Source organism: Marinomonas rhizomae (assembly GCF_024397855.1).
GTDB lineage: Bacteria > Pseudomonadota > Gammaproteobacteria > Pseudomonadales > Marinomonadaceae > Marinomonas > Marinomonas rhizomae_A.
This window is the reverse complement of record NZ_CP073343.1, coordinates 3,113,577-3,171,247: the sequence shown is the minus strand read 5'-3', so window position 1 is coordinate 3,171,247 and position 57,671 is coordinate 3,113,577. Positions and strand designations below refer to the sequence as shown.

Sequence of the window (57,671 nt, the reverse complement as noted above, 5' to 3'; positions counted from 1 at the left end):
ATTCTTGAATTGATCAAAGTCATTCAAGATCTATTGCCACCAGGCGTACTTAATATCGTTAATGGTTACGGTAAAGAAGCGGGCGAAGCATTAGCGACTAGCAAGCGTATTGCCAAAATTGCCTTTACCGGATCGACGCCAGTTGGCTCTCATATTCTGAAATGTGCGGCTGAAAATATCATTCCGTCTACGGTTGAGTTGGGCGGTAAATCGCCAAACATCTACTTTGCTGATGTTATGCAACACGAAGAGTCTTTTATTAGTAAATGTGTTGAAGGTTTGGTGTTGGCTTTCTTTAACCAAGGGGAAGTGTGTACTTGTCCTTCTCGAGCTCTGGTTCATGAATCGATTTATGACGAGTTTATGGCGTTAGTCATAGAACGTACCAAAACCATTAAACGTGGTAATCCATTGGATACCGATGTGCAAGTGGGCGCTCAGGCATCCAAACAGCAGTTTGATAAAATAATGAGCTATATCGACATTGGTAAAGCTGAAGGCGCGCAATTGCTGATTGGTGGTGGCATTGAAGCGGTAGATGGTTTAGATAAAGGCTTTTATGTACAGCCAACTTTATTCAAGGGCTCTAACGACATGCGTATCTTCCAAGAGGAGATTTTTGGGCCAGTGGTCAGTGTGACAACCTTTAAAGACGAAGCGGAAGCGCTTGCTATTGCCAACGACAGTGAGTTTGGTTTAGGTGCAGGGGTTTGGACAAGAGATACTAACCTTGCTTATCGTATGGGGCGTAACCTTGAAGCGGGTCGTGTTTGGATGAACTGTTATCACCAGTATCCGGCTCATTCCGCTTTTGGGGGGTATAAAAAATCGGGTGTTGGTCGTGAAACTCATAAGATTGCTTTAGAGCATTATCAACAAACGAAAAACATGTTGGTTAGCTATGATGTAAACCCATTAGGTTTCTTCTGATCAAGACCAACGATTAGATTGTGGGTTATGAATGTAACCCTTAGAAAAATGGAAGAGCCAAAAGACAGCAGTCTTTTGGCTCTTTTTTTACTTCTGAATTTTAGATTAAATTAATGTTTGTGCTTTTTGATTTCACCTGATTTAAGGCGAGACATATAAGAGTTTAGCTCTTTCTTAACAATTGGCATTAAGCAATATAAGCCAATGATATTGGCAACGGCCATGGCGAAAATTGCGGCATCAGAGAAGTCGATAACCGGTCCTAAACTTGCGGCAGCACCAATAATGACAAAGACACAGAAGATGATTTTAAATGTTAATTCGGCTTTTTTTCCTTCACCAAATAAATAGGTCCAAGCTTTTAGTCCGTAGTAAGACCAACTAATCATGGTTGAGAAAGCAAACAGAATCACCGCAATCGCCAGTATAGTAGGGAACCAACTAAAGGCAGAGCCAAAGGCCGCAGACGTTAACGCAACACCAGACGAGCCATCTGCCGTCATGATGGTTCCGCTTTCGTTCAGGATGTACATACCTGTATCAGGGTTAACCATTAACTGCCCAGTAATGATGATGACAAGCGCGGTCATTGTGCAAATCACAACGGTATCAATGAAAGGCTCTAATAAAGAAACAAAGCCTTCTGTGATTGGTTCATTAGTTTGTACTGCTGAGTGAGCAATAGCTGCAGAACCAACGCCCGCTTCATTCGAAAACGCGGCTCGTTTGAAGCCCTGAATCAAGGCACCGACCAAACCACCGGCGACGCCTAATCCGGTAAATGCGCCTTGGAAGATCTGCCCAAATGCCCAGCCAATTTTGTCTGCGTTGACGAGTAAGATCACAATCGCGGCACCAACGTATAAAATGCCCATGATAGGAACGATTTTATCCGTCACACGAGCGATCGATTTTATGCCACCAACAATAACCACAAAAACCAGTGCAGCAAAAATGATACCGGTAATCCAACCAGGGTAGTCACCAACTACTTGAGTCAACTGGGCATGGGCTTGGTTCGCTTGGAACATATTACCGCCGCCTAAAGAGCCCAAAATACAGAAAATAGCAAAAATTGCCGCAAGCAGTTTGCCACCGGGAATGTTGCGTTCTTTGAAGCCTTTGGATATGTAATACATCGGGCCGCCAGACACGCTTCCATCTTTGTATTCGTTACGGTATTTTACCCCCAAGGTACATTCTGTGAACTTTGACGCCATACCCATAAGGCCTGCGACAATCATCCAGAATGTTGCACCGGGTCCACCAATAGAGACAGCCACTGCAACCCCAGCAATATTACCAAGTCCAACAGTGCCGGAAAGGGCGGTTGCCAATGCTTGGAAATGGCTGACTTCACCCGCGTCGTTTGGATCGGAATAATCGCCTTTTACCAAAGCGATAGAGTGACCAATACTGCGGAACTGAACAAAACCAAAGTACAGAGTGAAAATAGTTGCCCCTGTTACTAGCCAGAGAACTATCCAAGGAAAGCTGGTACCTGGAAGTGGTGCAAAAATCAAATTTACAAACCAACCTGTAGCGTTACCAAACGCTTCATTAACAACAGCGTCAATGCTTTCTGCTGCCTTTAATGAAGAGCTTAACCCGAATAGAATCAGGGTATTTAACACACTAAATAAATAGGTAAATTGTTTCATAGTATACTTTCCCTTAGCTGACGACGGTGACTGGGACATTCGCACTCATAACCAAGTTGGCCGTTACACTGCCGAATACTCTTGCGCTTAAGCCTTGTTCTGTAGATCTGGCTACCACAATTTGTTCAGCATTATTTTCGACTGCGATGTTGTTGAGTATGGTGGCGGCTTTGCCAAATTTGACTGCACCAGAGGCTTTGATACCAGCTTCTTTTAAGGCATTGATAGCTGGATCTATTACACGTTCTTGGGCGTTTTGGGTTTCAATTTGCTTTTGTTTTTTACGAAGGGAGTTTTCTTCTGGGGTTTGGAAAGTGTACGGAGACCATTCAACGACACATATTAGTTGTAGTTCGCATTCACTCCCTATAAGTGTCGCAAGCCGCTTTGCGTAGGATAAGGCTCGATTACCGGCTTCACTTCCATCAACACCGACAATGATTGTTGCTGACATAGACAAGTCCTCTTTTGGGTTGGTTAGTCTTTAATGGTAGGCGGTTTTCAGGGTTAAGCAATTTTTATACAGCTCGACTTTGTCAGCTTAGGCCTTGAAAGCAGAGTGTTGATTTGACCATCTAGGTTTGACTGATTTGTCTTGAAGCGCCAAAAAATTGCCTTTTTCCTGATGTCTGCTTTATCCAGTAAAAAAACGTCTGTTTCCAATTGGAAACTTTGTCTTATAAGTGATAATTTCGCTCATTGATAACTTCGTGTTTGGTATTTTTTTATTGTCGTGTAGAAAGCGCTTCACGGCAGAGGGTAAAGGCTATGGCAATCAGTTTATTTGACCTTTTTAAAGTGGGGATTGGTCCTTCAAGTTCTCATACAGTTGGTCCTATGGTGGCGGCAAATCAATTCGCTCACCAGTTACAAGATCGAGAGCTACTATCAAAAGTCGGTCGTTTAAAAATTGATTTGTATGGTTCGCTTGGTGCCACCGGAAAAGGTCATGGAACGGGTACGGCTGTTCTAATGGGGCTTGAGGGGGAATTGCCGGATGTTATTGATCCTAGTCGTGTTAATGAACGGGTTGATCAAATAACGTCTTCCTCGTTGCTGAATTTATTGTCAAAACAGGCTATTACTATCGACGTTGCAACAGACCTGATTTATCACCGTGTCGATCGTTTAGACTTTCATGCTAATGGCATGACACTGGTTGCTTTTGGCGCTGATGGTGATGTGATTCATCAATCGACCTTTTATTCCGTTGGTGGTGGCTTTATTGTTCAGGAAGATGAGCACGGCAATGTGGCATTGGTTGAAGATGCGACTGAACTTCCACATGTTTTCCATAGTGCAGAAGATTTGATTCGACTTTGCCAAGAGCAAGACAAAAGTATTGCCCAGATTATGATGGAAAATGAGACTCATTGGCGAACTGAAGAAGAAGTTAGGCAAGGAATTTTGTCTATTTGGTCTGTCATGAGAAACTGCGTTCAGCAAGGTATTCGGAACGAAGGTATTTTACCCGGTGGCTTAAAAGTTAAACGAAGAGCCGCTAGTTTACACAGAGACCTAACCAGTAAAACGCGCATGGACATGATCACGCCGTCTCTTGGTGCTATGGACTGGGTCAATCTATATGCTTTAGCGGTCAATGAAGAAAATGCGGGAGGAGGGCGTGTTGTGACAGCGCCAACCAATGGAGCCGCTGGCATCATCCCTGCAGTATTACATTATTACTGGGAGTTTTGCCCTCGTTCCAGTGAAGAAGGGATAATTACCTTTTTCCTAACGGCGGCCGCTATTGGATTCTTGTTTAAAGAGAATGCGTCTATTTCTGGTGCAGAAGTGGGTTGCCAAGGTGAAGTTGGCTCGGCATGTGCTATGGCCGCAGCAGGATTGGCCGCAGCAACAGGTGGCACACCAGAGCAAATAGAAAATGCTGCCGAAATCGGTATGGAGCATAATTTGGGTCTTACTTGTGACCCGATTGGTGGTTTAGTGCAGGTACCTTGTATTGAGCGAAATGCTATGGCATCCATGAAAGCCATTAACTCTGCGAGTATGGCGCTTCGAGGCGATGGAACACATTATGTGTCTCTTGATAAAGTGATTCGTACTATGCGAGACACAGGCAGAGATATGAATGATAAATACAAAGAAACCTCGCGAGGTGGTTTAGCGGTCAATGTGATTGAGTGTTAGATATGTCGCTATATTACACCTGTAATAAAATGGTCATATTTCTGTAGTATATTTATCATTAAGTGCCTTAGCGGGCACTTTTTTTTGTCCTTTTTCGAGTCGTGATGATCAATAGACTTAGGGGTTTTTATCTAAAGACTCCCAGTGTAGAATTACGCCGAATTTACATTTTACAGAAATGTGACGGGATGAATTGAGAGCCAAATTTATTTTGGATGCTAGGATAAGCATGTCGTTGATGGTTGCAGTTTAGTCTGAACGGTCAACGGTTTGGCATAGATTAATTATAGAAAGAAGAGCCCGTATGGATCTTACAAATAACCCGAAAGAAGAATCCACTTTACTGAGTGGTCATGAATTTGTTCGTGTATTGATTGCCTTAGCCTTTGTTTTGGCATCTGGTTTTTATGCTTCATCTAATGGCGTTGGGGTTTCTAATTTATCTATTTTAGCCATCGCTGCTGCAATTGGTGCCTACATGGCTGTCAATATTGGTGCTAACGATGTAGCTAATAACGTTGGGCCTGCTGTTGGCTCAAAAGCCTTGTCGATGACAGGGGCGATTTTGATAGCGGCGATTTTTGAAGCTGCAGGTGCTTTGATTGCTGGTGGTAACGTTGTTGGTACGATCAAGAATGGCATCATCAATCCTAACTCAATTGGCGACGCAGAGACCTTTATTTGGGTTATGATGGCGGCCTTATTGGCGGGCGCAATATGGCTAAACTTAGCGACTTACCTTGGTGCTCCTGTATCGACGACGCACTCCATTGTTGGTGGTGTACTGGGCGCAGGTATTGCTGCTGGCGGTTGGGATATCGCAAATTGGGATAAATTAATTGCGATTGTTGCTAGCTGGGTAATATCCCCTGTAATGGGCGGCGTGATTGCGGCGTTATTCTTAATGTACATTAAGCGTGCCATTACTTATAAAAGCGACATGATTGACTCCGCGAAGAAGGTTGTGCCTTTATTGGTTGGATTGATGGTTTGGGCGTTTTCTACTTACCTTATTCTAAAGGGGCTTAAGCACCTTTGGAAACTAGACTTTATTACGGCTGCGCTGATTGCTTTTGCCATTGCGCTAACTGTTTATTTCCTTGTTCGCCCTATGGTTGACAAAGCTGCATCCGCATTGAAGAACGACAAAGATGCAGTTAATAGCTTATTTACGCTGCCTCTTATAGTGTCTGCGGCATTGCTAAGTTTTGCTCATGGTGCAAACGATGTTGCCAATGCGATTGGGCCTCTTGCTGCAATTAATGATGCACTAATGACGGGTGCTGTTTCTAGTAAAGCATCTATTCCTATTTGGATCATGATGGTAGGCGGGATTGGTATTGCTGTTGGTCTTGCTCTATTTGGTCCAAAGCTGATCAAAACAGTGGGCTCAGAGATAACAGAGCTTGATAAAATTCGTGCTTTTTGCGTGGCTATGGCAGCTGCGATTACTGTGATTGTCGCTTCTCAACTTGGCTTACCAGTTAGTTCTACTCACATTGCGGTTGGTGGTATCTTTGGTGTTGGCTTCTTACGTGAGTATTTGAAACAATCTTATGAGAAAAAGCTGGCTTCTATTATTTCTCATTCTGAATCTGCTGGTCATGACGGTGAGCAAACACAAGAGTTTGTGAAACGTTTCAAGCTGGCTGATGTGGAAGAAAAGCGTGCGATATTGAAAGAATTGAAGGCGGCTCAGGCTTCATCTCCTATCTCATCTGCAGAGCGTAAAAGCTTGAAAAAAGCAACCAAGAAAGAGTTAGTGAAACGCTCTGCGCTATTGCGTATTGCTGCTGCATGGGTCATTACAGTACCAGCATCAGCTTTGCTTTCAGCGATGATTTTTTACATGCTCCTTGGTTTTTCTGTCTCTCGATAAAAAATTTAAAGATAAAACAAAAAAGATCAGGTTTGCTGGTCTTTTTTTGTTTTCAACGTATGTTCTGTGTTATATAGAAGTAAGTTGCTTGTTTAGCTTTTAAATTAAAGTCACTGTTTAGCTAGCAAAGTTTTATTGCAGAGTGTTTGTTATTACTCTGTTTACAAGAGCGAGTACTAGTATAGAGTTTTTCTTAAAATAGACTGATTTAGTCGGAATGTTAACAGAGTTAAAATTAGAGGGCGGATTTAAGTTAAAGATAGAGTGTGCAACCAAGGACGACTAGTTTAAATTCAACCTACAATTCAATTTATGCTCAGAGAGATAGGGGATATCAGCAAAAGTGATGGAGTGAGCCGTTAAGAATATACTTAATTTAATAGCTACATCTTGGTGTGGCAAACTATTCAGGGCTTAGATAACGATCATAAAAACAGAACGCTAGAAAGAATATCGTATAGTGTTATTTATTATTGAAAAAGATGGTTCTGTTAGTAGCTCGAAAGAGAGATGGTACGTCTACAAAATATGATACAGGAAGTTGAAAGCGATTTATTTTCAAAGGACAGTAAACCAGAACCCACAGTGAGGTGGTAAGTTGCTTTGTGTTAAATCTTTTGAAAGTCGCTAGGCGTTTTTGTTTATAAATATTACTAAGGTAGACTACGTATCATATGACAGCTGTTACCATCACTGTGCTTTTGCTCGTTATCGGTGGATTTATTGCTTTCGCAATCTTTCTACAGCTAAAAGAGCAGGCTCGATTGGAGAAATTGCGAAAGGTGGCAAACCTTAACAATCAATTGCGCCAAGTACGTCGATACCTTGATGAAATGCCTTCGCAATATCAACCTAAAGATATGAGACTTTGGCTTTTCTCTCGTATGATTGCTATATATGATCAACTTATTTTATTACAACCAGATCCGACATTAACCCGCCGTCGTGGGCATCTTGCCGAGGAAATGGCTGAGTTCCAAACAAATAAGCAAAAAAGACGCGCTAAACCGATGAACGACGAGATACTTATAATCGAAGTGAAGCGCCTGTTTGAATCCTTTAAGTCATTTTTGATTGTTTCTCAGAAAGAAAAATCTATCGACCCTGATGTTGTTCACCGATACAGTAAACTGTTGAATTTCTATCATTACAAAATTAATTCAGACTATCATGCTTACCTTGCTCGCAAAGCATTTTTGAGTGGCCAGATGGATACGGCAGTAGAGATGTATAAAGAGGCTCTGGGACAGTTAACGCCCATTAAAGATTCTGTTGAAGCTCAGCCAACAATTCTCAAACTAAAAGACTTGATACAGGAAATTGAAGAAGATCTTGCTTTACAAAAAGCGGAAGAAGAAATAACCCAAAATATGTCTAATGGTGATGAAGAAGAAATGGATGATGAATGGAATAAATTTATCGAAGACTCTTCATTTAAAGAAAAAAAGCGTTTTTAATCCGCGCAATACCAGCATTCCTTTATCAAGCGAATTTTTCTACGATATGTATAGTTAAATGCTTGCTACTTATCTTTACTCATGAGAATTTTGTTTCTTAAGTCTCAGCTATTTTAGATAAGGATCTTTTGTGAATTTAGCACTGCTTTCTGCATTTATACCGACCTTCTTTTTTGTGTCTGTTACACCTGGCATGTGTATGACACTGGCTATGACATTGGGCATGACGATTGGTGTTAAACGCGCTCTATGGATGATGCTAGGCGAGCTAGTTGGTGTTGCCATGGTGGCTATTTTATCGGCTATTGGCGTCGCTGCCTTGTTGCTGAATTACCCTAGTGTATTTGTCGTATTAAAATATCTTGGTGGTGCTTATCTTGCTTATGTTGGCCTGCAAATGTGGCTGTCTAAAGGCAAAATGGCGATTAAAGCGGATTCGACAGACAGTAAACCAGCATCTCGGTTTGATTTGATTTCCCAAGGTTTTGTAACTGCTATTGCTAACCCGAAAGGTTGGGCTTTTTTTGTCGCCTTATTGCCGCCATTTTTGGATGCGAGCCATTCTTTAGCAAGCCAGCTGGTCGTACTGATTGCAATCATCCTGACTTTAGAATTTACGTGCTTGCTGATTTATGCAACAGGTGGAAGAACATTGAAGTCTCTCCTTATGCAAAGTGGAAATGTACGTATCATGAACCGCATTGCTGGCACATTGATGATTGGTGTTGGTGTGTGGCTTGCTATTGGTTGATTGGTAAGCGAGTTTAAAACCTATTGATTATATTAAGAAGACGCTTTTGAGCGTCTTTTTATTTTTGTGCTGCTCGTTTTTGCTCCTGTTGTTTTTCTTGTTCCCGATGCTCTTTTACTTGCTGTGCTTTTGCGTTTAGCAAAAGGGTTTTTAGTTGGTGGAGGCAAGTTTTGCAAGGCGGACGTTGGCATGTCACGTGAAGCGCTAAGCAACTGGTTTAAGTTGCCTTCTAAGTTTGTCATGAACTCTTGATAACTCGCTTCCCCAAGACTGATGCTGTTAAGAGCAGACTCCCATTTCGCCGTCATATCAGGGGTGACCAATTGTGTTGGTAAACAATCAATAAAGGCGCGGCCTGTTTGGCTGGCGTGAATTTGTTTACCTTGTCGCATCAAAAATCCGCGTTTGAAAAGTAACTCTATGATACTGGCGCGAGTGGCTTCGGTGCCAAGCCCATCGGTTTCTTTTAGGATGGCTCTAATGTCTTTGTCTGTGACAAACCGGCTGATGCCTGTCATAGCGGCAAGTAAGGTTGCATCCGTGAAAGCAGCTGGCGGCGTAGTGACCTTTTCTTGAACTTGGCCTTGTGTACACCATAGCTCTTCGTTTTTATTTACTTTTGGGAGCTCATTTTGGCTTTCATCATCTGGATCTTTTGCTTTGCTCTTATTCGGTAAAAGACTTTTCCAACCTAGAGAAATAGGTGTGTTGCCTTTTGCCTCAAATAGCCCACCTTCAATTTCCAGTTTAATATAAGACGCTAGATAGTCGTACTCAGGATAAAACTGCATGAGATATTGTCGAGCAATTAAGTTAAAAACCAGAGCTTCTGTTTTAGAAAGAGATGCGGCTTTGTGAGCTTGAGCCGTTGGAATAATGGCATGGTGAGCAGTGACTTGTTTATCGTTCCAAGCTTTACTTTTTCGTGATGTGTCAGCGTTCTGAGCACCTTGCTGAGCTTCCCCACCTGATCGTGCGAGAGCCGCTATAATAGCAGGCGCATCTTTATGTTGTTGAGTCGGCAAATAACGGCAATCGGATCTTGGGTAGGTGATCATTTGATGGCGTTCATAAAGCGTTTGGCAAGTATCTAATACTTGTTGCGCCGACAGAGAGAAAGCTTTTGCTGCATCGATTTGTAAGGCTGACAAGCTATAGGGCAGAGGTGGCGTTTGCTTTTTTTGTTTGTAGTTTGCCTCAATGACAATCGCCGGTTTATTGCTAATACGGTTGGCAACGTTTTGTGCCAGAGGTAAGCTGAGCACACGATTTTCGTCATCCATGTAGGGTTGGCAAGCTTCGCTGGGTAACCACTTGGCTTGAAATACAGCGCCTTGTGGTGTCTGAATACTTGCCCAAACTTGATAAAAATCTTTGGGAACAAAGGCTTCTCTCTCTTTATCCCTCGCTGCGACTAACCCCAATACTGGGGTTTGTACTCGTCCAATTGATAAAACGCCCTGATAGCCGGCTTGGCGGCCTCTGATAGTATAAGCCCGAGTTAGGTTCAGTCCAAACAACCAGTCCGCGCGAGCACGCCCTAATGCTGAACGAGAAAGAGCTGCGAACTCATTGTTGGAGTGTAAATTGTTTAATGCTTTTTTGATGGCGGACGGGGTTAAGTCATTTACTAGCAGTCGCTGAGTGCTCTTTAGCTTTTGAACTGGTGTTTTTGTATAGTGCAAAACCTCATCGACTAAAAGCTGCCCTTCTCGGTCCGGGTCGCCGGCGTGAACCAGTGTTGTTGCTTTTTTGATCAGTCTTTTTAAAATACTCAGCTGTTTTTTGGTGTTGGCTTTTTCTTGCCATTGCCAGTCAGTTGGAATAATAGGTAAGTGGTCTAAATTCCAAGACTTGAAGGCCGGATTATATTGGTGGGGTTCCGCTTGCTCTAGTAAGTGACCGATACACCAACTGATGCAGTCACCGTTAGGCAGCCAGATACAACCTTCTTCTTTTTTTTGAGGCGAGGGAAGGGCAGCGGCAATGGCTCGGGCAAGACTGGGTTTTTCGGCGATATAAAGAATCATAAATACACTTACTGTTTATATATACAGTAAGTGTATCGAACGCAGAGAAGTGTGACTAGAGTTGTCTGCTATTTAATTGGCACAACTAACACAGGAATTGAGCTGCTATGAATGACTTTATTTGCGGTTGAACCAATGATCATTTGGCTTAGGCGTCCGTGTGTTCGGCTATTCATCACTATTAAATCCGCCTTTTTTTCTGCTGCTAAGCGTTGGATTGATTCAGATGGGACACCGTTAACAATAACGGTTTCTGGTGGTGTTTCTAGATTTGAAAGCTCTGCTGAATATTTTTCCATAAACTCAGAAAGTAATCTTTTCATACGGCCATCAATTTCTGTGAGCGCTTCTTTGCGCATTTCGCTTCTAACGTCTTCAGTAATGTAATTGTTGATCATGTTAGACGCTTGAGCATTTAGTGGCTCTATGGCGTGCATGATGATGACTTTTGCCTTATGTGTACTCGCTAAGCTTAAGACAAGTTCCATGGCTGCTTGGGTTTTTGCATCTAGATCACAGGCATAAACAATAGTATTGATTTTAGGTAGCATGACAAGATCCTCTTTTGATTTGCCTTATAGCTTAATCCTTTTAGCTTTTGCTGCTCTGATCTGCGTCAACTATTACTGTGCTTGCTTTATGATCATTAGCCGATAGGTTTTGGCTTTTTTTACTGTCACTGTGATTAGCGAATAAAAAACAGCTTATTGATGAAAGAAAAATAAAGCTAATAAACAATATCCCCCAGTAATCTGTTGGTTGTTTATCGCTTGTGTAACGCTTAGGAGATGGGACAAATATTTTGGTTTTCATAGCGCACTCCAGAATGAATAACGACACCTTTAATGATAATGAATATCATTTAATAAATCTATGGCGCTGATAAATATATTTTTACCAAAGTAATTTTAGGAATTGTGGTGCTTGAGGAGAAGCCCATAAGATTTGCCTATGTTATGATACGCGTTCAATTTTTTAGTTAATAAATAAGAGAGTGTAATCATGTCTGAACTGTCGTTCGACTCTAACGAAGCAAAAATCGCATACGGCATTGGTCGTCAAATTGGTGATCAGCTGCGTGGTAGTGATCTTGGTGAATTGTCTCTAACGCATCTTTTTGCTGCGATTGAAGACGCTGTGAATGGTGCAGAAATGCGCGTTCCTGGTGAAGAGCTAGAAGCTGCTTTTGCTGAACTACAGCAAAAAATGGAAGAGAAAAGCCGTGCAGCGTCTGAAGAGACAGTTAAAGCGGGCGAAGCTTTCCTTGCTGAAAACAAAGCTAAAGATGGCGTTCAAACGACAGAAAGTGGTTTGCAGTTCGAAATTCTTGAAGAAGGTACGGGTGCAACTCCAAACCGTGAAGCGACTGTTCGTGTACATTACGAAGGCCGTTTGATTGATGGACAAGTATTCGATAGCTCTATTGCTCGTGGCGAGCCAATTGAATTTCCTCTAACTGGCGTTATTGCTGGTTGGACTGAAGGTCTTCAGTTGATGAAAGAAGGCGCGAAATACCGTCTTACTATTCCAGCTGAATTGGCATACGGTGCTCAAGGCGCTGGCGCAATGATTCAACCTTTCTCTGTACTACAGTTTGATGTTGAGCTAATCGCTATTGTTTAATGACATAGCTTAAGGCAAAGCGTTAACTTTAACGTATTCAAAAAATGCGTAAAAAGCGAGTCGGTCCAATCTGGATGACTCGCTTTTTTTGTTGCCAAGAGCTGCAAGTTGATGGGCTTAGCTATTTAGTATTTCTTCAAGCGCAGCCTGTTTATCTTTGTACGGTGCTCGCAGGCGTTTACCTGAAGCTCCGTCTTCGCTTTGCAATACAACGGCTTTTTCGTGAGTGAAGCGTTTAAAGCCATGGATGCCGTGATAAGCCCCCATGCCTGATGGACCTATACCACCAAAAGGGAGGGTTTCGACAGAAACATGTGTCATGGCGTCATTGATGACTAAGCCGCCAGAGATAGTGTTACGGGCAAAGGCTTGTTGACGCTCAGTGTCATCACCAAAGTAATAAGCTGCCAATGGGCGTGGGTTATTGTTGATGTAAGCCACTGCTTCCTCTGGCTTAGCGTAAGTTTTCACTGGAAGCAGAGGGCCAAAGATTTCTTCTTGCATGATGTCCATATCGTCGGTGACATTAAAGATGAGAAATGGCGCTATCTTACGACTTCTATCGTCATAATCTACCTCGCCTTCAGCCGCTAGACTGATGACATTGGCACCTTTATTCTTAGCATCATCAAGTAACCCAATAAGGCGTTTGTAGTGATTTTCACTGATAATTGAAGTGTAATCAGGGTTGTCTTGCATGGTTGGAAAGCTATGTTGAACAAAGGCTTTTGCAGCTTCGACAAAGGAGTCCACTTTGTTTTCTGGAATCATCATATAGTCAGGTGAAATACAGATCTGCCCAACATTAAAGGTTTTCACCGTTAATATACGCTCTACGGCTTGGGGGATATCGGCGTCTTCATCCACCATGGCTGGAGACTTACCGCCAAGTTCTAGAGTGACGGGGACTAAGTTATCAGCGGCAGCGCGCATGATGTGTTTGCCAACCGCGGTGCTCCCTGTAAAGACTAAATGATTGAAAGGCAGAGCGCTAAATGCTTTGCCGACCTCGGCATCACCCAATACAAGGGTTAGCTCTTGTGGTGTGAAATAACGGGCAACCAGTTCAGCTAATAACGCAGAAGTTTTGGGAGTTAGTTCAGATGGCTTCAACATAGCGCTATTGCCAGCAGCAAATACGCTAGCCAGTGGGCCAAAAGAAAGGTTGATAGGGAAATTCCATGGACTAATAATGCCGACAACCCCCAAAGGCTGATGCTGAATCCAGGCTTTCATTCCTGGCTCAGGGGCTTCCACAGGCTGATCCTGCATCCAAATAGATAAATTTTCTATGGCGTCTTTTAGTAATTTGATCGTAGTAGCAATGTCTGCAGTGGCAGACTGGTAAGCACTGCGATGACCAAAGTCCTTGCTCATGGCGTCACTTAGGTCGCGGTAGTTTTCTTTAATTAATTTAATCGCACGCTGTAATCGATCTTTGCGTAGTTCTGCACTGGCTGGACCTTCTGCCATATTGTGCTCTTTCATCTTACTTAATGTGTTTAATAAATCTAAATGTTCGCTTGCAGGTGTCATAATAATGTCCTCCTTTAAATATATGTAATCAAGGTAGCTTGGGTTGTTTTCAAGCTGTTAATACTCTCTTACTCATTATGTCCATATAGTAATCTCCAGTAGTGATGACACGCCAACAATGCTATTTTGGTAGGGGTATAAATATATTTATGAGGGGTTATGTCTCTTTCACGATTGCGTACTTTTGTTGAGGTCTATCGTCAGCGCTCTATCAGTGGGGCCGCTCGTTCACTTAACTTAACCCAGCCTGCTGTTTCTCAGCACATTGCTGGTCTTGAAGTCGCCGTTGGTCGGCCTTTGTTTGAGCGTCAACCTGCGGGTGTCATGCCTACATCAGCGGCGGATGAACTAGCGGCCGATGTAGGAGATAAGCTGGATGCGGCCGAAGCGGCGTTATCTTCCGCACGATTCCGTTCGGTGGGGGGAGCTGGTGCTTTGCAAATTATTGGCCATGCTGACTTTATGGCCGAAGTTCTAACGGCAGAGTTACTGCCTCTGATTGAGGCTGGGATTCGAGTAAGAATGCATACTGGCGATGGGCCAATGATTACCAGTATGTTACTAGAAGGGCACTGCGATCTTGGTATTTCGGCACACCCAGTGACAGACAGTCGATTGCAAAGCGAAACGCTGTTGAGGTGTGAAGTGGTTGCTGTGGCGTCGCCTTCGGTCGTCAAGGCGTTGGTCGCAGCGGATGATTTTAGCCATGCAATTAGTCACGCGCCTCTTTTAGCGTACAACCTAGAGTTATCTTTGATCGATAAGTGGCTATTAAAAAACCGTATTAAAACAGAGCAAATTATTCCCACGGTCGTCAGTCAAGATCTGCGAGCTTTGCGTAATTTGCTAACTAAAGGCGTTGGTTGGTCTGTGATGCCTGAGTTTTTATGTCGTGAGCAGATTGCAAAAGGCGAATTGATGGAAGTCCCAGCGCCTGTCGGAGCCTATACAATGCAGTATTATTTGATTTGGGCATCAAGCGCCTTACGACAAGCAAGGGTTGCCCATGCGAAAGAGGTATTATTGCAAAGATTAACGTCAGCCTCTGATGCCTAAACAGCGTTATCAAAGGCTTTGGTTAAATGTCTCGTTCCATACGGATGTGCATTTTTCCGGCTTCTAAAAAAACCTTGCCATCAGTATGAAAGTTTTGCTTTTCATAGAAGGTTTGTACGTCAACTTGAGCGTGTAAAAACACTTTGCGAATGCCCATTTCTCTGGCGACTTTCACTGCACGAATTAACAGCATTTCACCGTAGCCCTGATGTCGATAAGCGGGTAGAACTGCCAAACGGCCAATTTGGCCATTGTCTGTTAAACGGCAGGTTCCCGTCGGAACGGCTGTTGTACCAAAGGAAACAAAGTGAACGGCGTCTTCGTCTAGCTCGTCCCATTCGTCTTGTGGGTCAATACCTTGCTCAATGATAAAGACTTGTTTTCGCACAAAGGTCAGTTGATCTTTGCTGCTGTTCCAGTCTGACGTTAATACCTTCATGTGAGTCCCTTAATATACGGTCTTTTATTCTTCTTCTGCTGCTGCAACTAATTCAATTAAACCTTGTTGACGAATTAGAAAGCATACAAGAGGCTCTAGATCCGTATGTTGTGTCAAATCCAAGCCTGAGAAATCGAATTCAATTTGGTGGCAAACGGCTTCAATAAAACCTGTTAGCTCTGCATCAACAAGCAGATTTTCGCCATTGCAAAACACACGAATCTTGCCGTTATCTTCAGCATTCTGTTGGGCATAATAACAAATACGTGCATCACCAGGGCGGATGAAGGTTTGACCTTGTGTTGCACTGCTAAACGCGTCGTTTACTTCTTCTTGATTTAATGGTGCCAGATATTCTGGGTATTTGCTTTCACTCATTGTTTCTCCTAACCACTCAGCGAGTAGGTCAGGTTGATTGATAAGGCAAGCTAATTCGATTTGTAAGTACTGGATGTCGTCTTTGCTGATGTGAGCGCTGTGCTGACGGTTGGCTGTTTCTGGCGCGGCAAAGCGATCTTTCACATTGTCCGTTTCACAGAGTTTATCGCGAATCCCAGTTAAGACATCTTGCATGCTTGGCGCACGGAAACCGATGGAGTAGGTCATGCACTCGTCGTCTAGTGAACGGCCGTTGTGAGCAAAGTTAGGTGGCAAATAGAGAATATCACCCGCTTCTAGCTCCCAATCCATGTCGGGATTAACAGGAAAGTTGTCTAGAATATGCAGCTGAATATTTGGAATTGCTGAATCTTGATATTCATCTGGAGCGAGAACCTGCCAGCGACGTTTGCCAGATATTTGTACCAAGAACACATCGTATTGATCATAATGTGGACCAACGCTGCCGCCTTCTGTCGCGTAGCTGACCATCACATCGTCTAAGCGCCAGCTTGGTAAGAATTCAAATTGCTCTTTTAGGTTTTGAATTTCTGGTACCCAGTGATCAACGGCTTGAACTAATAGGGTCCATTCTTTCTCTGGTAAGGTTGCAAAAGTATCTTCGTTAAATGGGCCTTGGCGTGTTTCCCAAGGGCTTAAGCCGTTCTCGATCACAATACGAGATTCAATTTCTTCCTCCATTGCCATGCCAGCAAGCTCATCGGCTTCTAGAGGTAAAGTGAAGTCGACAAGACCACCGCGAATCAACAAAGGCTTTTTCTGCCAATATTCATCAATAAAGGTTTGGGCTGTGATGCCACCAAGAATAGTCAACGGTGTATTTAGGTCTGTCATAAATCGCTCATCAAAAAAAGAACAAATAAAGTAGTGATATGTATTACTACAGGTTGGCTGCTTTAAAGGCAAAAAGAGCCGATAAATCGGCTCTTTTTAGTGCTGCTATTTAAAGCATCAATCTCAGTTACGGATCGCTTTTGCTTGTGCCACCGCATTACCGATGTAAGTGCTTGGTGTTAGCGCTTTCAATTCGGCTTTGGCTTGCTCAGGCATGTCTAGCGTATCGACAAAAGCTTCTATTGTCGCTTGGTCGATAGTGCGGCCGCGTGTTAGCTCTTTTAGTTTCTCGTATGGAGATTCGATGCCGTAACGACGCATAACGGTTTGGATTGGCTCAGCCAAAACTTCCCATGCATTGTTAAGGTCAGCTTCAAGGCGAGGCGCGTTGATTTCCAATTTGCTAATGCCTTTTAGGGTTGCTTGATAAGCAATTAAGCTGTGAGCCAAACCAACGCCAAGGTTACGAAGAACCGTAGAATCGGTTAGGTCGCGCTGCCAGCGAGAAATTGGCAACTTAGCGCTCAAGTGACCCATGATTGCGTTCGCAATACCCAAGTTGCCTTCAGAGTTTTCGAAGTCAATTGGGTTAACTTTGTGTGGCATTGTAGAAGAGCCAATTTCGCCAGCAATGGTTTTTTGCTTGAAGAAGCCCATGGAAATGTAGCCCCACACATCGCGGTCGAAATCGATTAAGATGGTATTGAAACGGCAAATCGCATCGTACAACTCGGCGATGTAATCATGTGGTTCGATTTGAGTCGTATAAGGGTTCCAAGTCAAACCTAAAGAAGTCACGAAGGCTTCAGCGTGTGCTTGCCAATCAACGTCTGGGTAAGCCGAAAGGTGAGCGTTGTAGTTACCCACCGCGCCGTTGATTTTGCCTAAAAATTCAACGTTTTCGATTTGCTTAAGTTGACGGCTAAGACGTGCTGCTACGTTGGCCATTTCTTTACCAACGGTGGTTGGGGAAGCGGTTTGGCCGTGCGTGCGAGACAGCATAGATTGCTCTGCGTGCTCAATCGCTAGATCTTGAACGGCTTTGATAACGTTTTTAAGCTCTGGAGCAATGCCTTCTTCCAATGCTTCACGCAACATCAATGCATGAGATAAGTTGTTGATGTCTTCAGATGTACAAGCAAAGTGAACAAATTCAGAGATAGCAGCAAGTTCTGCATTGTCTGCCATTTTGTTCTTAATAAAATATTCTACCGCTTTGACATCGTGGTTCGTGGTTTTCTCAATGTCTTTAATGGCTTGTGCATCAGCTTCACTGAAGTTTTCAGCCAATTGATCTAATAAAGCGCTCGCTTCATTGCTCAATGCTGGAACTTCGATAATTTGTGGGTGTTTGGCAAGAGCCTGTAGCCAGCGAACTTCGACTATGACTCGCATACGCAGCAAACCATACTCGCTCACGGAGCGACGTAGTACGTTTGTTTTCGATCCGTAACGACCGTCGATAGGGGAAATTGCATTTAAGCTAGTTAATTCCATTGAGATAACGCCTCGAACATGGTTTTCAGGGAGCGGCTATTATAGGCAAAAGGGGGGCGCACTTCTATGGCGTGAAAGGGATTAGCTTTGTTTTGTTGATGATTTTTCCAACAAAATGAAAAAGCCCCAAGTAAGCGAGTTACTTGGGGCTTTGATTTCACTTTCAAGACAAAATGTTTGTCCTAGGTCTGTCTTCTTATAGAGAAGATAGAGCACCGTTGAACGTTGCGCTAGGACGCATGATCTTAGCCACTTCATTTAGATCCATGTGGTAGTAACCAGATAAGCCAGAAGGCTTGCCTTGTACTGCCGCAAGTTCAGCAACGATCTTGTCTTCGTTATCGGCAAGTTGCTTAGCAAGAGGAGCGAATTTCGCTGCCAAGGTTGCATCTTCCGTTTGTGCCGCAAGTTCTTGAGACCAGTACAACGCTAGGTAGAAATGGCTACCACGGTTATCAATGTCGCCCACTTTGCGAGAAGGAGACTTGTTGGTGTCTAGCAATTTGCCAGTCGCTTTATCTAAGCACTTAGCAAGAACTTTTGCTTTTTCATTGTTGTGCTTAATACCAAGCTCTTCGAAAGATACCGCTACGGCTAGGAATTCACCTAGAGAGTCCCAGCGAAGGTAGTTTTCGTTCACAAGCTGTTGAACGTGCTTAGGAGCAGAACCGCCCGCGCCAGTTTCATACATGCCGCCGCCATTTAGCATGGGTACGATAGACAGCATTTTCGCAGACGTGCCCAATTCTAAGATTGGGAACAGGTCAGTTAGGTAGTCACGTAGGATGTTACCTGTTACGGAAATAGTGTCTTTACCGCGAATAATGCGTTCCATAGAGAAACGGATTGCTTCGTTGTAAGACATGATGCGAATGTCTAGTCCGCTTGTATCGTGGTCTTTTAGGTAAGTTTCTACTTTTTTACGTAGCTCGTTATCGTGTGCGCGAACGTCTTCTAACCAGAAAACAGCAGGTGTGTCAGATTGACGGGCACGAGTAACACCTAATTTTACCCAGTCGCGAATAGCAGCGTCTTTGGTTTGGCAAGCACGCCAGATATCGCCTTTCTCAACATTGTGCTGCATTAGGACATTGCCGTTTGCATCCACAACGCGCATCACGCCGTCAGCTTTCATTTCATAGGTTTTATCATGAGAGCCGTATTCTTCTGCTTTTTGAGCCATTAGGCCAACGTTTGGCACTGTACCCATTGTAACTGGATCGAATGCGCCGTTAGTTTTACAGAAGTTGATAGTTTCTTGGTAAATACGCGCGTAAGTGCTGTCTGGAATGACAGCTTTCGCATCGTGTGCTTTACCATCGCGGCCCCACATTTTACCAGAGTTACGGATCATTGCAGGCATAGACGCATCAACGATTACGTCGCTTGGTACGTGAAGGTTAGTGATGCCTTTGTCTGAGTCTACCATCGCTAGTTCAGGACGTGTTTTGTAAACGTCTTGAATGGCTTGTTTGATTTCTTCTTGCTTCGCTTCTGGAAGGCTTTGAATTTTATCGTAAACGCTACCCAAACCGTTGTTTGGGTTAACGCCGATTTCTTTGAAAAGCTCACCGTATTTTTCGAAAACGTCTTTGTAGAAAACTGTGACCGCGTGACCAAATACGATTGGGTGAGACACTTTCATCATGGTGGCTTTTAAGTGTACAGACCACATGATGTTGTCTTCTTTCGCTTCTTGTAGTGATGCTTCAAAGAAAGCGCGAAGCTTTTGAGTGCTGATGTTCATGCTGTCGATGATTTCACCAGCAAGCAGAGGAAGGGATTTTTTCACTTCGACAGAGCCGTCTTTCGCAACGAATTCAATCTTAACTGTTTGAGCGGAATCCATAGTAGTGGACTGCTCAGAAGAGTAAAAATCACCATCACGCATGTAGTCAACGTGTGAAACAGATGTTTTGCTCCATTTGCCCATTGAATGAGGGTTTTTACGAGCGAAGCCTTTAACGGCCGCTGGCGCGCGACGGTCAGAGTTGCCTTGACGAAGAACAGGGTTTACTGCACTACCAAGCACTTTAGAGTAGCGCGCTTGAACGTCTTTTTCTTCGTCTGTTTGTGGGTTTTCTGGGTATTCAGGAAGGCCGTAACCTTCTGCGTTCAATTCTTTGATTGTTGCGTAAAGCTGTGGCAAAGAAGCACTGATGTTAGGCAGTTTCACAATGTTCGCTTCAGGATTTGCTGTTAGATCACCTAGGAACTTTAGGCCGTCTTCTGCTTGTTTGTCTGCAGGAAGTAAGTCTGAAAAAGCAGCGATAACACGACTTGCTAAAGATATATCCGTTAGTTTTAGTTCTATGTCTGCTTCTTTCGCGAAAGCGCCAAAGATAGGAAGCAGAGACGCGGTTGCCAGAGCTGGCGCCTCATCAGTAAATGTATAGTAAATGGTTTGTTTCGTTGACATGTAATTCCCCTAACATTTCAGGCATTAGCCTATTGAATCGAAGATGACTTTTAGCCGCCATTCCCTAATTTAAACTGCTCTTACAGGTTAACCCGCACAGGTTAAAAATTTGTACGATATACTACCTAAAAAACCAACATAGATATATTGGCTCTCAGATATAGTGGAAATTGATTTCAATTATTCACTGAGGATTTTATTGAATCAATTTGAGTGTCAATTGCCTATTAAAGGTGATTTATGAGACATAAAAAAAGACCCGGCGGGTCTTTTTAAATTAATTACGTGACTCTAGAGCATTCAATAATGCTTTTCTTTTAAAGATTAAATGCCAGCGCTTTCCGCCAAGTTGTCGCCATAGCATTGCGGCTCGAATGCCCGACATCAAAATAGCCCGAACTTGGTTAGCGACTTGCGGTTGCTGTAAGAAGCGACTGTCGCCATGTACTTGAATGCGAAAGGATAATTTACTTAAGGTATCTTGGTACATTCCTGAAATCGACGCCAACATGTTTTCGTGTAGAACGCTCTCATAATGGGCTTTTTTCTGTTCGATTTGAGCAATTTTTTGCCCGATAGTCGACAGCATTTCGGGCGTTTTAGCGAGCTTGTTTTCAAGGTGAATCAAGCTAAGCGCGTACCTCAAGGTGTCGGGGTTCACGCTACTGCGTTCCTTGCCTAATGCTTGACGAGAGATTTTTCTTCCTAAAGCAAGATTGGTTGAGCAATCCCATTGGCCGCCATAAATATCTTCGGTAGAGGCTGCATTAACCATTAATAAACTGTCTAATAATGGTTGTAGGCTGGCATTATCAACTTGGCCTGTTTTCGCTAGAATTGATACTAATTCTGCCGCTTGAAAGATGGCGGTTAGGGCGATAGTTTGCTCTTTTTCTCTGCTGCTCACGTTTTCTCTCTTAATAACTACTTGTTAAAAGCGACGTTAATTATGCCGCCACCAAGACACACTTCGTCTACATAAAGCACCACGGATTGGCCAGGCGTGATTGCTCGCTGCGGTTCCACAAAGGATACTTCAACGCGGCCATCGGCTAATTCAATGATGGTGCATTCTTGGTCTGGCTGACGATAACGGCATTTTGCTTTGCATGTTAGTGGGAAGCTTGGTTTTTCTCTCGCAACCCAGTCGAAGTTGTCGGCGATTAAATGTGTTTTAAACAAGGACTCATGTTGGCCGCCTTGCGTAACGATCAGAACATTACGTTCTAGGTCTTTCTCAACCACATACCATGGATCGTCTGAATATTTGGCTAAACCACCAATACCTAAACCTTGGCGTTGACCAATAGTGTGGTACATCAAGCCGTGGTGGCGGGCAATTTTATCGCCTTCTAGGGTTTCAATATTACCGGGTTGAGCGGGTAAGTATTGCTCTAAGAAATCTTTGAAACGGCGTTCGCCGATAAAACAGATGCCAGTGCTGTCTTTTTTGTTGTGAGTGACCAAGCCGAATTCTTCTGCCAAGCGACGTACTTCTGGCTTTTCAAGTTCACCAACAGGGAAGAGGGTTTTCGCTATTTCGTCTTTGCCAACCGCATACAAAAAGTAGCTCTGGTCTTTGTTGCCGTCTAGGCCTTTTAGGAGTAATGGTTCGCCATCTTTTTCACCACGACGAACATAATGTCCAGTGGCTATATAATCCGCGTTTAATGCCATCGCGTATTCTAAAAACGCTTTGAATTTGATTTCTTTATTACACAGAATATCTGGGTTTGGCGTGCGTCCAGCTTTGTACTCAGCAAGAAAGTGCTCGAAGACGTTGTCCCAGTATTCTGAGGCAAAGTTAGCCGTATGTAGCTTAATGCCTAGTTTGTCAGATACGGCTTGCGCATCGGCTAGGTCGTCTTTAGCGGTACAATATTCTGTGCCATCGTCTTCGTCCCAGTTCTTCATGAACAGACCTTCAACCTGATAACCCTGTTGCATCAAGATAAGCGCAGATACAGAGGAGTCGACACCGCCGGACATGCCGACAATGACTTTTTTTGAGCTGTTTGCGTTGTTCGCAATAGGGCTTTCTTTCATGAGCTGTGATTTCTCGACTATTATTTTCGCAAAGCGAAGAGGCGTTGCCTCAAATGAATGTAATGTTGGTTATTGTATCACTTTCTGATTATTGGCATAGGCCGAAGAAATTGATCCGATACAAAAGATAAGGAGATAATGGGGTTATTAAATGAATCTTCAATGCAGGCTTTAATTAATGGGCTGCGATGAGGCAGTACCATGATTTCTTCATACGTTAGCCAATGGCTAGAAACAATGTCCTTATCGAGCGGTTCATGAGTTTCGCTCACAGCTTCGCATAAGAAACACAGACGGTGATAAGTGTCTGCCCCTTCGTAAGGTGTAAATGCATACATTCCAAGCAGGCCGATAGGTTCTACTAGCCAGCCTGATTCTTCTCTTGTTTCGCGAATAACGGCTTGAATGACGCTTTCGTTATTTTCGACGTGGCCGGCTGGTTGGTTTAGTACTAGGTTTCCGTCTTGCCATTCCTTCACCATGAGAAACTTTGTTGCCTTGGGGTCTTCGTTGCCCATTCTCACTAGGGCGGCGACGGTTAGGTGAGGCAGTCTTTCTCTTTCTCTTTCTTTGTTCTTCAAACTGAGTAACCTCTTTTAGTAAATTGTCAGTTGGCTCTATGTGGTTCCATTGGCCAACCCCTGTATTTTCTAAAGTATAAGGACCAATGGCATAGCGAATTAACCTGAGTGTTGGAAAACCAACGGCAGCCGTCATTCGACGAACCTGTCGATTTTTACCTTCGCGAATTTGTAGCGATAGCCAGCTTGTAGGGATAGCTTCACGATAGCGAACGGGTGGTGTTCTTTCCCAAACATTGGGTTCTGTCATGCGTTCTGCTTCGGCTGGTTTGGTGAGGCCGTCTTTTAGCTCAACGCCTTGCCTTAGTGTTTTTATGGCCTCGTCAGAAATTTCTCCTTCAACTTGAACCCAATAGGTTTTGGGGAGCTTAAAGTCTGGAGATGCGATGATGTGTTGCAACGCGCCTTGATTGGTCAGTAGTAAAAGACCTTCGGAATCAAAGTCTAGCCTGCCTGCTGGATAAAATTCGGGAGCGTCAATATATTGAGCAAGAGTGGTCTTATCGCCTTCTACGGAGAATTGACTGAGTACTCGAAAAGGTTTGTTAAATAAAATTAAGTTAGAGGACATGGATTCGATTATAGAGTTGAGAAGAGGGTACGAGTATAAAAAAAACAGCACAAAAGAGCGTTAGTCTTACTCCTCATTATGAGGAGTAAGATAACAAATTCGCTTCAATATAGCGATGGTAACGCGGTTCTAAGCTGGCTGAGTATTTTTATCGTCGGAGTGAGTCCCCTCTTGTTTAGTGTTTTCTGTTGCTGCTGTCGGATTGATTTCAATCGCGTGAAGGCCTCGCTCTCCTGGCTCGACATCAAAGGTCACTGCCTGGCCTGCTTTTAGCGTTTTGTAGCCCTCAACATTAATAGCTGAATAATGAATAAATAAATCTTCATTAAAATCTTCCGACACAATAAAGCCATAGCCTTTTGCATTGTTAAACCACTTCACTGATCCGTGATGCATGAGTCACTCCTTATCCACTCAGTCGATATTTGCTTATGTCACTCAAAATGAGTAATGATGACGTTAAGCGCGTTAAAAAACAGAACTCGGATAGCGCAGATTGCTAAATAGGTGCAAATTGTTTTTGAGCAATCAATGCTAAAATTTTAACAATAAACATTGATTGCACATTTGGTCACCCCAATAAAGAGCGTAGAAGCCCTTTTGGGATTTGTAAAATCCAAATGGTAGTCTGTAACGTATATAAGTGGTAATGAGTCAGATTTGGCCAGTTACGTAAAAAATTGTAGCCTCAGAGGCATGGGATGATTACAGATCAACAAATTAGACTAGTATCAGAAGATGACGAGCAACATGGGCACTCCAGTATTGCGATTGCTCCTGAAGAAACAGAGTTAAAACCACCTTCCATGTATCAGGTGGTGTTATTTAATGATGACTATACGCCAATGGATTTTGTCGTATTTGTGTTACAGAGGTTTTTTTCTATGGATGGGGAGAAGGCTAATCAGGTAATGTTAGAAGTGCATCAAAAAGGGAAAGGTGTTTGCGGTATTTACCCTTTTGATATTGCTGAAACCAAAGTAGCAATGGTACAACAGTTCGTGGAACAAAATGAGCACCCCTTAATGTGCGACCTACAAAAGGTTGACTGATTCAGAGTGAGGGAATAGCAATGTTAGATAAAGAACTAGAACAAACCCTGAATACGGCTTTTAAAGCGGCGCGTGACAAGCGCCATGAATTCATGACGGTTGAGCATTTATTATTAGCTCTTATTGAAAATGGCGCTGCTTCAAGCGTCCTCAAAGCATGTGGTGTGAATTTAGATACCTTAAGTAAGGAGCTTGAGGAATTTGTTGATAGTACAACACCTCTAATTCCTGAAGATGATGAAGAACGTGAAGTTCAGCCAACATTAGGTTTTCAGCGCGTATTACAGCGTGCGGTTTTCCATGTTCAATCCTCTGGTAAACGAGAAGTGACTGGTGCGAATGTGCTGGTGGCTATTTTTAGTGAGCAAGAGAGTCAAACGGTTTATCTTCTCAAGCGACATGGCGTAGCGCGAATTGATGTCGTCAATTATGTGGCGCACGGTATTTCTAAAACTGGCGAAGCTTCTTCTCAAGATATGGATCATGATGACGAGGCAGAAGATACGAATACTGCGCCGTTGCAAAAATTTGCTACTAATTTAAATGAAGAAGCTAAAGCTGGAAAAATAGACAAACTGATTGGGCGTGAATACGAAGTTGAGCGAGTAATACAAACACTTTCTCGCCGTCGTAAAAATAATCCTCTCTTGGTTGGTGAGTCTGGCGTTGGTAAAACGGCTATTGCTGAAGGCTTAGCAAGACGTATTGTTGATGGACAGGTGCCTGATGTCATTGCGGACGGTGTTGTTTATTCGCTAGATTTAGGCGCGTTATTAGCAGGAACTAAATACCGCGGTGATTTTGAAAAACGCCTTAAGCAATTGCTAGGTGAATTGAAAAAACTACCGAATGCGATTTTGTTTATTGATGAAATTCATACCATCATTGGTGCGGGGGCCGCTTCTGGCGGTGTCATGGATGCTTCTAATCTGCTCAAGCCTGTCTTGAGTTCAGGTGGTTTGCGTTGTATCGGTTCGACCACATTCCAAGAGTTTCGTGGTGTGTTTGAAAAAGACCACGCGTTGGCGCGTCGCTTCCAGAAAATTGATGTGAACGAGCCAAGTGTCGATGATACTTATCAAATTTTGAAAGGCATTATTGGTGCGTTCGAAGAGCATCATAAGGTTAAGTACGAAGAGCCAGCCTTGCTGGCAGCAGCCGAGCTTGCTCAGCGCTATGTGACAGATCGTCATATGCCTGATAAAGCGATTGATGTTGTGGATGAAGCTGGTGCTTATCAGCGACTACAGCCAGAAGAGAAGCGTAAAGCGGTTATCACGGTTGCTGACATTGAAGATATCGTCTCTAAGATCGCCAGAGTGCCTGTGAGAGCGGTTAACTCTGATGATAGACAAGTGCTGTCTAACCTTGAGCGTAACCTGAAAATGGTGGTCTTCGGGCAAGACAATGCCATTGATTCTTTATCCGCTGCGATTAAGTTATCTCGTGCAGGCTTGAAGGCTGAACAAAAGCCTATTGGTTCTTTCTTGATGGCCGGCCCAACAGGGGTTGGTAAAACAGAGGTTACCAAACAGCTAGCTAAACAATTAGGGCTTGAGCTCATTCGTTTCGATATGTCGGAATACATGGAGCGTCATGCCGTGTCTCGATTGATTGGTGCACCACCAGGCTATGTTGGTTTTGATCAAGGTGGCTTGCTAACGGAAGCGGTGACGAAGAACCCACACAGTGTCGTGCTATTGGATGAGATTGAAAAGGCTCACCCAGAGGTCTTTAACTTGCTTCTGCAAGTAATGGATCACGGTACTTTGACGGATAACAACGGACGCAAGGCGGATTTCCGTAATGTGATTTTGGTGATGACTTCGAATGCGGGCGCTGAAGAATTGGCTCGTCGTTCGATTGGTTTCTCTAGTCAAGATAACTCAACGGACGGTATGGAAGTGATTAATCGAACTTTCACACCAGAATTCAGAAACCGCTTAGATGCTGTTATTCAGTTCCAGCAATTGGATGAACGCATTATCTTTAACGTGGTTGATAAGTTCTTAGTCGAGTTACAGGCCCAACTTGATCCTAAAGGTGTCTTATTAGAGGTCTCAGACACTGCCAGAGGTTGGTTAGCCAACAAAGGCTACGATCGCCAGATGGGTGCACGTCCGATGGCTCGAGTGATTCAGGAGCATTTGAAGAAGCCTTTAGCGGATCATATTCTTTTTGGCGATCTTCATGATGGCGGTCACGTCAAAGTGGCGTTGGATGAAAAGAGTGATGAGTTGAAGTTTGAAGTAATCAAAGAAGCGGTTGTTCATTGATTATTACAATTAAGAAATGACCCCCTTCTTTTGAAGAAAGGGTAGGGGGTTACCTTAAGAAGACATAAAAAAACCGGACTCTGTCCGGTTTTTTTATGTCTTCTGTCTAAGCTGCCCTTGCTGGGTTGCTTAAATTAACGTGCGCGGTAAACAATACGCCCTTTAGAAAGGTCGTAAGGTGTTAATTCAACTTTTACCTTGTCGCCAGTTAAAATACGAATGTAATTTTTACGCATTTTACCAGAGATATGTGCAATCACTACGTGTCCGTTTTCTAACTCGACACGGAACATGGTATTAGGCAACGTATCAACGATAGTGCCCTCCATTTCTAAGCCTTCTTCTTTTGCCACAATATGTGTCCTATGGTGTTAACTTACTATTATTTAGTAGACGCCGACCATACCCAAAAGGAGGTCTGCAGACGAAGAGGAAAGGTGTTCCTCTTTGGTCAATTGAGCGCTAAACAGCTTAATCATGATTGTGCATTTAGCGACGTCTGAATTTTGATCGAGCGTATTTTGCCTAAAAAAGCAGCGTAAGGCAAACCTAGTTGTGTTTTCACGCTGTCTATTTTTGTTCTAAATCGGCTGTTTATCCACTTTTTTGCCAATATTGATGAGTGCTGGGTTCTTTTTGATGCTTGGAATGAGTTGCTCTAGGTTGCTGCAGAAATATTTTCTAGGTGTTTTTTGGGCACCAAGGGACAGCAAATGGTCAGATTCAACCTGGCAATCTATTAATTCTATCTTGCAGCTTTTTGCCAATTCGCAGAATGTCTTTAATGCTATTTTTGATGCGTTTGGTGTGAGCGAAAACATTGATTCACCAAAAAACATATTTCCCATCGCGACGCCATAAAAACCACCGACAAGTTTGTTGTTCAACCATATTTCAATGGAATGTGCGTAGCCTAATTTGTGTAGCTCTGTATAAGCATTTTTAATGTCTTTGGATATCCAAGTGCCTTCCTTGTCTGCTCGTAGCGCCGAGCAATAACCGATTACGGACTCAAAGTTCTGATTGACTGAAAATAACCATTGGTCTTTTTTGATGGCTTTTTGAAGTGATCTAGACGCGTGAAAATCGTCTGGGTTAAGAGTGCATCTTTGCTCTGGGTGCCACCACAGGATGGGATCAGGATCGCTAAACCAAGGGAAAAAGCCTTTACTGTACAGATGAAGTAGTCGAGTAGGGGATAAGTCGCCACCAATGGCGGATAAGCCTTCAGGATCTTCTAACGCCTTGCCGGGGTCTGGTGTGTCGTAAGGTGACTCTGACAGTAATACAAGCTCGTGTTTATCTTCGGTAGCTGTTGCTGACATGAAGTGGTTATTATCCTTAATTTTCAATTAATTTGATAATCCGATTATAGTTCCTTTCCTCTTAAAAACTATTGTTTGATGGTTTTTATCAAGAAAAGCTAAAGAAAAAAAAACTCTACCCGATAAACTAATTAAGGAAGAAAAGATATTCAGCTTGCGACTTATTGACACGATGTTATTCTTAGTTGGCTTAAATGTGCACGAAGAGCTTAAGAAAAATGTCCGTAAAGGGTCTTGTTGAGTGCTTTTCGTCCAAAAAAGAGCGGAAAATGAAAAAAAAAAGAAAAAAAGTGCAAGGAGTGCTTGACCCGTAATGGAAAACTTGGTTTTAATCGTTGCAGTCCTAAACGGTAATTCGAAAAGATAATTTGAATACGGTGTCGGGAACTACAAGAATAATTGCTTTTTTGACAGCTGTCATGAAAGTGAAACTGATGGGTTTTAAGATACATGAATCGTTGATTTAACAACGTTTCTTGGATAGATGAAAATCGATCGATAGGTCTACAAGACCATATTATATAATATAAAGGGGAATCTTGAATGAAAGCGATTAAACTTGCTTCTGTGTTTGCGGTAACTGCTGTTGCGGCTGCTGTTTCTACTGCTACTTTCGCTGCTGATGCAATCATCACTGGTGAAGCTGGTGTTGAATATGTTATGACAAAAGACGGTACTGATGAGCTTGATGGTACAGATCTTGGTGAGCTAGAGCTTCACGTAGATACTGGTATTGTTTATGCTGAGCTTGAATTCAAAACTACTGGTGATGATGAAGGCACTGACATCAACATGGAAAAACTGTACGTAAAACAAGGTGCAGTATCCTTTGGTCGCTTTGATGGTACAGTAGCGACTGGCTCTTTCATGGGTATGGATGAGATTTACGGCGGTGTTGATTTAGTAACTTCTGATGATACTGACAACACTGGTATCCGTTACAAAGTTACTCCAGAGCTAACTCTTGCAGTAGAATCAACTCCTTCAACTGGTGCAGAAGATTCTGATATCGGTGTTGCAGCATCTTACGTAATGGATTTTGGTGGCTTTAAAGCTGGTATCTCTGGTGGTGCTGTAGGTGATGCTAATGCGGCAAACATTGGCTTACAGACAGTTGCTGGCCCAGCGACATTGTCTCTTAACTACGGTACTGGTTCAGCAGGTGTTAATGGTGATACTGATGTTTCTAAAATGACTGCGTCTGTTGCTCTTGCTGCAACTGATGCTTTGACTTTGACTCTTGAGTACTCTCAGGATATGGAAACTGATGGCGAGCCTTCTGCAACTTACTTCATTGGTGAATACGTATCAGGTGATTTGACTTACTACGTGAAAAACTACGCTGGTGATACAACAGAAGCAACTATCGATGCTGGCGCTGAGCGTACAATCGTTGGTGTTAAAACTTTCTTCTAAGATTTTTTATAAGGTCTCCTGCATTGGAGAGTGCCTTATCTTAGTAAAAGCGAAAGCCAGCCCTTTGGGCTGGCTTTTTTTATGGTAAGCTTAGCGAACTTGTGGCTCCGCTACATGGAGTGGGTTTTGTTTTGATTAGCATAAAATAGGAAGTACGTTTTGTCAGAAAAGATGAGTGAGTCGGTACGATCACCAATTTGGGATATGTTTGCTAAACAAGCAGCGTTTATTGCGGCTTTGTTATTTTTATTCTTTTTTGGTTTAGCGACCTATACTTATAATCCGGCAGATGCAGGTTGGTTTTATTCTGGTAGTGGTGCGGCGACTCAGAACTCAATGGGGCCAATTGGTGCCGTTATCGCAGATTTAGTATCTGGCTTTTTTGGATCTTTGTTTTATTCTTTACCGCCATTGTTTTTTTGGGTAGCTGTGATTATATGGCGTAACCCACACTCCTTATTGCCCCTCAATAATGCTTTGCTCTGTACAATTGGCAGCATTTTATATTTATCTTTTGGTTCTGTACTTTGCTTTTTGCATACCGTTGGTGAGACGTCTTTACAGTATGGTACTGGTGGTATTCTAGGTCGCGGACTTGGTGTCTTGTTGTACCGTTTTATTGGTTATGATGGTGCAACGTTAGTTAGTCTGGCCTTGGTGATTTTGGCGTTTACTTTGCTTTCTCAAGTTCATTGGTTGAGCTTGATGGATCGTTTGGGTGAAAAAGCATATACGTTTGCTGTGTTTATCCAGCAGAAATGGTCACAAAACCGTGCTGCTAAAGCCAATAAAAAAGCTGAATCTGCAGATATTATTTCAGATGAAGCTGAAGAGCCTGCCATTGTCAGAAAACGAAGAAAAGCATCTGTTGAAAAATCAAAAGTTGAACCTGTTGCGAAAGAGCAGGTCAGCGATAATGTTTTATTTGAAGATCCAGCTAATGCTGAGTTTTCTGAAGAAGAAACTAAAAAAACCAAGTTTAGCTTGTCTTCACTGTTCTCAAAGTCTAAGTCTGCGAAAGCGGATGAGCCTGTTACAGATTTGCCAGCAAATCATGAAGAGCCCGCGTTTGGTGATTTAGACGATCTATCTGTCGATGGTTTATCCTTTGACGATAAAGACGTCAATTTTGGCGACACTCTGTATATCGAAGAAACTTGGTCGACAAAACGTGATGACACAGCGCAAGAGGCCGTTACTCAGACCACACAAACGGCAAGGGTGGAACCTGTAGAGTGGGAGGATCAGCAAGAGGTTGCTCCTTCAGGTGTGTCTAAAGATCAAGCCGATGCTATGTTGTTTGATCATGATAAGCAGCCTTCTACCATTCCTCCTGCGCACAAACCGGCATTTCGCACCTTATCGGAAGCGAAGCAGCTGGACTCACTTGGTGGGCCTTATTCTGATGAAGTTGAGAGTGATAAAAAAATAGAAGCTTACTCTTTGCCTGATCGATCCGTTCTTACCAAGCCAAAACCAAAACAAGGCGGTTATTCCGAAGATGAGCTATTGGCTTTGTCTGAATTGTTAGAGCAGCGCTTACAAGATTTCGGGGTAAAGGCGGAAGTGGTTGAAGTTAATCCCGGTCCAGTTATTACTCGTTTTGAAATTCAGCCAGCACCGGGCGTGAAAGTGTCACGTATAACCAATTTGGCAAAAGACCTTGCGCGTTCTTTGAGTGTGATGAGTGTGCGAGTGGTGGAAGTGATTGCTGGTAAATCAACCATAGGGATCGAGATTCCTAATCAGGTTCGCGACACCGTGTATTTTTCGGAAGTGATTAATTGCGATGCCTACGATCGATCTTCCTCGCCACTAACCTTGTCCCTTGGTCATGATATTTCTGGTGAACCTGTTGTTGTCGATCTAGCTAAAATGCCCCATGTATTGGTGGCAGGTACGACAGGTTCAGGTAAATCGGTTGGTGTTAATGCCATGATCTTAAGTATGTTGCTGAAGTCGACTCCAGACGAGGTGCGTATGATCATGGTCGACCCTAAAATGCTTGAACTGTCGATTTATGAAGGTATTCCGCACCTTTTAACCCCAGTCATTACTGACATGAAAGACGCAGCGAATGGCTTGCGCTGGTCGGTAGATGAAATGGAACGTCGCTATAAACTCATGTCGAAATTAGGCGTGCGAAATATTGCGGGTTACAACAAAAAAGTACGTGATGCGATTGAGGCGGGTAAGCCGATCGAAGATCCGTTATGGCAACCTGAAATGGCCATGTTCTCAGAAGATGGTGTCGCTCGGACTGTACCGTATTTAGAGCCTTTGCCTTATATTGTGATTATAGTCGACGAGTTTGCCGACATGATGATGATTGTTGGTAAAAAAGTAGAAGAGCTGATTGCTCGTATTGCACAAAAGGCAAGGGCGGCAGGTATTCACTTGATTTTGGCGACACAGCGTCCATCTGTGGATGTTATTACCGGCTTGATTAAAGCCAATATCCCAACGCGTATGGCCTTTCAGGTATCTTCGAAAATAGACTCCAGAACCATTCTCGATCAAGGTGGTGCAGATCAGCTTTTGGGGATGGGTGACATGCTGTACTTGCCTGCGGGTCTTCCTACGCCAATTCGTGTACATGGTGCTTTCGTTTCTGATGAAGAAGTGCATGCTGTGGTGGAGGAATGGAAAGAGCGAGGCGAACCTGATTATATTCAGGATGTCGTTGTTAACCCTGAAGACCTAATGACAGATGGTGGTGGAGAAGATAAAGATGCACTTTATGATGAAGCTGTGAAAATTGTCATTGAAACGCGTAAAGCTTCGATCTCGTCTATTCAGCGGCGTTTGAAAATAGGTTACAACAGAGCGGCTAATTTGGTTGAAGCAATGGAAGCGGCTGGTCTAGTCGGTCCAATGGGAACCAATGGGCAGCGTGATATTTTGATTCCTGAATAAAAAGGATTGAAGCGTTCTTTTTCTTAGAACTTTTATTTTTAATGTTTTTGTGGAGATCTATTTTGTTGAATAAATTAGTCACTATGGTGCTGTTTTCTGTCGTAATGGCTCTTCAAGCTGCCATTGTGCAAGCTGCAGATTCTACAGACTCAATAGAAAGCCTGCTTGAGCAGAACCGCAATATTGAAGGTGAGTTTCGTCAGGTAACTTATGATGAAAAAGGCAAGCAGCTACAAGTAAGCGAAGGTATTTTTCTTCTTGCTAAGCCAAACCAATTTGTTTGGGATAGCGTGACACCTTTTGCGCAGCGTATTATTTCTGACGGTAAATACATTACCGTTTGGGATGTGGATTTAGAGCAAGCAACGAAGAAGCCATTATCGGGCACAGTAGGTAATTCTCCTGCTGCGCTATTAGGTCAACCAGCGGCAAAAGTACTTCCGCATTATAATGTGACGACTCTTGGTGATGAAAAATTTCGTTTAGCGCCGAAAGAAGATCAGGATTTATTTCAAACATTGACGCTGTCCTTCCGAAATAAGGTGATTAGCGCGATGAGTATCTTAGATGCGCTAGGGCAAACAACGGTTATTGAGTTCAAAAATGTTGAAACGCATGAAGGCGTGGCGAAAGAAAACTTTGTCCTAGACTTGCCCGCTAACGTGGATGTGATTGAAGAAGGTCAGTAATGAAGGATCTTTTTTCTGACGCACCAACGGGGGTGTATCAGCCTCTGGCGGCCAGAATGCGACCTTCTAGTCTCGATGAATATATCGGGCAATCGCACTTGGTTGGTCCGGGAAAGCCGTTACGGAGAATGGTCGAAACTGGACATTGTCATTCGTTCATTCTTTGGGGCCCTCCAGGTGTGGGAAAGACCACCTTTGCTCAACTTTTGTCCCATGCCCTTGATGCGCAGTTTATTGAAATATCGGCTGTCATGTCTGGTGTGAAAGAAATTCGTGCTGCCGTGGATAAAGCAAAAAATTTGCGTCAGATGAATGGCACACAGACCGTTTTATTTGTCGATGAAGTGCATCGTTTTAATAAGTCGCAGCAAGATGCATTTTTGCCATTTATAGAAGATGGTACCTTTTTGTTTATCGGCGCAACGACAGAAAACCCAGCCTTTGAATTGAATTCAGCTTTGTTGTCGAGAGCACGTGTATATCGTTTGAAAACACCGAGCGTGGATGACGTAAAGCAAGTGTTGGAGAGGGCTTTGCAAGATCACCATAAGGGAATCGGCGCAGACGCTCAGGGGAATACTTTTCAAATAGACGATTACTTTTTGTCTGTTCTTGCTCAGGCTGCGGATGGTGATATTCGTCGTGGCCTTAACTTCTTAGAAATCTTATCGGATCTTGTTGAGCCTGGCTGTAAAGTCACTCAAGAGCAATTGGAAGACGTGCTAGGTGGTAGTGTTCGCCGTTTTGATCGTAAAGGCGATGTATTTTACGACCAAATATCAGCCTTCCATAAATCGGTTCGGGGTTCATCGCCTGATGGTGCTTTGTATTGGATGGCACGTATGTTGGACGGCGGCTGTGACCCCTTGTATATTGCGCGGCGTTTGCTGGCAATTGCATCGGAAGACATAGGTAATGCAGACCCGAGAGCCTTGCAAATTGGCCTAAACGCATGGGATGTATTTGAACGTGTTGGCCCTGGTGAGGGCAATCGTGCGATAGCGCAAGCGGCTGTTTACATGGCGTGCGCACCTAAGAGTAATGCCGTTTATAAAGCGTTTGGGCAGGCAATGTCGGATGTCGCAGCGCAACCCAGTTATGAAGTGCCTGCGCATTTGCGTAATGCGCCAACGTCTTTGGCGAAAAGCATGGGGCACGGTGATGAGTATCGTTATGCGCATAATGAAGAATATGCTTACGCAGCAGGCGAAAATTATATGCCAGAAGAGTTGGCGGATATGCGTTATTATCATCCGACAGATCGTGGTCTAGAAAAGAAAATCAATGATAAACTGGCTTGGTTATCTGACCTAGATGATCAAAGTCCATTGCAGCGTTATGGCTCTTTGTACCAACCTACAGGTTTCTCTCAAGGGGATGAAGAATGATGTATTTTATGATTGCCGTGGGTGGTGCCTTTGGTGCATTAAGTCGATATGGCATGACGAAATGGATTAATACCTATTGGAATCACCATTTTCCCTTTGCCACTATGATTATTAACGTATTGGGTTGTGTACTGATGGGGATCGCTTTTGTGGTGATTAGTGAGCGTATGCCATCACTTGAACCTTATCGACCTTTGGTTATGGTGGGTTTTTTAGGTGCATTTACCACTTTTTCCACTTTTTCGTTGGAAATTGTCTCTCTTATTAACATGCAGGCTTGGCTAACAGCAGCAAGCTATTTATTATTGAGTTGTATTTTGGGGATTGCAGGTCTGGCAGCTGGTATGGCTGTCGCTCGTTTTTTCTAATCCCTTGTTTTGTAAAACGCTCTAATTTATTTATACACACTGATTGAAGGATATTGTTGCCCAGATGTTAGACATTAAAGCATTACGCGCTGACCCGGAAGCCATTGCGGCTCAACTTAAAAAGAAAGGCTACGAGTTGGATGTTGCGACTTTCTCTTCCTTAGAAGAGCGTCGTAAAGCCATCCAGGTAGAAACCGAGCAGCTGCAACAAGCCCGAAATTCAGTGTCCAAAGACATTGGTCAGGCAATGAAGTCTGGCGATAAAGACAAAGCAGCTGAGCTAAAAGCGCAAACGGCAACCCTAGGTGATGATCTTGAAGCAGCAAAAACACAGCTGACACAAGTTCAAGAAGAGTTGGAAAGCTTGTTAGAAGGCATTCCAAACCTTCCACATGAATCTGTCCCTGAAGGTAAAACGGAAGACGACAACGTTGAAGTTCGTCGTTGGGGAACGCCTAAGCAATTTGACTTCGAGCCAAAAGATCACGTCGATCTTGGTGAAGCGATGGAAATGCTGGATTTCGAAGCGGCAGTTAAAATTACTGGCTCTCGCTTTGCCGTTATGCATTCTGACTTGGCGCGCCTACATCGTGCTCTAACGCAATTCATGATCAATACTCATGCTGACTTGCATGGTTATACTGAAGTGTATGTGCCTTACTTGGTAAACTCTCACTCCTTAAAAGGAACAGGGCAGCTGCCTAAGTTCGAAGCGGATTTGTTTAAAGTGCCAGTGGACAAAGACAGCGGTAACAATGACCTGTATTTGATCCCAACAGCAGAAGTACCAGTAACAAACTTGGTGCGTGATGAGATTTTGAATGACGCAGATTTGCATAAGAAATTTGTGGCTCATACGCCTTGTTTTCGCAGCGAAGCCGGCAGCTATGGTCGTGATACTCGCGGCATGATTCGTCAGCACCAGTTTGAAAAAGTTGAGTTAGTTCATGTTTGTCGTCCAGATATTTCTGAACAAGTGCTTGAAGAGTTGGTTGGTCACGCAGAGGTGATTTTGCAGAAACTAGAACTTCCTTACCGTACTGTGATCTTGTGTGGTGGTGATCTTGGTTTTTCTGCGCACAAAACGTACGACATTGAAGTGTGGTTGCCTGGTCAAGGCAAATACCGTGAGATTTCTTCTTGCTCTAACATGTGGGACTTCCAAGCCCGTCGTATGCAAGCGCGCTGGCGCAACCCTGAAACTGGTCGTCCAGAATTGGCACATACTTTGAACGGTTCTGGTTTGGCTGTGGGTCGTACATTGGTTGCTGTCCTTGAAAACTATCAAGATGCAGAGGGTAATGTACGTGTTCCTGATGTGTTAGTGCCTTATATGGGCGGTAAGACGGTATTGAAAAAAGCGTAAGCTAAATTTTCTAATAAAAAAGCCTCAACGGAGGCTTTTTTTGTATGAGTGGATATTGGAAATTATGACGGGCAAGGTCTATTTGATTGGTGCGGGTCCAGGTGATCCAGAATTGTTAACGCTGAAAGCATATCGGTTATTAAAATTGGCCGATGTGGTTTTGTACGACCGCTTGGTTGGCAAAGAAATTATTGAGCTAATTCCTGAGTCAGCAGAGAAAATGTACGTGGGCAAAGCCAAGTCTTTGCATAGCCTTCCGCAGGATGAGATTAATAGTTTGCTTGCTGCCAAAGCAAAAGAAGGCCACATGGTGGTGCGTCTAAAAGGTGGAGATCCTTTTATCTTTGGTCGTGGTGGTGAAGAGCTTGAAGAATTAATTGAAGAAGGTGTGCCTTTTGAAGTGGTTCCAGGTGTCACGGCAGCAGCAGGCTGTGCTGCGTATGCGGGGATTCCTTTAACCCACCGTGATTATGCCCAGTCGGTTCGTTTCCTAACGGGCCATTTAAAAGACGGCACAACAGAGTTACCTTGGGAAGAATTAGTTCACCCAGCGCAAACCTTGGTTATTTATATGGGCTTAACGGGTCTAAAAGATATCACTCAATCGTTGATCCGTTTTGGTATGAGTCCATCTATGCCAGTGGCAATCGTCGAGAAAGGTACCACTCGTGAGCAGCGCGTTTTCACGTCAACTATTCAAGATGTTTATGAAGTGTCTGTGGTGAACGAGGCTAAATCGCCAGCGTTACTGATTATTGGTGAGGTTGTGACCTTGCAGAAGAAATTAGAGTGGTACGGCAAGTACTGAGTTTTTTGGTATTTAATGTGTACAAGCAAAAACGGAGCCTCATATAGGCTCCGTTTTTGTATCGATAGGTTAGGTTATTACAGGCAATTCGCAGGCTTTGGCAGTCCCGCGATTTTTGCGGCCAACTTAGGTGGGCTACCAGGAAATAAGGTCATTAAATAAATGCTACGGCCTTTTTCAGCGCCTAGTTTTTTTGATACCGCTTTTACTAGTGGGCGCATAGCGGGAGACACTTCAAATTCATTGTAGAAGTCGCGCAACAAATGAATGATTTCCCAATGTGCATCGGTTAGCTCAACGTCCACATCTTTCGCTAGTTGACTGGCAAGTTCTGGTGTCCAATCTTGTAGGTTAAGTAAATAGCCTTCTTCATCTAGAACGACTGCGTTGTCTGTCATATTAATTACCAACTAATGTTCGCCTCGGCGTTAAAGGTTAACTCAACCCATTCTTCTTCTGAAAGAGCGGTGCCTAGTTTTGGTGATAAACCATAAGCTGTTGCATCGCTTTGCAAATAATAGAATTCTGCCTGTGTTTTTTCGAGCAGCGTTTGCAATGTGCTGGTGTGCTGAATCAGTCTTAAAAAGCCTTCTTCAATCAGCAATATTTGGTCGCCAGATTGAACGCTATTTTGCCACGTTGTTTCTAACGCTGCTGGGTAGTCGAGTTGATTTATTTGGTGAAGTCGCATAATTAAAACCGGAAAACCTGTTGGTATTGTGAAAACATTGTCTGCCATTCGTCGCCGTTGAGTGGTTGAACGCCTTGCCACGTTGGATTGTCTTCAAGCCAAGAGTGGTTCTTTTCTATGTAAATGTTTTCTATATCGTAAAATTCCAGCCCTGCTAGTAGCTTATGCAGATTTTTGCCTTGCTCTGCTGTTGGTTCTTGGTTGTCAGTCAATAGCGCGAGAGCGGCTCCAGATAGGCACAAGTCCACAGGTTGTTCAAAGGTGGCCAGAACCAGAGCGAGATCTAAACCTTCCTTGCAAGCTAAGCTGGAATAGGGGCTGGAGTTTAGGTGGATTAGAGTGTGTTTCATAAGGTTACCTAAACTGAATGACTTTGTTCGTGCTGTTTATTAGATCAACAAGTGTTCCCAAGCCTTCAAGCTGAAAATGTTCTGCAAGCGTGTGTTGTTCTAACTCATAGCGACGGCTTTCACTTTCGTTAATAATGCCGCGTCTTACTGCGGCTGCAATACACAAATACAAAGGGACGCTGTGTTGTTCTGCTATTTCTTGCCATGCCTTAGTGAGGTTGATTTCATCTCTTGGCGGCTGTGCGGTTTGGTTGCCAATCAGTACCGCGTCCTCATAAAAAAATACACCTTTAATGCTGTTTGGGTATTTATTCAGAGCAGCACGAATGAAGCGAAGTGCAGTGTGGCAAGCCTTGCTTTGGTATGGTGAACCCGTAATGAGCAAAGTGTATTGCATGAAAAATAACCTTGGTATGAGATGCTGTAAATTTTACACATAAAAAAGGCCGCAGTCAGCGGCCTTTTTCGTCTTGGTGTGACGGATTATTAATCGCGAGCCATACCAAGAAGAGACAATACGCTTAGGAACATGTTGTATATGGAAACATACAGAGTCACTGTTGCAACTATGTAGTTGGTTTCACCGCCACGTACGATTTGGCTTGTTTGCAGCAAAATAACCGCCGCAGAGAAAAGCGCGAAACCAGCAGAGATGAAGATTTGTAGCGCAGGCATTTTAATAAAGATGCCAGCAATCACAGCGAATAATAGTACAAAGAAACCGACAGTAATGAATCCGTTTAGGAAGCTAAAGTCTTTCTTTGATACCAATGCATAAGCAGACAAGCCTAGGAATGAAAGACCTGTAATGCCTAAAGCGCTCATGATCAAGCTGCCGCCACCAGGCAGATTCATGTACATGCTTAATATAGGCCCAAGGGTAATGCCCATAAATCCAGTTAACGCAAACACACAAAGAAGACCAGCAGAGCTGTTTTTAAATTTGTGTGTTAGGAAAAGCAAACCATAAAAGCCTACTAGCGTAATAATTAGGCCAGGATGGGGTAAGTTTAAAGCCATGCTCATGCCCGCAGTGAAGGCGCTGAACAATAGGGTAAGCGACAACAGTCCGTAAGTATTGCGGAGCGTTTTATTTGCCGCTTGTGACGAATGTGTCGAAAGGGCTTCTGTGTAACGCATGAGATTACTCCTTTAAGGGTTTAAGACTATCAATAGACTTAATATGCGGCTGAAAGTTCCAAAGTTCAAGCGTGATTGTTTATCTATGTCGTAAATATAAAGAAACACCGCACAATTGCGATGTTTCTTTAGAAAATAATGAAGGGGGATAAAGTATTTTTGATAGTTAGTGAGTGATCGCTGTTTTGTGATTACTACTGGATTGTTTGGTTTTGTGTTTGTCTATTTGTTTGACCAGCTTATCAACCATGTTGTCGATTGCGTGAAATAATCTGTCTTCAGAGGAGGCTGCTGCAAAAATCTCTTTGCCGGGAATATGTACTCTTGCTTCTGCTTTTTGGCTTTTGCTGTCTTTCAATAAAGTGACATTTACTGAGGTTATTTGGTCTGTTAACTTGGATACTTTGCTGAGTTTTTCATGGATGTGATCTTTGATCGCTGGAGTTACATCGATATGGTGACCAGAAATTTTAGTAGTGTACATACTGCTTTCCTCCTGAGTGATGTTTTTGGAACCAACAGTGCAGAATTCTCTATCAAGCGTTTTTTTGCGAGCCTTTCTTGATTATTTTGGTTTTGTAGCACAGGGCTTGATTAGAGCGTTGAACAAAAAGCATTGCTGTAATTTGAGCATAGGAGTGTTTTTGAATCCTGTCAAAGTTGCTTAACAGTAGTGTTGTTAGGAAATAAAATTAAAGTCTAATGATCAGTGAAAATGGCAAACGTCATTATGTACGGACCGTGAGGTAAGTGTAAGGTTCTCGTGCTAATGGGAACGGCTTTTGATAGACTGTCATGCTAAATATACGAAGCGAGATTTATGTTGGATAACGACTATTCATTACCGATATCATTTTCAATGGCAGCCCAGATTGGGTTGGAAGAAACCGTATTATTGACCTTTTTGAAGCAGCAGGCTTATCTTGTTGGTTCCAATGCTTTACGTGTTGAAATGAGTAGACTTAGTGTTCAGCTACCATTCTGGACTGTCCCTATGTTGATGCGATTGTTGTCGAATTTACAAATTAGCCAACTGTTGAGCTTTCAGCGCCAAGAAGAAATACTTGAGATTCATTTAGCTTCATCGCAAAAAGCGGCACAAACGGTTAAACCAGCCGCAGAGCCTTCGAAAGAAGATTCCTTGATGAGTAAAATGGATCGGTTGCATAAAGCGTCTCGGGAGAAAACCGAAGAATTCACGCCGCAGCCTAAAAGCTACCCTGCGAAGCAACCTGTTCGACAATACGAAGCACCCTCTCCGCCAGTGGTCAATGACCGTCGCGGAGTCACGGATTTCGACTTGTACCTAGAGCAAAAAGAGCGTGCTCGACAACCGGATCAGTGGCAACCTGAAGAGGCGACGTTAGAACAAATTGGCCAAGCAGGCATTGCTCGCGAATTTGCCTTGTCTTTGCAAACTGAGTTTTTGCTGAGAATCAAAGAGCAGCGGAAAAATGTCAGAACTTGGAACAGCGAATTTTTTAAATACGTAAAACGTCAGTGGCAATACAAACAATCAGATAGGTCTTCATATGAAGGAACCTCAGGCAGTACAAAATTTACTAAAACCTCTAGAGAACAGGTTAGCGACGCCCTCAACAACATCCACGACACAGACTGGTGAGTATGGCGCCGGCAATCCAGGGCATGGTAACGCAGGCTATGGTAATGCTGGTAACAGCAGCCGTGAATCGGGTCCAACAGAGGCAGAACAGCAAACGCGTATCTTGGTTAATATGTTGTTTGCGCGTTTTAAAGCCATCTACACCCACAAATTTGCCTCTGCTTACAGCACAACGGATGAAGTGAAACTCGCAAAACGTGAGTGGGCGATTGCTTTGAAAGGCTTTCAAGAGCCACTGTTGGCCTATGCAGTAGAGCGTACTAAAGAAGAGCATACTTGGCCGCCAACCATTGCAGACTTCTTGAAACTGATTAATACCGCGTATAAAGCGTATGGTTTGCCAGATCCTCGAGCGGCGTATCTTGAAGCGTGTGCTTGCCGAACTGATCCATTGCAGTATAAATGGAGCCATACGGCCGTATTCTTTGCAGGCTCTGAGGCGGGTTGGTACAAGCTGAAATCTGAAGAAGAGCGAGTCACTTGGCCTTTATTTGAAAAAAGTTATTTGAAAGTCGTAGATCGAGTTATTGCTGGCGAACGCTTAGTTATTCCTAAAGTCATAATGATCGAAGACAAGCAAACTCTGAGCGTAAAAGATTTAGCGGGTAAAATTGCAGGCGATTTATCTGTCGATGAAGAGCAGATCGCTCCTTTACTTTATTACACCCAAAAAACACATGGGTCTGGCGTGCGAGCTCGTTATCGTGAAATTAGTCAAAAAAAGCTCTTAGAAATGGGGTATAAAGAAACGCTGCCGGAATAATGGTGCGTTTTTTCTATTTGTTCTATAACATAATTTTTATTGGCAGGATGCTCTAGGTTCAATTCCGTTCTAGGTGCGATAAAAATAGACACGATGCGTAGTAAAGTTTTGGTGAGGTTGTTATGTTAAAAGTATTGATTGTTGACGACCATGACATGGTTAGCCAAGGTATTAGTCGTGTATTACAGGATGTAAAAGGCGTTGAGGTTGTCGGTGTTGTACATAGTGGTGAAGAAGCCATTGTTCAGTCTAAAATCTTATTGCCAGATATTGTTTTGATGGACGTGCATATGCCGGGAATTGGTGGTTTAGGCGCGACAAAAGAAATAAAGCGCATCTTACCGAAAACCAAGGTGATTGCCTTGTCTGCCCTTGATGACAACTTATACCCAGTGAAGCTGTTGGAGGCCGGTGCGTCTGGCTATGTGACCAAAGGTACCAACACCTCCGAGCTATTAGAAGCCATCCAAATGGTATCGAAAGGCGAACACTATATTTCTAAAAGTATTGCTCAGAAAATGGCCCTGTCTAAGTTTTCCATCGACGGACAAGGTTCACCATTGGGGCAATTATCTGATAGAGAATTACAAGTGGCTCAGATGATCGTAGATTGCAAAAAATCCAACGAAATTGCCGAGCACTTAAATGTCAGTCCTAAAACCGTGAGTACTTATCGTACTCGTATCTTTTCAAAGTTGAACATAGACAGCGATGTCGAGTTGATTCACTTGGCGGTACGTTACAATGTGCTTGGTATGGGCTAGGCGAAAAACGAGGTTTGTTTGAGCCATTCAGAATTTGATCCGAAGCATTTTGTTAGCAACTTAACCACACGTCCAGGCGTTTATCGCATGTACGATGTAAATGGCGAGTTGCTCTATGTCGGAAAAGCCAAAAATCTAAAAAATCGTGTTGCTAGCTATTTTCGCGTAACAGGGTTAACGACCAAAACCATGGCCTTGGTTAGTCGTATTCACACAATTGAAATTGCTGTCACAAAAAGCGAAACAGAAGCCTTGCTCCTTGAGCAAACGCTGATTAAACAGCATCGTCCACCGTACAATATTTTGCTGCGAGACGATAAATCCTACCCGTATATTTTGCTATCGAATCACCATCATCCAGCCTTGCTGTTTCGTCGTGGTGATAAAACCGACAAAGGCACCTTGTTTGGTCCTTTTCCGAGTGGAAGTGCGGTGAAAGAAAGTTTGAATACCATGCAAAAGGTCTTCAAAGTACGCCAGTGTGAAGACAGCACCTATGCGAATCGCTCTCGGCCTTGTTTGCAGTATCAAATTAAGCGTTGCTCTGGTCCTTGCGTGAACTTAATTAGTGATGAAGAATACGAACTGGACGTTCGTCACGCGCGCATGTTTTTACAAGGTAAAGACCAAGAGCTCACAACGGAAATCACTACACAAATGAGTGCCGCCGCCGCGGACATGGAATTTGAACGCGCGGCCGAGTTACGTGACCAAATTATTCAGCTCAAACACATCCAAGAACAGCAGCATGTTTATGGGCAAACGGGTGAGGCTGATGTGATTGCCTCTATTATTCAACCCGGTGGTTTATGTGTTCATGTGATGATGATACGCAAAGGCAAAGTAGTCGGTAGTAAAAGTTATTACCCCAAAATGCCGATCGAAATCACGGAAGGTGAATTATTATCGTCTTTTATCGCTCAATTTTACTTGGGTGGTATTCAAGAGTTACCTAAGACGCTTATCATTAGTCACGAGCTAGAAGATGGTGATGCGCTGGTGGAAGGTATATTCGAAACCACGCAGAAAAAAATTGAAGTGCTGAGCAATGTGAGAGGTCAGCGTGCCCGTTGGCTTGAGTTAGCAAAACTTAATGCCGAACAAGGGTTACAAGCGCGCCTATCGGACAAACGTAATCACTTTAGTCGTATAACCGCCTTGCAAAAATTGTTAGGCTTCTCTGAGCCGCCAATGCACATGGAGTGTTTTGATATTAGTCACTCTAGTGGCGAGGCAACCGTCGCATCGTGTGTGGTGTTTGGGGCTGATGGGCCGGATAAAAAACGTTACCGATCATTTAACATCGAAGGCGTCGAACCAGGCGATGATTACGGTGCCATGAAGCAGGCACTGACGCGCCGCTATAAACGCGTGAAAAGTGGTGAGCTAGAGGCGCCAGACGTCTTGCTTATTGATGGTGGTAAAGGCCAGTTAACTCAGGCTGAAGCCGTGTTAAAAGAATTAGGCTTGGTGAATATCTTTTTATTGGGTGTCGCCAAAGGCGATACGCGTAAACCAGGTCTTGAAACTCTGTATATCGGCTCCAAAGAAGATGAAGTGGTATTGCCGCCAGATTCGGCTGCCTTACACTTGATTCAACATATTCGTGATGAAGCACATAGATTTGCGGTTAAGAGTCATCGTCGTAGACGAGACAAGAAGCGTCGACATTCGGTATTGGAAGATATTCCAGGTATCGGGCCAAATCGACGCAAAGAGCTGCTGACAGCCTTTGGTGGGTACCAAGAGTTGCTTTCAGCCAGTCAGGAAGATATTTCAAAGGTGAAAGGGATAAGCGCTAAAAAAGCGGAAGAAATTTATCTCTACCTTCATAAAAGTTAAGTTTGGCTGAATGTAGATGCATTCAGCGTAATAATTAGGAATAACATGAACATACCAAACATACTGACTTCCGTACGGATCTTCATGATTCCAATTCTTGTGGTGATTTATTATTTGCCGTGGGAAGGGCGTTATTACACCTGCGCGATTATTTTTGCTTTGGCGGCCATTACCGATTGGTTGGATGGTTACTTGGCAAGAAAGCTTGACCAAACGACGCCCTTTGGTGCTTTTTTTGATCCAGTGGCCGATAAGCTCATGGTATCGATTGCCTTGGTCTTATTAGTGGCCAGCTACTCTAATCCATTGCTAACGCTAGCCAGTGCTGTCATCGTCGGTCGCGAGATCGTTATTTCGGCATTGCGTGAATGGATGGCAGAAATGGGCAAGCGCGCCAGCGTAGCGGTTTCTTATATTGGTAAACTGAAAACCACCATGCAGATGTTGGCGATTTTCATCTTGCTAGGAAGTCGACCAGATACCATGGTTGCTCATGTGGGAGAGGTGGTGCTCATTGCTGCGGCCTTACTAACTCTTTGGTCTATGTATATTTATTTAAAAGCGGCGTGGCCTGAGCTAATGTCCAAAGAGTCGAACAAAAACTAAACAGATTTAAAAAAAGTGCCTAAGTTAGTTATTTATTTGGATTTTTTCCTTGACGTGAAAGCTCAAATACATAGAATAGGCACCGTCTTTTGAGACGCGGGAATAGCTCAGTGGTAGAGCACAACCTTGCCAAGGTTGGGGTCGCGAGTTCGAGCCTCGTTTCCCGCTCCAATCAAAAGATAATCTGATAGAAGGCCGGATGGCAGAGTGGTCATGCAGCGGACTGCAACTCCGTGAACGCCGGTTCGATTCCGACTCCGGCCTCCAAAATCAGATATGCCCGGGTGGTGAAATTGGTAGACACACAAGACTTAAAATCTTGCGCTGAATAAGCGTACCGGTTCGATTCCGGTCCCGGGCACCATTTATGGTGCCTTTTTTTATGCCTGAAATTTATCAGAGCGTCTAATTCCTTTTCTTGAATATCCTGTGTTTTGAATCTATTGCCTTTGTGCTTTTCATTATCTACATTTCTCTCACTTCGTTTTTTGATTAATCAATACGTCTCATTTTCCGAGTGAACCGACACAGAGGTTGATCCATCAAAAGCGGTGTCGATGTTGAAGGTGATCGGTCGGCAGCAGACTTGGCAGTCTTCTATGTATTCTTGGCTTTCATCCAGTACTTCTATTACAACCTCGATGCTTTCGCCGCAGTAAGGGCAGGAGATGTCTTGTTCGATTAATTCGCTCATAAGTGCCTCTTTATTTTCTTTACCTTTCTTTTGTATGGTTTTGGCTATGATTAGAGCATAGACAATAACGGCTCCGTTGGCTTGTGGGTTAGTTAGGTTGTCATGTTTATTCTTTGTTTTGTGTTTAAAATCCACACTTTTATCGATCTGCTTTCGTGGTATTTGTGCAACACTGTTATGATTTAAGCTTCTAAGGTGAGGTGTTGTGATGATCAATTCTATTAAATACTTATGCGCTTTGGCGTTACCTGTGTTGTTGCTTGGTTGCTCTACTGGGTCTCATGTCGTGACAGGGCAGCAGATGCCAGAGCTTGAGGTGGAGCAAGTGACGGTCTTTGAGGAGGCGCCTGCGTTTGACTATAAAGTGATTGGCACGGTGCGAGCATCCAGTGATGGTGGTTTTACGGAAGAGTCTAGAAAAGAGAAAGCCACTCAAGAGCTGAAAGAGCAAGCGGCTAAGGTTGGTGCGAACGGTGTTATTTTAGATGGTGTTTCCCAATTGTCTTTCAGGCGTTTGGGAACAGGGGTTGGTATAAGTGCTAATAGCTCTGGTGGGTTAGGAACTTCTATTGGTTCAAGCTTTTCTTTCCCAACAGCAGAGGTAAAAGGTACGGCAATTTATTACGAGACTGAGTTAGCAAAATAGTCAGCGTTTATGTGTGCTGTTATGAGTTTTTTAAATGCTTGCGATAATATTTTGTTGTTACCCTCTGACTGGATAAACAGATACACTTGCCTCCGTAATAAGTCGAGATAATTAATTGAGAGAGCGTTATGTCAGAGTTTGAAGAAAAGGCAAAGGGTCGTCTTACGACTAGGACGGTTGCTATGCCGGGAGATACGAATCCAGCAGGTGATATTTTTGGTGGTTGGGTTGTATCGCAAATGGACATCGCTGCTGGTATTTGTGCGGGCCAGCGTGCTCAATCTCGTGTAGTGACGGTTGCCTTGGATGGCATGAGTTTTATCCGACCAGTAAAGGTAGGTGATATTTTAGGTGTTTATACTAGAGTGGAATCCGTTGGTCGCACTTCAATGAACATTCTGGTGGAAGCTTGGGTTCGTCGTGGTCGTATTGGTCGCCGCGAAAAAGTAACGGAAGGTATGTTTAAGTTTGTTGCAATTGATGAATCTGGGGCATCGACACCAATACCGAAAGAAGAAGACTTGCCAGATTATGTTATGCATGGATTTGACGATTAATTCTTGATTGTCGTTTCACTTCTCGTCGAGCCAATGCTTGCTAGAAAATAGACTGATTTTTAGTGGGTATTGGTTTCGTTCTGAACGGAGAGTGAAAGTCGAGAGCAAAAAAAAGCGCTTACCGAAGTAAGCGCTTTTTTAATGTTGGTACCAGTAGGCGGACTCGAACCGCCACACCCGAAGGCAACGGATTTTGAATCCGTCGTGTCTACCAATTCCACCACACTGGCCTTGAAAAAGGTGAAACGCATTCTATATTTTTTTCTATAGGTGTCAATCGTTTAACGAAAAATAATGGATTTAATTTAATTAATTGACAGCATGACCTCTTCAGACCAAAGCATGGCGTCTAAAAATGCTCTATTTAGTACTGTCCTTTCTGCTGGACTCATCGCCTGAATGCTGTCCCACTTTTGCTCTTCGAAGCTTAATGCTTGTGATAAGTAAGCACCTAATTCCCCTGTCTGATTCATAATGGCTTCCAAGACATTTTTGTCTAAGGCGATTTGCTTTAATACAACCGACTTTTCAACATTAAAAACCGCGTCTATACCGGACATGAGTCCAACCATGAAGGCGGAATCAGCGGAAGCTGATTTTGAATTTTCAGCAAGCAGTTGGCAGCAACGCCCACGAGTCAACAATACCTTTAGCAAAGAGCTGGGTTGGCTTGTCGATGAGGTCATTGTAATAAGTAAAGCCCACTTCTTTAATTGTACTAACCCAAGAAATATGACGGCTTCTTTTATTGAAACAACGGTTTTAGCGACTCCACATACAGGGCTGTTTAGGATACGGAGCAGTTGGTAAGACAGCTTGGGGTTTTTAGTGACCAAATCGGCTATGTCATCAATGCTAATGTCTCGGTTTTGCAAAGCATTGACTAGCTCTATAGCACCATGTGTTGCAGAGTCAATTTTTTTGCCTTTGATGAGCTCTGGGCGTTGTAAAAAATAGCCTTGAAACAGGTCGAAGCCGAGATTTTTGCAAAGCTCAAACATGGCAGAATCTTCCACTTTCTCGGCAAGTAAGATTAAACCGCGTGACTTAAGTTCTGCTATTTCAGTGCTGTATTGTTCTGGTGGAGTGGCCAGAACATCGATTTTTACGATGGATACCCATGGTAAGAGAGCTTGGTATTCGGCCGTAAACTGATAATCGTCTAAGGCAAATCGATAGCCAGCAGATCGCCATCTTTTTAGTGCGTCGAAGAATTCAGGCGTGATCGTTTGGCTCTCAAGAATTTCAATATAAACAGTGTTGGGGTCGATAGGAAAAAAAGCATCGGACAACATAAGATCTGTTGTCATGTTAATGAAAAAAGGTTTTCTTAGTTGTGACTCTAGCTCAGTAATGCCAATACACAGGTTGACCAATACTTGGCTGGTGGCAATTTCTCCATCAGAAATATTTGCGTTTAGGGCGTCCTTTCCACGGAATAACAATTCGTACCCAAAAATTTCTTTTGTTCTTTTGAGTATTGGCTGCTGGGCCATCATTAGATCATCTAACACCGTTGGAAATTCGATCATTACGGTTCTCATTTTATTAAGGCATGTCGCGCTGTTACTTTGTATTGTGAAAACTAAGATTTATCAAAACACAGGTAGGTTTGTTATAACAACTCTTTAAGTGTTAGATTTTGTTGTTTTAATGTCTTTAAAATACGCTAAGTGGTTTGTAAAAAGGTTGACACAGTGGGGAAGCGCCCATAAAATTCTCGCCTGTTTTTGGGGCCTTAGCTCAGCTGGGAGAGCGGTTCGCTGGCAGCGAACAGGTCAGCGGTTCGATCCCGCTAGGCTCCACCACTAATCTTTTTTATTCTCACTTTATTTAAAGCATTCAGTCCTTCTTTTTTAGCGCCTCCAAGGTTAGGCTTATTAGTATTTTATTAAGTTCCTTTCTAACGCGTAGGATTCTTGCATGTTTCAACTTTACACAGGTAACCGTCTAGAAGATTTAGCCGTGTTGCTTGCGAAGATTCTGGCTGTTTCTCCACCAGAAAATCCGTTTGATGATGAATCCATTTTGGTGCAAAACCCCGGTATGGCGCAATGGCTGAAGATGTTCTTAGCCGAGTCGCATTCTATCGCTGCGGGTTTGGTGTTTCCTTTGCCTTCTACTTTTGTTTGGCAAACTTTTTCGCAAACCTTAGACGATATTCCCGCGCAGAGTGAATTTAATAAACCTTTCTTAGTGTGGCGCTTGATGCGCTTGCTGGATACTCGCCTTAACGAACCAGAATTTCAGGCGCTAAGTTGGTATCTTGAAGAAGACGATACGCAAATTCGGCGCTTTCAGTTATGCAGCAGCATTGCCGATATTTACGATCAATATTTGGTTTACCGTCCGGATTGGATTAAATCTTGGGAAGGTGGCGAAGCACAAGACCCCAGGCTGAAAGCCATCTTTGAGCAGCAACCTTGGCAGGCTATTTTGTGGCGCGATCTGGTTGCCGATGTGAGCCAGCAAGGAACCTCGCTTTATCACCGCGGTAATCTGATTGAAGCTTTGCATGACGCCACACAATCCTTTTCCCGACCTGTTGGCGTGCCAGAGCGAATCTTTATTTTTGGTGTGTCTTCTTTGCCGCCGAATACGCTTGAGTCTCTTCGCGTGTTGGCGGTGTCGGGCTGGATTGATGTGCATCTGTTTTTGCAGAACCCTTGTCGTTTTTATTGGGGCGATGTGGTTGATAAACATTACTTAGGTCGAGAAATAAAACGCCAAACTCTCAAGCCTGGATTGAGTACCGATACTTTGCATTTGGACGCCAATCCTTTGTTAGCCAGTTGGGGGCGCTTGGGCCGAGACTACATTGCGCAGCTACAAGAAATGGCTGATAGCGAACTAGAAGTATTCGAAGATTATCGTACTGAGCAATCGACAGGGTTACTACAGTGGGTTCAGCAAGACGTGCTGACTTTAGAAAATCATGGTTCGAAAGAAGAAAGAGACGCCAGCATTGCTAATGCCGAGTATCGACACCCTGTCGATGTTGATGATCAGAGTATTCGTGTACACCTTTGTCATAGTCCGTTACGGGAAGTGGAAGTCTTGCATGACCAGCTGTTGCAAATGTTTGAGAGTGATCCGAGCCTGACGCCAAAAGACGTCATCGTTATGTTGCCCGACGTCAACACTTACAGCCCCTTTGTAAAAGCCGTCTTTGGTGGTGTAAAAGGTAGCGCGCAAGTTAGGAAACACATTCCCTTTGCCTTGATCGACCAGTCTGGTGGTATGGAAAACCCGATTGTCGATGCCTATTTGTATTTGCTTGGTTTGGGCGAAAGTCGTTTCACCTTGTCCGAATTGATCAGCGTATTAGAAGTGCCTGCGGTGTTAGCGCGTTTTGAATTAACCGCCGATGAATTAGAGCGTATTCGTCAATGGTCGACGGAAGTGGGTATTCGTTGGGGGTTGGATGGCAAAACCGCGCAGCAACATGATCTGCCAATACAAGAATCGCACACATGGCTAAATGGCGTACGTCGCATGTTATTGGGTTACGCCATGGGTCACGATCATATTTGGGAAGGCGCGCTAAGTTACGGCGATGTGGAAGGTTTAGAAGCGTCGGTGGCGGGTAAACTGGCGGAGTTCTTGGTCGCCATTAATGATGCTCAAGCGAAATTGATGGAATCTCTCGCGCCGAAAGAATGGATTTCGACTCTGTATTATTTGGCAGAGCGTTTCTTTTTATTGGAAGAAGACGATGCTTTTCAGGTCCTACTGACTAAGCAGCTTGATGCCTTGACCCTGCAATGGCAGCAAGCGCATTTTGATTCCCCATTAGATCAGCAAGTGATACGCCAGCTGTTATCTCCTTTGTTACAAGAATCTCAAGGCGGTCAGCGCTTCTTAGCAGGTCGAGTGAACTTTTGTACCTTGATGCCCATGCGTTCTGTGCCCTTTAAGGTTATCTGTGTTTTGGGTTTAAACGAAGGGGGTTATCCTCGTAGTGTTGCGCCGATGGGATTTGACCTGATGGTTGGGCAATATCGCAGTGGCGACCGAAGCCGACGGGAAGACGATAAATACTTGTTCCTTGAAGCACTGATGTCAGCACGAGATTGTTTCTATATCAGTTATGTGGGGCGCAGTATTCAAGACAACAGTGAGAAAAATCCGTCTATCTTGGTGAGTGAGCTGTTGGAATACATAGGTCAAAGCTGTGTGTTTGAAGGCGATCAGGCATTAGCGCCAGACGAGTCGCAGAAAACTTTGTTAGAAAAACTGATTCTCGAACATCCGCTGCAGCCATTTAATGCCGCCTACTATGCGACTCAGTCGTCTGTAGAAGTCAATTCGCAGTCATCTGATAAGCGCTTGTACAGCTATGACGAACAATGGTTGCCAGCTCTGCTTAGCGTTCCTATGGATGATGAATATTCCGAGTTTGCACCGCTGGGTGGTTTAGAGCAACCAAGGTTAGAGCTTGCTCTTGATGAATTGTCGCGTTTTATTGGCCATCCGACGCGTTACTTTACCCAGCGTCGATTAAAAGCTTATTTGAGTCTGCAAGAAGAGGAAGAGAAAGAAGACGAGCCGTTTGCCTTGGATGGCTTGGCAGGTTATCAATTACGCGAAGGTTTGCTACAAGCCATGCTAAAAGGCGATGACGATCAGTTTGTCGAGCGCTTATCTTTAATGGGCGCCTTGCCTTATGGCGCGCTGGGTCGCTTGTCTTTGCAGCAGAGTCGTGGTCAATGTCAGCAGCTTTTCTCTGTTTTGCAAGGTTATGCATTGGAAGAGTGCGAACCGATTGAAGTGAACTTGGCCCTTGGCAGTATTGTTCTGCAAGCTTGGTTGGATTTGCCAACGGCGACCACGCGTTTGTCTTATCGCATTGGTGACTTATCTGCCCATCAAAAAATGCAGGCGTGGATCGAGCATTTAGCTTTGTGTGCGCAAGGTACGCCAAAGCAGCATCATCTTATTAATCTGAGCAAAACCGGCAAGTTACTACAGCATAGTTTTATCCTTATCCCGCCGAAGGATGCTCAAGAATATCTAAACACTATGTTGGCGTTATTGCAGCAAGGCTTGTGTCAGCCGATTGCCTTACCGGCCAAAAGTGCGGATGCATGGTGTAAGAGCTATTGTTCGAGCAAAGCGCAAGAAGACTTGGATACAGCTTGGGAGCAAGCATTGAAGCTTTACCAAGACAACAGCAGCGCCTTTACTCGTAGTGAGGTGGACGATGCTTATTGGCAGCGTTATTTCCCCGATTTAAATCGCCAAAAGGAAGCGTTTGTCGCTTTGTGTGAACAAATCTGGTTGCCCATGCATCGTCATTTGGAGGTGATGGAATGAGTCTTTCTAACGAGTCCGTTTCTGTTAATGAGCCTTCTGTTGATCAGTCTTCAGTAACTGCAGAAGGCTTAAACATGATTCCTGAACCGCTCAACGCCTTAACCTTTCCTTTGTTTGGCAAACGTCTAATCGAAGCCAGTGCAGGCACGGGGAAAACCTACACCATTGCCAACTTGTATTTGCGCTTGCTGGTGCCAACAGGGCCGTCTTTATCTGAGGATGGCGGAGATTTAGATAAACCGCTGACAGTTGACCAAATCTTGGTGGTGACTTTTACCGAAGCCGCCACCGCCGAGCTAAAAGCCCGTATTCGTGGACGCATACGAGCGGCGCGAAAAGCCTTATTGCAAGGCGAAAGCAGTGATGTCTTTCTGGCGGATTGGATGGCGCAAATGTCAGCCGAACAACGTGCTGGCGCTATTGAAAAATTGCTGTATGCCGAAAAGCAAATGGACGAAGCGGCGGTGTTTACTATCCATGGCTTTTGTCAGCGCATGCTGAGCCAGAATGCATTTGAAAGCCGCATGTTGTTCCAACAAACCATTGAGACCGATGAGCTGGCGCCATTGTCTATGGCAGTGAAAGACGTTTGGCGTAGTGTGTTTTATCCAATGGACGACACCAAAGCCGCCTTGATTCAGCCGATTTGGTCGAATCCAGACGCCTTGTTGAAAGACTTATATTTACTGAACAATCAGCCTGACGCCAAAATCGCCGTACCAGATTACGACTGGGAAAGTGCGTTAAGTCAGGCACAAGAAACCATGGCGGCGGTGCGCGCCATGTGGTTGAGTCAGTCGCAAGATATTATTGATGCCCTTGAGCGTAGTGGTATTAAGCGCACTTTTTGGCGCAAAGACCCCTCGAAAGATATTGAGGCTATGACGCAATGGGCGCGTTCCTCGCGTTTTGAATTAGACAAAAGCCTCGAAAAATTTGATACCAATGAGCACGCTAGCCGATTGAGCAAAGGCGGCGATTTGCCTGCGCACGAATTTTTTGGCTTGGTGCAGTCTTTGCGGGAAAGCTTTCCTGATGCGGGGCGATTAAAAGCGGTATTGCTAACTCAACTTTGGCAACAAACTCAAGAGCGCATGAAACGCTGGAAGCGCAGCACACAATCGCTGACGTTCACAGACTTGCTGACCTCTCTCGATGTGGCGCTCACGCAAGATGAAGCGGGGAAGTTAGCCGAACGCATTCGTCATCTGTATCCGATTGCTCTGATCGATGAATTCCAAGACACGGATGCGGTGCAATATCGGATATTCTCGACGATTTATGCGCCAGCGCAAGTGGATCAAAATACGCTTGGCTTGATCATGATCGGCGATCCTAAACAGGCAATTTATGCCTTTCGTGGCGCGGATATTTATACCTATCTAGCGGCCAAAAAACGTGTCGATGCAGTGTATTCTTTAGCGACTAATTATCGCTCTTCCGCGGCCATGATTCAGTCGGTGAACGGACTTTTTAAAACTCAAGCGGAACCCTTTCGTGTCACTGGGATTCCTTTCGTTGAAGTGCAAGATCGTGGCGTTGCCAGTGGTTTTTCTCGGCAAGGTCAAACTCAAGCGGCGTTGCAGTTTTTGTATCAACGCAGTGATGAGCCCGTATCGGCAAAAGAATATCGTCAAACCATGGCGGAATCCTGCGCTGCGCATCTCCATGAAATCTTACTGGAAGGTCAGCAAGGACTATCTTTGCTTGATGGCAAAGGCGTGCGACCAAAAGACGTCGCCTTGTTGGTAACCAACTTTAGTCAAGCCAATGCACTAAAAGACGCATTGCGTCAGCGTGGCATTGCCAGTGTGTATTTGAGCGACAAAGGTTCGGTGTTCGAAACCGTCGAATCGCGAGAGTTATTGATCGTGCTGACGGCGATTTTATCCAATGGACAAGAAAGTAAACTGCGCTCTGCCTTGGCAACCAGCTTGGTCGATTGGTCGTTGGAAGACTTGGATACGCTGAATCACGACGACGTGGTGTACGAAAAGTGGGGACAAGCTTTCCGTGATTATCTAGAAATCTGGGACAAGCAAGGCTTGTTGCCCATGTTGCGTGAGTTTATGCAGGACGTGGCGTTGGCTGCGAACATGCTAAGTCACACCGGTGGTGAACGTCGCTTAACCGACTTTTTGCATTTAACCGAAAAGTTACAACAAAAATCCCTTGAGTTGGATTCTAAAGAAGGGGTTTTACGTTACCTCAGGTTGGCGATTCAAAATCCGAATGGCAACAGTGACGAGCAAAAGATCCGCCTTGAAACGGATGCGGAATTGGTACGAATTGTCACCATTCACAAAAGTAAGGGCTTGGAATACCCAATCGTGTATTTGCCATTTGCTTTTACGCCGTATCGAGATCAAGAAAAATCGGCTTTGTATCACGATGCGCAACAGCAATTATGGATTGCTATTGATCCCGATGAAACGCAAACCGAGCTTCATAAAGAAGAATTGTACGCCGCAGAAATTCGTTTGGCTTATGTGGCGTTAACTCGTTCCAAAGAGGTGTGTTTTATTGGCTCGATGGAAGTGGGCAAAAGCTCAAATAAGTCTCGTGGCGCAGTGTCAGATGTTCACCTTAGCGGTGTTGGGGCCTTGATCGGCGAAGGCGAGGCGCTTGAGGCAGGGGATTTGTACCCAAGTATCGAACGTCTTTGTGAGCGTTATCAAGATGGGCAAATGGGCTTGCTGGAATTACCCGAGGAGCCACCGCGTTTGCCGCGATTCAAAATGGATCAGGCGCAATTGACCGAGCCTCATGCAAGAACCTTTACTGGGCGTGTGGAACGAGATTGGTGGGTGGGAAGCTATTCCTCGCTGGTGGTAGAAGACAAAGAGCAACACGACGAAAGTGTGCCTGGCTTGGATGAAACCACACGCTTGCTTGATCCTTTAGTGGAAGATATTGATGTAAAAGACAGTCAAGAAGTGCCAGAGCAAAATCGCTTCACTTTCCCCAAAGGCGCCAAGCCTGGGACTTTTTTGCACGACACATTAGAAGGCAAAGCGCTACATGATGTGTCGAGCAATCCGAGCTTTAACGATTTATTAAAAACCAGTCACCATAAGTTAATGGCTGATTTTTACGAACGTCAGGGGTTTGATGAATGGCAAGGTGTATTGAGCGAATGGCTGCCAGACATAGTGAACACAGAGCTAATGGCGGGAATGAGTTTAGGCAGTTTGGCACCATCGGCTTGTCGTAAGGAAATGGAGTTTTTTATTCCGGTGACAGGCATGAATGCCTTGCAATTGGATCGTATTTCTCGTGAGTACGATGAGGTGTCTCGTGTTGCGCCTATGATTCAGGATCGTCCGTTAAAAGGCATGCTAAAAGGCTTTATCGATTTGTTGTTTGAGTACCAAGGTCGTTATTACGTGTTGGATTATAAGTCGAATTATTTGGGCGATGACTTTGCCGATTACGAAGCAGACAAATTGGTTCATGCCATTGCGGAGCACAGATACGATCTACAATATCAGCTTTACACTCTGGCTTTGAACCGATTATTAAAGCAACGATTGCCAAATTATGATTATGAAAAACATGTGGGTGGCGTGGTGTATTTGTTCCTCCGTGGTATGCAGCCAGAACAGCAAACAGGCGTATTCAAAAGCCGATTAAGCCTTGAACATCTAACCGCCCTAGACAAGCTGTTTAGCTGCGAAAGCGATAAGCCAGAAAATCACGAGGCGGTGCAATATGGACTTTTCTAATCAGCTAGGTTTGCTTGACTCTCTTAATGAAACAAGGCTCGAAGAAAACTCTCCTGTATCCACGTCATTCAGTTTGTCTGCTTGGCAAGCCAAAGGCGTGTTAAGAGCGATTGATTGCCAATGGATTGAACAGCTGGCGCAACATGTCAAAGAAGGCATTCCAGATGAAAATAAGAGCGCGGTTCATATCGCTGGTGCTCTGTGCAGTGCGTATCTAGGTGCGGGACATATTTGTATCGATCTAGCGACCGTTTGGCAAAGCCCGCCTGAAGGTGTGGAGTTAGAAGACTTACGAACGGCATTACATAATTGCGGCGTAAACAGTGTTTCTGCTTGGTGTGAATCTTTGCAAGCAAGTCGCTTGGTGTCTTCTGCGGCAAATTTAGCTGAACGGCCTATGGTCTTGGCTGGCACGCGTTTGTATTTGTATCGCTATTATCAATATGAGCAACAGGTGCTGAATTATCTTAAAGGGCAATTTTCTGTTGCGCCTTTTGCTGTGGATGCAAGTTTGTTAGCACAACTTTTTCCTAACCAATCAGACACGCTTGATTGGCAAAAAGTCGCGGTAGCCAATGCAGCAAGCTTGCCTTTCTCCGTGATCAGCGGTGGCCCCGGAACAGGCAAGACAACCACTGTGACTCGCTTGTTGGCTTTGCTGGTGGCTCAGTCGTTGGCGGAAGGTAAGTTGTTACGTATCGAGCTGGCCGCACCAACCGGTAAAGCGGCGGCGCGATTGACTGAGTCCATCTCAAAAGCCAAGACGGATTTGCCATTAAGCGATGACATTAAACTTGCTATTCCAGAGCAAGCCAGCACCTTGCATCGGTTATTAGGTAGTGATTTTGGGCGTAGTCGATTTAAGCACAATAAAGAAAACCCTTTGCATCTGGATGTGTTGCTGGTGGACGAAGTGTCCATGGTGGATTTGCCAATGATGGCAAAGTTGATTGATGCCATGCCACCACACGCTCGACTCATTTTGTTAGGAGATAAGGATCAGTTGGCATCGGTAGAAGCGGGCAGTGTGTTAGGGGATTTATCTTACGGTATTGAAGAGGTTTACTTTCAACCAGAGTGGGCGGGTCGCCTCGCTCATCTAACCGGAGAAAATCTAGCGCCGTTTGGTAATTCGTCGGCACCGCCAATGAGTCGCGCGTTAACCTTATTGCGTACCAGTTATCGCTTTGATGCGAATAGCGGCATCGGACACTTAGCAAAAGCCATGAACGCTGGTGACAGCTCTGCCGTGTTGCGTTGCCTTGAGTCTAATTACACCGATGTAGAGTGGCGAGTACCGGAAGATGGACAGAGCAAAGCCGATATTGCGACCTTGGCAAAAGGCTATGATGACTACTGGGACGCAGTACGTCAGAATTTAGACATCGCTAAGCTGTATGAGATGTTTTCGCGCTACCAAATTTTGACCGCGGTTCGTCAAGGCGAGTTTGGTGTCGAGAAAGTGAACGCTCAACTCGAACAGTATTTC

Annotated in this window: 51 protein-coding genes and 5 tRNA genes (2 of these 56 cut by a window edge); 30 read left to right on the top strand and 26 right to left on the bottom strand. The window is 44.0% G+C overall.

Annotation, left to right across the window (positions count from 1 at the left end):
* Positions 1-930, top strand: the 3' portion of a protein-coding gene (gene exaC / locus KDW99_RS14940) for an acetaldehyde dehydrogenase ExaC (protein ID WP_255825808.1). 588 nt of this gene lie to the left of the window's left edge; 930 of the gene's 1,518 nt are visible here — the last part of the coding sequence; the start codon falls outside the window, past its left edge; the stop codon is at positions 928-930.
* 110 nt (positions 931-1,040) lie between these two features.
* On the opposite strand, the gene KDW99_RS14935 is transcribed toward exaC, so the two are convergent.
* Both KDW99_RS14935 and KDW99_RS14930 read right to left on the bottom strand, forming a co-directional pair.
* Positions 1,041-2,591, bottom strand: a complete 1,551-nt coding sequence (locus tag KDW99_RS14935; RefSeq protein ID WP_255825807.1) for an alanine/glycine:cation symporter family protein — start codon at positions 2,589-2,591, stop codon at positions 1,041-1,043.
* Between the two features lie 13 nt (positions 2,592-2,604).
* Complete coding sequence (locus tag KDW99_RS14930; RefSeq protein WP_255825806.1) at positions 2,605-3,045, bottom strand: universal stress protein; 441 nt, start codon at positions 3,043-3,045, stop codon at positions 2,605-2,607.
* A gap of 314 nt (positions 3,046-3,359) precedes the next feature.
* On the opposite strand from KDW99_RS14930, the gene KDW99_RS14925 reads away from it, so the two are divergent.
* The 4 genes from KDW99_RS14925 (at position 3,360) to KDW99_RS14910 (ending at position 8,829) form a co-directional block, all read left to right on the top strand.
* Positions 3,360-4,742, top strand: a complete 1,383-nt coding sequence (locus tag KDW99_RS14925; RefSeq protein WP_255825805.1) for an L-serine ammonia-lyase — start codon at positions 3,360-3,362, stop codon at positions 4,740-4,742.
* 304 nt (positions 4,743-5,046) lie between these two features.
* Positions 5,047-6,621 (top strand): inorganic phosphate transporter, encoded by a 1,575-nt coding sequence (locus tag KDW99_RS14920; RefSeq protein ID WP_255825804.1) that lies wholly within the window; start codon positions 5,047-5,049, stop codon positions 6,619-6,621.
* A gap of 674 nt (positions 6,622-7,295) precedes the next feature.
* A complete protein-coding gene (locus KDW99_RS14915; RefSeq protein WP_255825803.1) occupies positions 7,296-8,078 on the top strand; it encodes a hypothetical protein in 783 nt (260 codons plus the stop codon).
* A gap of 130 nt (positions 8,079-8,208) precedes the next feature.
* The gene (locus KDW99_RS14910; RefSeq protein WP_255825802.1) at positions 8,209-8,829 is read left to right on the top strand and encodes a LysE family translocator; all 621 of its coding nucleotides are present in this window, start codon (positions 8,209-8,211) and stop codon (positions 8,827-8,829) included.
* Positions 8,830-8,861: 32 nt separating this feature from the next.
* Here the strand turns inward: KDW99_RS14910 and KDW99_RS14905 are convergent, their stop codons facing one another.
* The 3 genes from KDW99_RS14905 to KDW99_RS14895 all read right to left on the bottom strand — a co-directional run bounded on the left by KDW99_RS14905 (position 8,862) and on the right by KDW99_RS14895 (position 11,672).
* On the bottom strand, positions 8,862-10,859 hold the full coding sequence (locus KDW99_RS14905; RefSeq protein ID WP_255825801.1) for a DNA topoisomerase III: 1,998 nt from the start codon (positions 10,857-10,859) through the stop codon (positions 8,862-8,864).
* Between the two features lie 68 nt (positions 10,860-10,927).
* Positions 10,928-11,410 (bottom strand): universal stress protein, encoded by a 483-nt coding sequence (locus KDW99_RS14900; RefSeq protein WP_255825800.1) that lies wholly within the window; start codon positions 11,408-11,410, stop codon positions 10,928-10,930.
* Between the two features lie 40 nt (positions 11,411-11,450).
* Positions 11,451-11,672 carry a hypothetical protein gene (locus KDW99_RS14895; protein ID WP_255825798.1) on the bottom strand — a complete coding sequence of 74 codons (222 nt, stop codon included), beginning with the start codon at positions 11,670-11,672 and terminating at the stop codon, positions 11,451-11,453.
* Between the two features lie 189 nt (positions 11,673-11,861).
* Between KDW99_RS14895 and KDW99_RS14890 the strand changes: the two genes are divergently transcribed.
* A complete protein-coding gene (locus tag KDW99_RS14890) occupies positions 11,862-12,482 on the top strand; it encodes an FKBP-type peptidyl-prolyl cis-trans isomerase (protein WP_255825797.1) in 621 nt (206 codons plus the stop codon).
* Between the two features lie 117 nt (positions 12,483-12,599).
* Here KDW99_RS14890 and KDW99_RS14885 read toward each other — a convergent pair whose 3' ends face one another.
* The gene (locus tag KDW99_RS14885; protein ID WP_255825796.1) at positions 12,600-14,018 is read right to left on the bottom strand and encodes a coniferyl aldehyde dehydrogenase; all 1,419 of its coding nucleotides are present in this window, start codon (positions 14,016-14,018) and stop codon (positions 12,600-12,602) included.
* 159 nt (positions 14,019-14,177) lie between these two features.
* Between KDW99_RS14885 and KDW99_RS14880 the strand changes: the two genes are divergently transcribed.
* On the top strand, positions 14,178-15,074 hold the full coding sequence (locus KDW99_RS14880) for a LysR family transcriptional regulator (RefSeq protein ID WP_255825795.1): 897 nt from the start codon (positions 14,178-14,180) through the stop codon (positions 15,072-15,074).
* Between the two features lie 22 nt (positions 15,075-15,096).
* Here the strand turns inward: KDW99_RS14880 and KDW99_RS14875 are convergent, their stop codons facing one another.
* The 9 genes from KDW99_RS14875 to KDW99_RS14835 form a co-directional block, all read right to left on the bottom strand.
* Entirely contained in the window at positions 15,097-15,513 is a 417-nt protein-coding gene (locus KDW99_RS14875) for a GNAT family N-acetyltransferase (protein ID WP_205113867.1), read from the bottom strand.
* Between the two features lie 24 nt (positions 15,514-15,537).
* Positions 15,538-16,746, bottom strand: a complete 1,209-nt coding sequence (locus KDW99_RS14870) for a cupin domain-containing protein (protein WP_255825793.1) — start codon at positions 16,744-16,746, stop codon at positions 15,538-15,540.
* A gap of 123 nt (positions 16,747-16,869) precedes the next feature.
* A complete protein-coding gene (gene purB / locus KDW99_RS14865) occupies positions 16,870-18,243 on the bottom strand; it encodes an adenylosuccinate lyase (RefSeq protein ID WP_255825792.1) in 1,374 nt (457 codons plus the stop codon).
* 196 nt (positions 18,244-18,439) lie between these two features.
* Positions 18,440-20,662 carry an NADP-dependent isocitrate dehydrogenase gene (locus KDW99_RS14860; RefSeq protein WP_255825790.1) on the bottom strand — a complete coding sequence of 741 codons (2,223 nt, stop codon included), beginning with the start codon at positions 20,660-20,662 and terminating at the stop codon, positions 18,440-18,442.
* 277 nt (positions 20,663-20,939) lie between these two features.
* On the bottom strand, positions 20,940-21,569 hold the full coding sequence (gene hflD, locus KDW99_RS14855; protein WP_255825789.1) for a high frequency lysogenization protein HflD: 630 nt from the start codon (positions 21,567-21,569) through the stop codon (positions 20,940-20,942).
* Between the two features lie 17 nt (positions 21,570-21,586).
* Positions 21,587-22,708, bottom strand: a complete 1,122-nt coding sequence (gene mnmA / locus KDW99_RS14850) for a tRNA 2-thiouridine(34) synthase MnmA (protein ID WP_255825788.1) — start codon at positions 22,706-22,708, stop codon at positions 21,587-21,589.
* Positions 22,709-22,785: 77 nt separating this feature from the next.
* A complete protein-coding gene (locus KDW99_RS14845; protein ID WP_370646816.1) occupies positions 22,786-23,226 on the bottom strand; it encodes an NUDIX domain-containing protein in 441 nt (146 codons plus the stop codon).
* Positions 23,126-23,860 carry a pseudouridine synthase gene (locus KDW99_RS14840; RefSeq protein WP_255825786.1) on the bottom strand — a complete coding sequence of 245 codons (735 nt, stop codon included), beginning with the start codon at positions 23,858-23,860 and terminating at the stop codon, positions 23,126-23,128. Before KDW99_RS14840 ends, KDW99_RS14845 begins: the two co-directional genes overlap by 101 nt.
* Before the next feature lie 129 nt (positions 23,861-23,989).
* Positions 23,990-24,256 carry a cold shock domain-containing protein gene (locus tag KDW99_RS14835; protein ID WP_255825785.1) on the bottom strand — a complete coding sequence of 89 codons (267 nt, stop codon included), beginning with the start codon at positions 24,254-24,256 and terminating at the stop codon, positions 23,990-23,992.
* A 305-nt stretch (positions 24,257-24,561) separates the two neighbouring features.
* Here KDW99_RS14835 and clpS point away from each other — a divergent pair, with 305 nt between their 5' ends.
* Positions 24,562-24,912, top strand: a complete 351-nt coding sequence (clpS, locus tag KDW99_RS14830) for an ATP-dependent Clp protease adapter ClpS (protein ID WP_012070938.1) — start codon at positions 24,562-24,564, stop codon at positions 24,910-24,912.
* 20 nt (positions 24,913-24,932) lie between these two features.
* Positions 24,933-27,188: an ATP-dependent Clp protease ATP-binding subunit ClpA gene (gene clpA / locus KDW99_RS14825; RefSeq protein ID WP_255825783.1), complete on the top strand. Its 2,256-nt coding sequence runs from the start codon at positions 24,933-24,935 to the stop codon at positions 27,186-27,188.
* Between the two features lie 134 nt (positions 27,189-27,322).
* On the opposite strand, the gene infA is transcribed toward clpA, so the two are convergent.
* Positions 27,323-27,541 carry a translation initiation factor IF-1 gene (infA, locus tag KDW99_RS14820; protein ID WP_255825782.1) on the bottom strand — a complete coding sequence of 73 codons (219 nt, stop codon included), beginning with the start codon at positions 27,539-27,541 and terminating at the stop codon, positions 27,323-27,325.
* A gap of 228 nt (positions 27,542-27,769) precedes the next feature.
* The gene (gene aat, locus KDW99_RS14815) at positions 27,770-28,513 is read right to left on the bottom strand and encodes a leucyl/phenylalanyl-tRNA--protein transferase (RefSeq protein WP_255825781.1); all 744 of its coding nucleotides are present in this window, start codon (positions 28,511-28,513) and stop codon (positions 27,770-27,772) included.
* Between the two features lie 543 nt (positions 28,514-29,056).
* Here aat and KDW99_RS14810 point away from each other — a divergent pair.
* The 7 genes from KDW99_RS14810 (at position 29,057) to cobA (ending at position 37,464) form a co-directional block, all read left to right on the top strand.
* On the top strand, positions 29,057-29,929 hold the full coding sequence (locus KDW99_RS14810; RefSeq protein ID WP_255825779.1) for a hypothetical protein: 873 nt from the start codon (positions 29,057-29,059) through the stop codon (positions 29,927-29,929).
* A gap of 159 nt (positions 29,930-30,088) precedes the next feature.
* A complete protein-coding gene (locus tag KDW99_RS14805) occupies positions 30,089-32,845 on the top strand; it encodes a DNA translocase FtsK (RefSeq protein ID WP_370646815.1) in 2,757 nt (918 codons plus the stop codon).
* A gap of 62 nt (positions 32,846-32,907) precedes the next feature.
* Positions 32,908-33,534: an outer membrane lipoprotein chaperone LolA gene (gene lolA / locus KDW99_RS14800; protein WP_255825778.1), complete on the top strand. Its 627-nt coding sequence runs from the start codon at positions 32,908-32,910 to the stop codon at positions 33,532-33,534.
* The gene (locus KDW99_RS14795) at positions 33,534-34,922 is read left to right on the top strand and encodes a replication-associated recombination protein A (RefSeq protein WP_255825777.1); all 1,389 of its coding nucleotides are present in this window, start codon (positions 33,534-33,536) and stop codon (positions 34,920-34,922) included. Before lolA ends, KDW99_RS14795 begins: the two co-directional genes overlap by 1 nt.
* On the top strand, positions 34,919-35,290 hold the full coding sequence (gene crcB, locus KDW99_RS14790) for a fluoride efflux transporter CrcB (RefSeq protein ID WP_255825776.1): 372 nt from the start codon (positions 34,919-34,921) through the stop codon (positions 35,288-35,290). The genes KDW99_RS14795 and crcB overlap by 4 nt, the downstream gene beginning before the upstream one ends.
* A 64-nt stretch (positions 35,291-35,354) precedes the next feature.
* Positions 35,355-36,656, top strand: coding sequence for a serine--tRNA ligase (gene serS, locus KDW99_RS14785; protein WP_255825775.1), 1,302 nt, complete (start codon positions 35,355-35,357; stop codon positions 36,654-36,656).
* Positions 36,657-36,720: 64 nt separating this feature from the next.
* Positions 36,721-37,464 carry a uroporphyrinogen-III C-methyltransferase gene (cobA, locus tag KDW99_RS14780; protein ID WP_255825774.1) on the top strand — a complete coding sequence of 248 codons (744 nt, stop codon included), beginning with the start codon at positions 36,721-36,723 and terminating at the stop codon, positions 37,462-37,464.
* 77 nt (positions 37,465-37,541) lie between these two features.
* Here cobA and KDW99_RS14775 read toward each other — a convergent pair whose 3' ends face one another.
* From KDW99_RS14775 to hpf, 6 genes are all read right to left on the bottom strand, one after another.
* Positions 37,542-37,862, bottom strand: coding sequence for a TusE/DsrC/DsvC family sulfur relay protein (locus KDW99_RS14775; RefSeq protein WP_255825772.1), 321 nt, complete (start codon positions 37,860-37,862; stop codon positions 37,542-37,544).
* 5 nt (positions 37,863-37,867) lie between these two features.
* Positions 37,868-38,155, bottom strand: coding sequence for a DsrH/TusB family sulfur metabolism protein (locus KDW99_RS14770; protein ID WP_255825770.1), 288 nt, complete (start codon positions 38,153-38,155; stop codon positions 37,868-37,870).
* Between the two features lie 2 nt (positions 38,156-38,157).
* Entirely contained in the window at positions 38,158-38,505 is a 348-nt protein-coding gene (locus KDW99_RS14765) for a DsrE family protein (protein ID WP_255825769.1), read from the bottom strand.
* A gap of 4 nt (positions 38,506-38,509) precedes the next feature.
* Positions 38,510-38,902 carry a sulfurtransferase complex subunit TusD gene (tusD, locus tag KDW99_RS14760; protein ID WP_255825768.1) on the bottom strand — a complete coding sequence of 131 codons (393 nt, stop codon included), beginning with the start codon at positions 38,900-38,902 and terminating at the stop codon, positions 38,510-38,512.
* Positions 38,903-38,991: 89 nt separating this feature from the next.
* The gene (locus tag KDW99_RS14755; RefSeq protein ID WP_255825767.1) at positions 38,992-39,645 is read right to left on the bottom strand and encodes a Bax inhibitor-1/YccA family protein; all 654 of its coding nucleotides are present in this window, start codon (positions 39,643-39,645) and stop codon (positions 38,992-38,994) included.
* A gap of 166 nt (positions 39,646-39,811) precedes the next feature.
* Positions 39,812-40,129, bottom strand: coding sequence for a ribosome hibernation-promoting factor, HPF/YfiA family (gene hpf / locus KDW99_RS14750; protein WP_255825766.1), 318 nt, complete (start codon positions 40,127-40,129; stop codon positions 39,812-39,814).
* Between the two features lie 336 nt (positions 40,130-40,465).
* Between hpf and KDW99_RS14745 the strand changes: the two genes are divergently transcribed.
* The 8 genes from KDW99_RS14745 (at position 40,466) to KDW99_RS14710 (ending at position 45,608) form a co-directional block, all read left to right on the top strand.
* Entirely contained in the window at positions 40,466-41,269 is an 804-nt protein-coding gene (locus KDW99_RS14745) for a DnaT-like ssDNA-binding domain-containing protein (RefSeq protein ID WP_255825765.1), read from the top strand.
* Positions 41,178-42,032 carry a replication protein P gene (locus tag KDW99_RS14740; RefSeq protein WP_255825764.1) on the top strand — a complete coding sequence of 285 codons (855 nt, stop codon included), beginning with the start codon at positions 41,178-41,180 and terminating at the stop codon, positions 42,030-42,032. Before KDW99_RS14745 ends, KDW99_RS14740 begins: the two co-directional genes overlap by 92 nt.
* Before the next feature lie 122 nt (positions 42,033-42,154).
* Positions 42,155-42,796: a response regulator gene (locus KDW99_RS14735; RefSeq protein ID WP_255825762.1), complete on the top strand. Its 642-nt coding sequence runs from the start codon at positions 42,155-42,157 to the stop codon at positions 42,794-42,796.
* A gap of 18 nt (positions 42,797-42,814) precedes the next feature.
* Positions 42,815-44,638, top strand: a complete 1,824-nt coding sequence (uvrC, locus tag KDW99_RS14730) for an excinuclease ABC subunit UvrC (protein WP_255825761.1) — start codon at positions 42,815-42,817, stop codon at positions 44,636-44,638.
* Positions 44,639-44,683: 45 nt separating this feature from the next.
* Positions 44,684-45,244, top strand: a complete 561-nt coding sequence (pgsA, locus tag KDW99_RS14725) for a CDP-diacylglycerol--glycerol-3-phosphate 3-phosphatidyltransferase (RefSeq protein ID WP_255825759.1) — start codon at positions 44,684-44,686, stop codon at positions 45,242-45,244.
* Positions 45,245-45,340: 96 nt separating this feature from the next.
* A tRNA-Gly gene (locus KDW99_RS14720) sits at positions 45,341-45,415 on the top strand.
* Between the two features lie 22 nt (positions 45,416-45,437).
* Positions 45,438-45,511: transfer RNA gene (locus KDW99_RS14715), tRNA-Cys, on the top strand.
* Positions 45,512-45,522: 11 nt separating this feature from the next.
* Positions 45,523-45,608, top strand: a tRNA-Leu gene (locus KDW99_RS14710).
* A 132-nt stretch (positions 45,609-45,740) separates the two neighbouring features.
* Here KDW99_RS14710 and KDW99_RS14705 read toward each other — a convergent pair.
* On the bottom strand, positions 45,741-45,938 hold the full coding sequence (locus KDW99_RS14705; protein ID WP_114413757.1) for a CPXCG motif-containing cysteine-rich protein: 198 nt from the start codon (positions 45,936-45,938) through the stop codon (positions 45,741-45,743).
* Positions 45,939-46,146: 208 nt separating this feature from the next.
* Here KDW99_RS14705 and KDW99_RS14700 point away from each other — a divergent pair, with 208 nt between their 5' ends.
* Positions 46,147-46,584, top strand: a complete 438-nt coding sequence (locus tag KDW99_RS14700) for a hypothetical protein (RefSeq protein WP_255825758.1) — start codon at positions 46,147-46,149, stop codon at positions 46,582-46,584.
* 128 nt (positions 46,585-46,712) lie between these two features.
* Positions 46,713-47,141, top strand: a complete 429-nt coding sequence (locus tag KDW99_RS14695; protein ID WP_255825757.1) for an acyl-CoA thioesterase — start codon at positions 46,713-46,715, stop codon at positions 47,139-47,141.
* 145 nt (positions 47,142-47,286) lie between these two features.
* Here KDW99_RS14695 and KDW99_RS14690 read toward each other — a convergent pair.
* Positions 47,287-47,371 (bottom strand) — tRNA-Leu (locus KDW99_RS14690).
* Positions 47,372-47,446: 75 nt separating this feature from the next.
* Positions 47,447-48,673: an EAL and HDOD domain-containing protein gene (locus KDW99_RS14685; protein ID WP_255825756.1), complete on the bottom strand. Its 1,227-nt coding sequence runs from the start codon at positions 48,671-48,673 to the stop codon at positions 47,447-47,449.
* 200 nt (positions 48,674-48,873) lie between these two features.
* Between KDW99_RS14685 and KDW99_RS14680 the strand changes: the two genes are divergently transcribed.
* The 4 genes from KDW99_RS14680 to recD form a co-directional block, all read left to right on the top strand.
* Positions 48,874-48,949: transfer RNA gene (locus tag KDW99_RS14680), tRNA-Ala, on the top strand.
* 115 nt (positions 48,950-49,064) lie between these two features.
* Positions 49,065-52,457 carry an exodeoxyribonuclease V subunit gamma gene (recC, locus tag KDW99_RS14675; RefSeq protein WP_255825754.1) on the top strand — a complete coding sequence of 1,131 codons (3,393 nt, stop codon included), beginning with the start codon at positions 49,065-49,067 and terminating at the stop codon, positions 52,455-52,457.
* Positions 52,454-56,182: an exodeoxyribonuclease V subunit beta gene (gene recB / locus KDW99_RS14670; RefSeq protein WP_255825753.1), complete on the top strand. Its 3,729-nt coding sequence runs from the start codon at positions 52,454-52,456 to the stop codon at positions 56,180-56,182. The genes recC and recB overlap by 4 nt, the downstream gene beginning before the upstream one ends.
* Positions 56,169-57,671, top strand: partial view of an exodeoxyribonuclease V subunit alpha gene (recD, locus tag KDW99_RS14665; protein WP_255825752.1) — the 5' portion only. It continues 432 nt past the right edge of the window; the window shows 1,503 of its 1,935 coding nt (coding positions 1-1,503); the start codon lies at positions 56,169-56,171; the stop codon falls past the right edge of the window. The genes recB and recD overlap by 14 nt, the downstream gene beginning before the upstream one ends.

Excerpts from the sequence above, each read along its gene's own strand:
- KDW99_RS14735 (WP_255825762.1), top strand. The coding sequence starts at position 42,155 with ATGTTAAAAGTATTGATTGTTGACGACCATGACATGGTTAGCCAAGGT.
- KDW99_RS14875 (WP_205113867.1), bottom strand. The coding sequence starts at position 15,513 with ATGAAGGTATTAACGTCAGACTGGAACAGCAGCAAAGATCAACTGACC.
- KDW99_RS14695 (WP_255825757.1), top strand. The coding sequence starts at position 46,713 with ATGTCAGAGTTTGAAGAAAAGGCAAAGGGTCGTCTTACGACTAGGACG.
- KDW99_RS14885 (WP_255825796.1), bottom strand. The coding sequence starts at position 14,018 with ATGACACCTGCAAGCGAACATTTAGATTTATTAAACACATTAAGTAAG.
- serS (WP_255825775.1), top strand. The coding sequence starts at position 35,355 with ATGTTAGACATTAAAGCATTACGCGCTGACCCGGAAGCCATTGCGGCT.
- crcB (WP_255825776.1), top strand. The coding sequence starts at position 34,919 with ATGATGTATTTTATGATTGCCGTGGGTGGTGCCTTTGGTGCATTAAGT.
- KDW99_RS14880 (WP_255825795.1), top strand. The coding sequence starts at position 14,178 with ATGTCTCTTTCACGATTGCGTACTTTTGTTGAGGTCTATCGTCAGCGC.
- hpf (WP_255825766.1), bottom strand. The coding sequence starts at position 40,129 with ATGTACACTACTAAAATTTCTGGTCACCATATCGATGTAACTCCAGCG.
- recC (WP_255825754.1), top strand. The coding sequence starts at position 49,065 with ATGTTTCAACTTTACACAGGTAACCGTCTAGAAGATTTAGCCGTGTTG.
- KDW99_RS14840 (WP_255825786.1), bottom strand. The coding sequence starts at position 23,860 with ATGTCCTCTAACTTAATTTTATTTAACAAACCTTTTCGAGTACTCAGT.
- KDW99_RS14700 (WP_255825758.1), top strand. The coding sequence starts at position 46,147 with ATGATCAATTCTATTAAATACTTATGCGCTTTGGCGTTACCTGTGTTG.
- KDW99_RS14770 (WP_255825770.1), bottom strand. The coding sequence starts at position 38,155 with ATGCGACTTCACCAAATAAATCAACTCGACTACCCAGCAGCGTTAGAA.
- pgsA (WP_255825759.1), top strand. The coding sequence starts at position 44,684 with ATGAACATACCAAACATACTGACTTCCGTACGGATCTTCATGATTCCA.
- KDW99_RS14860 (WP_255825790.1), bottom strand. The coding sequence starts at position 20,662 with ATGTCAACGAAACAAACCATTTACTATACATTTACTGATGAGGCGCCA.
- recB (WP_255825753.1), top strand. The coding sequence starts at position 52,454 with ATGAGTCTTTCTAACGAGTCCGTTTCTGTTAATGAGCCTTCTGTTGAT.
- KDW99_RS14920 (WP_255825804.1), top strand. The coding sequence starts at position 5,047 with ATGGATCTTACAAATAACCCGAAAGAAGAATCCACTTTACTGAGTGGT.
- clpA (WP_255825783.1), top strand. The coding sequence starts at position 24,933 with ATGTTAGATAAAGAACTAGAACAAACCCTGAATACGGCTTTTAAAGCG.
- KDW99_RS14775 (WP_255825772.1), bottom strand. The coding sequence starts at position 37,862 with ATGACAGACAACGCAGTCGTTCTAGATGAAGAAGGCTATTTACTTAAC.
- KDW99_RS14930 (WP_255825806.1), bottom strand. The coding sequence starts at position 3,045 with ATGTCAGCAACAATCATTGTCGGTGTTGATGGAAGTGAAGCCGGTAAT.
- KDW99_RS14795 (WP_255825777.1), top strand. The coding sequence starts at position 33,534 with ATGAAGGATCTTTTTTCTGACGCACCAACGGGGGTGTATCAGCCTCTG.
- KDW99_RS14900 (WP_255825800.1), bottom strand. The coding sequence starts at position 11,410 with ATGCTACCTAAAATCAATACTATTGTTTATGCCTGTGATCTAGATGCA.
- KDW99_RS14895 (WP_255825798.1), bottom strand. The coding sequence starts at position 11,672 with ATGAAAACCAAAATATTTGTCCCATCTCCTAAGCGTTACACAAGCGAT.
- KDW99_RS14740 (WP_255825764.1), top strand. The coding sequence starts at position 41,178 with ATGAAGGAACCTCAGGCAGTACAAAATTTACTAAAACCTCTAGAGAAC.
- cobA (WP_255825774.1), top strand. The coding sequence starts at position 36,721 with ATGACGGGCAAGGTCTATTTGATTGGTGCGGGTCCAGGTGATCCAGAA.
- clpS (WP_012070938.1), top strand. The coding sequence starts at position 24,562 with ATGATTACAGATCAACAAATTAGACTAGTATCAGAAGATGACGAGCAA.
- KDW99_RS14890 (WP_255825797.1), top strand. The coding sequence starts at position 11,862 with ATGTCTGAACTGTCGTTCGACTCTAACGAAGCAAAAATCGCATACGGC.
- tusD (WP_255825768.1), bottom strand. The coding sequence starts at position 38,902 with ATGCAATACACTTTGCTCATTACGGGTTCACCATACCAAAGCAAGGCT.
- KDW99_RS14755 (WP_255825767.1), bottom strand. The coding sequence starts at position 39,645 with ATGCGTTACACAGAAGCCCTTTCGACACATTCGTCACAAGCGGCAAAT.
- KDW99_RS14705 (WP_114413757.1), bottom strand. The coding sequence starts at position 45,938 with ATGAGCGAATTAATCGAACAAGACATCTCCTGCCCTTACTGCGGCGAA.
- KDW99_RS14870 (WP_255825793.1), bottom strand. The coding sequence starts at position 16,746 with ATGACAGACCTAAATACACCGTTGACTATTCTTGGTGGCATCACAGCC.
- KDW99_RS14845 (WP_370646816.1), bottom strand. The coding sequence starts at position 23,226 with ATGGGCAACGAAGACCCCAAGGCAACAAAGTTTCTCATGGTGAAGGAA.
- aat (WP_255825781.1), bottom strand. The coding sequence starts at position 28,513 with ATGTCAGCAACAGCTACCGAAGATAAACACGAGCTTGTATTACTGTCA.
- KDW99_RS14915 (WP_255825803.1), top strand. The coding sequence starts at position 7,296 with ATGACAGCTGTTACCATCACTGTGCTTTTGCTCGTTATCGGTGGATTT.
- KDW99_RS14745 (WP_255825765.1), top strand. The coding sequence starts at position 40,466 with ATGTTGGATAACGACTATTCATTACCGATATCATTTTCAATGGCAGCC.
- KDW99_RS14925 (WP_255825805.1), top strand. The coding sequence starts at position 3,360 with ATGGCAATCAGTTTATTTGACCTTTTTAAAGTGGGGATTGGTCCTTCA.
- KDW99_RS14685 (WP_255825756.1), bottom strand. The coding sequence starts at position 48,673 with ATGATCGAATTTCCAACGGTGTTAGATGATCTAATGATGGCCCAGCAG.
- KDW99_RS14765 (WP_255825769.1), bottom strand. The coding sequence starts at position 38,505 with ATGAAACACACTCTAATCCACCTAAACTCCAGCCCCTATTCCAGCTTA.
- KDW99_RS14810 (WP_255825779.1), top strand. The coding sequence starts at position 29,057 with ATGAAAGCGATTAAACTTGCTTCTGTGTTTGCGGTAACTGCTGTTGCG.
- mnmA (WP_255825788.1), bottom strand. The coding sequence starts at position 22,708 with ATGAAAGAAAGCCCTATTGCGAACAACGCAAACAGCTCAAAAAAAGTC.
- KDW99_RS14905 (WP_255825801.1), bottom strand. The coding sequence starts at position 10,859 with ATGATTCTTTATATCGCCGAAAAACCCAGTCTTGCCCGAGCCATTGCC.
- purB (WP_255825792.1), bottom strand. The coding sequence starts at position 18,243 with ATGGAATTAACTAGCTTAAATGCAATTTCCCCTATCGACGGTCGTTAC.
- KDW99_RS14935 (WP_255825807.1), bottom strand. The coding sequence starts at position 2,591 with ATGAAACAATTTACCTATTTATTTAGTGTGTTAAATACCCTGATTCTA.
- KDW99_RS14835 (WP_255825785.1), bottom strand. The coding sequence starts at position 24,256 with ATGCATCACGGATCAGTGAAGTGGTTTAACAATGCAAAAGGCTATGGC.